Consider the following 54,442-nt stretch of genomic DNA (forward strand, 5'->3'; position numbering starts at 1 on the left):
GCCATCGGCCCCCACCAGATCCGGGCCCTGGTCGAAGAAGCCAAGGCCAACCCCCCGAAGTGACCCCAGAGAGGAAACCAACCGCCATGGGATGGACCATCCCGCATATCGCCGGACGCACCAACCTCCGCCCCTACTCCTTCGTCGCCGACTCCCTGGACATCTTCCAGAAGTCGGCCCGCACCGACAGCGAGCGCGAAGCCCTGCGCGTACTGCGGGCCCCCATGACCCCGGGCCACCCCGACTTCAGCAACGGCTACCACCAGTACGACCCCGGCCAGGCCGCGCAAATCCGTGACGGACTCCGTAGCCTCCGCCTCGGGCTGTTCACCAGCAAGGACGTCAAGACCTTCCGGGACCAGCTCGCCGACGCCGCCGACAAGGCCGCCAAGTCGGGCCGCCCGTGGGAATGGGACTGACCGTGCTGTTCCGCGACCCCGACCGCCGCGCCGCCCGCCGCTTCGCCAAGACGGCGAAGATCGGCACCACCTACTACTACGCCGCCACCGTCCACCTCTACCCGCCCTTCGGGGACATGCGGCTCCTCGACACCATCGTCTTCGACCGCCGGCACATCCTCGACGGCACCCCCTCCCGGGGCGCCTTCTCCGCCGAGAGCTACTGGCTCACCTGCGGCCCGCTCTACGCCAACCGCAACGACCCCGCCATCCGCAACCTCAAGACCATCAAGGAGTGGGAAGCCGAAGCCGCCGCCCGCTCCGACGCCTACGCCCGCTCCGGAGCGCTCGACCGCGACCTCGCCAAACAACTCGCCGCCTACCGCACCAACCGCGACAAAGCCCTCGCCACCGCCGCCCACTGACCAGACGCCCAACCCCCGGCCCGCACCACACGGTGCGGGCCACCCGCACTGCGGAACAATGAGCACATGGAACCCCGCCTCTACGCCGCCGCCCGGACCGGCACGACGCCCGAGGAGATCACCCGGGCCGTCTGCCGAGAGCTGGCCGACTACCTGGACGAGGAGCACGCCCTGTATGCGGCCACGCTCACCTCCAGCCGCAACGGCGCCCGCGATCCCGGCCCGGGTGACCACGCACACCTCGGCGCCATCACCCAGGCTGCGGAACTGATGCGCCGCGTCGGAGACGAGAGGATGCCGTCATGAACCAGACCCCGCCACCCGACAACGCCGCCGCCATGGCAATGACCGCCTACACCCTCGGCCGCGCCCTCTACACCGCAGCCCTCCGCGGCGGCGTCTCGGAGACAGTCCGGGACCGGATGATGAAGCCACGCCCCGGGGACCTGGTCATCGAGGTCACCGCCTTCCACACCCAGCTCGACCCGGACGGCATCGGCCGACTGGTGAGTATCCAGGGAACGCCCGAGATGCCGGAGCGGTACGTCGTCGAACCGCTGCACCGGCCAGGCACCCAGCAGGGGTGGCGGAACGCGACGTTCGCGGCGGTGCCGGACCAGCCGAGTGCGGAACGGTGGGCCGAAGGAGGGGAGCCGTCATGAACCTCGACGAGATCATCCGCCGCACCAACCGAGACGGCCAGCACACCGTGCACGACTACCGGACCCAAACCCTCGGCCACGCCTGCACCGTCAACCGGCGCATCCACGACGGCCACTACAACGTCACCGGCTTCGGCCCCATCCTCGGCCCACGCCCCAGCATCGGCGACTACGTCATCATGCCAGGCAGCACCGGCGGCCTGTTCTGCGGCAGGATCGAAACCCTGGACCTGCGCATGAACCCCGACGACATGTGGTTCGCCACCATCAGCAAGCAGCCCGACCCGCCCTGGATGAAGGACCCCGAATGACCGACACCCTGATCGAGTTCTTCCATGACCGCGCCCGACCCTGACAAGGACCTGGACGCCTGGATCAGCGAGCACCTCGCCCGGCCCGAGGTCGCCGCCCGAATGCACGACGAGCTCCTCGCCACCCTCCATGCCGACCGGAACCAGCCCCCCGAACCGCCCCCGGCCACCACGATGCCCATGCCGGAGTTCCCCCGCTTCGGCGTGGCCCGGTACCGGTGCCCGCGCGGCTGCGGATGGTCGCACGACGAACCCACCGACCCCGGTCCGTCCGCGCTGATCCCCCCGGCCGACCCCCGGGAACTGGGCGCGATGCTCACGCTGAACGCGGAGGCGCGTAGCCTGGCGTACCAGGCCCGGGTGGAGGCGGCCATCGCCCGGCACTACGCCGAAACACACCCCGGAGCCAGCCCATGACCGACGATCCGACCGCCGCTCTGATCGCCTTCATCCGCGGCCGCCTCGACGAACGAGAGCAGCGCGCCCAGCGCCAGCGCCGTGTACGGGACTTCTACCGCGAGCCGTGCCCCCGCTGCGGGCGCCCCGCCGATGGCTTCGGCAGCGCCATCGACGAGGGCGCCGCCGCCCGGATCACCCACCAGGGCGACCCGCTCGGGTGCGCGCTCACCGCCGAGGAGTGGGCCGCGTTCGGTGACGGCGGACCCACCCCGGAGGCCACCGCGCAACTGCGGGAGACCGAGGTCGACCGAAGCCTGCTCCAGGAGTACCAGAACCTGCTGAGCGCCCAGCAAGAGAACGCCCGCGAGACCGCAGAACAAGGCGAACACGACACCCTCCGCGGCGAGGCCGACTACATCGCCGCCGGCCTCCGCGTACTGGAGCGATGGGCGTGGCGCAAGGCCGCCATCTGGGCAGACCACCCTGACTACCAGCCCGCAGCGGACACCACAATCCCCGAGAGTTGACGCCCTCACCTGCGCCAACGTATCGTGACGTTGAATCGGCAGACTCGCGCCTAGGGCCACCCCCACCGGGTGGCCCTTCGTCGTTCCCGGGGAGGTGACCATGCCCCCCATCCTCATCGACATCAAAGCCGCCGCATGGCAAGCCGGCAGACCCGAATCCACCATCCGCTGGTGGGCCCACACCGGCCGCATCACCACCCACCGCCTCGGACCCGGCCGCGGCCAAGTCCGCTACGACGCCGACGAAATCCCCATCGCCGTCCGCGACGAACACAACGCCGACGTCATCCTCGTGCCATGCAAGCCGCCCCCACTCCCGGAACGGCAGCCCGCCGCTGCCTGAACCCCGCGCCCCCATCCCCTCGGGGCGCGGCCGGTGCCCTTGGCCCTCCCCACGCCGGGCACCAGCTCCCCGCCCCCAGGGGTGGCGGCGGGGAGCACAACCCTCTCTCCCGCTGCCCGGCGATGGGGCAGAGAGCCTCCCTGGGGCCGTGTTCGAGCCCATGCGCGCGCAGCGACCGGGCAGCGGGCACCAGCCCATGGCTCCGACGACCGATGGACACCACAGGCACCAACCGATCAAGACCCCGCGTCGGGCGACCGACACGGAACACACCATCCGGCAGGGTGGGCGGGAGACGGTGGGGCGCCCGAAACCGAGGGCGCCCCACCGTCACAGAACAGCAACACCCCCCACACCACGACACCCAGTTCGGCATCGTGGGGCGGCATGACACACCCGCAACAGCCCACCCCGCCCGGACAGTGGAAACCCGCACCGCCACCCCGGAAGAACCGCTGGCCCCTCATCATCGGCCTCGGCATCTTCCTCGCCTTCGCAGCCTTCGGCGGCATCCTCGAACTCACCGGCAACAGCGACGACGACACGTCCGCCGGCCAAGACACCACCGAGACCCCGCCGAAAGACGTCCCCGACTACACCGTCGTAAGCAAAGAGACCGAGGGCAACCAGCGCACCATCATCATCGAGGTCAACCACACCAAGAACCTCGACCTCATCTTCGAAGACGCCATCGCCGACCTCACCGACAACGCCGGCTACATCGTCCAACTCAACTGCACCACCGGAGCAACCGAACACGTCGACAACCGCCTCGCCAACGGCTGGTACGCCATCGGCAACATCGGCAGGGCAACCACCGGCCTGGACGACGGCGAGACAAAGTTCGAGATCAACGACGGCCGGAGTTGCCCCGCGACGTAACCCCCGGGGAGGTGGTGGCCGTGGGCACCTGGCAAGAAGGCCCCACCTCCCGCAGGACCCACCCCAGACCCCAGGGATGGAAGACCCTCCGGCAGGAGATCCTCAACCGCGACCAGCACCGCTGCACCTGGATCGACGACGGCCAGCGCTGCACCGCCCGCGGCACCGACGTCGACCACATCGGCAACCCCAACGACCACACCCCGGACAACCTCCGCACCCTCTGCGGCCCCCACCACCGCCGCCGAACAGCCCTCCAAGCCAGAGCCGCACGCGGAGAAACACCCCCGCGGAAACGCCCCCGCGACCCCCACCCAGGGCTGCTCACCACCGAGACAAGGCTCGACCGCATGCGGCGCGAAGCAGCGAAGCGTTACGAGCCGCCGTTCTGACCTGCATGCATGCCGCACAGGGGTGGGGGGTGACCCACCCCTCCCCCCACGCGGGCCCACGGTGCGGCATAGCCGGTCGCGGTGGGTACGGGTCTCCCACCTGGGGCGATGTCGGAGGGTGATTGACCTTCTGCGGCGCTCACGGATGGTGGTGCAGGTCGGTGGCTCTACTCGTAACGCGTCATGGGGTAGACTGGGGGCATGCAGGTTACGGAGCGTGCGGGTTGCCGGAGGTGCGGAGGTCCGCTGCCGGTGGCCGGGCGCGGTCCGGTGCCGGTGTTCTGCTCGGGGGCGTGCCGTCAGGCGGCGTACCGGGAGTGGAAAGCGGCTGAGGCGCTGCCGCAGGAGTTGACCGCGCGGCGCCGGTGGGTGCGGCGGGACGAGAGCAAGCGTCCGGTGCGTGCGGACAACGGGCGGCCGGCGTCGGTGACGAATCCGTTCGACCGCACGACGTTCCCGAAGGCGTCCCGCTCGCGGCACGGTGTCGGGCTGGGGTTCGTGCTGGACGCGGGTGACGGTCTGGTGTGTGTGGACCTGGACCATGCCCTCGGCACCGACGGGCGGCCGCTGCCGTGGGCGCGGGAGATCCTGGACCGCTGCCCGCCGACGTTCGTTGAGGTGTCGCCGTCAGGGACGGGCCTGCACATCTGGGGGCGTGGCCGTGTGCGGCAGGGGCGGCGTATCCGCCGCGCGGACGGGGCGGGGATCGAGGTGTACGGGGACGGACGCTATATCGCGGTCGGGCGCCGGTTCGGTCGGGCGCCGCTGCGCGTGGCCGACCTGACGGAACTGGTGGCCGAGCTGACGGAGTGAGGCTTCCGGCGGGTGCTGCCCGTCGGGTTGTTGATTGAGGAGGGCCGCCCACGGCGGCCCTTTGTCGTGTAGGCGCCCGCCGTTGATCCCGGCGGGTAGGAAGCCCCGGTGGTCTCCAGGCACCGGGGCTTCCGCATTCCCTGGAGGCTCCATGTCCTGGAAGTGCAGAAATGACAGACGCTTCACCACGCTGCGGCACTACGCCGTGGTCTCCCTCGAGGGTGACGTCCCCAAGGTCTTGGGATGCGTCGAGTGCGACTGGGGAGACCTTGTGGACGGAGGCCTGGAGGAAGACACAACCCCGGGGGAAGCTCTGCCCCGGCATCGGCCAGACCGATGCACTGCTCCTACTCAGTATGGCGCCCGGTGCCAGGCTCAGGCGTGGTCGAACGGCAGATGCCACCGCCATGACCGCGATTTCTGGGAGAGGGCATACAGGGGTTTCCGGTCTCCATGGAGCGCAATCTCGATGCCGGAGGCGTATCGCGAGGTATTCATCCGGGCAATCAGGGATGCCGGGCTCGTCGCTGACGAGCAGCAGGTGACCCGAGAGACTTTTGAGTCGGCGAGGAGCCGCCGTCACGGTTCGGTGGTCTACTTCGTGGAGCGCGAGGGGTTCATCAAGATCGGCACAACTAGGGATCTCCGGGGGCGGTTGGCGGCATTGGAGCAGGGCGGCGTGCTGATGCCCGACGGCGTGCCGCCGGGGCCGGTCACACTGCTCGCCACCACCCTGGGAGACCGGGACGTGGAATCTGGCTATCACACCCGCTTCCGTCGTCAACGCGTGAAAGGCGAGTGGTTTCGCCCCAGCAAGGCGCTGCGCCACCTCATCGAAGACCTCCAGCGGGCTGAGCAGCAAGGGCGCCCAGACGTACTGGACGAGGCATTGGCTGCGATGGCATAGGGGGTGAGTGGCTATGGCCGGGTTCGGTCCCCCGCCGTCGGAGAACAAGCGGCGGCGGAACGCGGACACCTTCGAAGGCTTCGAGACCACCGTCCCCACCGACAGCGGCGAGGAACTGCGCGGCCCCGAGCTGCCGCACGCGGCGCTGTACGGGCCGCAGACCATCGCCTGGTACGACACCTGGCGCCGCTCCCCCCAGTCCGCGGCGTTCCTGCCCACGGACTGGCAGCGGCTGCTCATGCTCGCCCCGCTGGTGGACGCCTACTTCCTCGAACCCAGCACGAAGCTGCTGGCGGAGATCCGGCTGAACGAGGGCCTCCTCGGGGCGACGCACACCGACCGGCTGCGGGCCCGTATCAAGGTGGAGGCGCCGAAGCCGAAACCCGCGGCCCCGCCGGCCGGGGTCGCTGACCTGACGTCGCGCCGTCGTCGGCTGACCGATGCCTCGTGAGCTGGTCCGGCACCCGGACCACTCGCGGCGCCGGTCGCTGGGGGTGGCGCTGGCGTTCATCGAGTGGTTCTGCGTGCACGGCCCCGGTGATGTGCAGGGCGTGCCGCTGCACCCGCGGCACGGCGGGGAGTGCCTTCCGCTGGACGACGAGTTCGCCGGGCTGATCCTGGACTGCTACGCGCTGGACGAGACAGGGCGCCGGCTGTACGACACGGTGGCGATTTCCCGGGCGAAGGGCCGCGCGAAGTCGGAGCTGGCCGGGTTCGTGTCGCTGGCGGAGGCGTTCGGCCCGGTGCGGTTCTGCGGGTGGGCCGAGGGCGGCGAGCAGTACGAGTGGCGGGACTTTGTCTACGAGTACGAGCCCGGGGAGCCGATGGGGCGGCCGGTGACGTATCCGTTCATCCGGTGCCTGGCCACGGAGGAGTCGCAGAGCGGGAACACCTACGACAACATCCTGTTCAACCTGGAGCACGGCCCTCTGGCGGAGGATCTGCCGTCGGGCACGGCCGGCGTGACGCGGATCTTCCTCCCCGGCGGCGGGGAGGTGCGCCCCTCGACGGCGGCTGCGGCCTCGCGGGACGGCGGGAAGGAGACCCTCGCGGTCTTCGACGAGCCGCACCTGTACACCCAGCCGGAGCTGCGGCAGATGTACCGCACGGTGGACCGGAACCTGCGCAAGCGGAAGGCTGCGGAGCCGTGGGCGCTGCTCACCTCGACGATGTACCAGCCGGGCGAGAACAGTGTGCTGGAGAAGTTGCATGAGCGGGCGAAGCTGATCGCTGAGGGCAAGACCCGCGGCCGGCGGCTGATGCTGGACCACCGCGAGGCGCCGGCGGATGTGGACCTGACCGACCGGGAGCAGATGCGGGCCGCGCTGCGGGAGGTGTACGGGCCGTTCGCAGGCGCGCTGGACCTGGACGGGATCATCGAGTCGGAGTTCTGGAACATCGAGAAGGACCCCGAGGAGTCCCGGCGGTACTTCTTCAACCAGCCCACCGCCGCGAGGGATGCGTGGACGACGCACCCGGCGTGGGCGGCGTGCACGGACGTGGAGCTGGTGGTGGCGGACGGCGCGCCGATGGTGATGTTCTTCGACGGCTCGAAGTCTGATGACGCCACGGGCCTGGTCGGGTGCGATGTGGAGACCGGGCACGTCATGACGCTGGCGTGCTGGGAGAAGCCACGCGGCCAGGACGGCGAGGGCTGGGAGGTGGACCGGACGGATGTGGACCGGGTCGTGCGGCAGGTCTTCGCCGAGCGGAACGTGGTCGCCTTCTTCGGCGATGTGAAGGAGTTCGAGTCCTACATCGACACCTGGGGCCAGGACTTCGGCGAACGTCTGCTGATCCACGCCACGGCCGGCCGCTACGCGCACCCGGTGGCGTGGGACATGCGGGGCCGGGTGCGGGAGTTCACGGCGGCGTGCGAGCGGATGGAAGTGGACATCCGGGAGCGGGACGTCACTCACGACGGGGACAGCCGGTTGCAGCGGCATGTGCTGAACGCCCGCAGGCGGCCGAACCGGTACGGGGTGAGCGTCGCGAAGGAGTCCCGGGACTCCCCGCACAAGATCGACCTGGCGGTGTGCGCGATCGGAGCGCGGATGGCGCGGCGGATGCTGCTCGCCTCGCCGGAATGGGCCAAGCATCAGGCGGCGCAGACGAAGAAGCGCCGGGGTGAGCGGGGCACGAGGGCATTCGGCTGGAGGTGACCCGTGCTGCTGGAGACGAAGAAGGAGGTTGAGGAGGCCGCGGGCCGTCTGACCGAGGCGCATCAGGCGGAGAAGCGGCGCCTGGACCCGATCCACGCGGCGGTGCGGGGCGAGGACAACGCGCTGTACGTGCCGCAGAAGGCGACCGAGGAGTACAGGCGGATTGTTGAGCAGTCCCGGTTCAATGTGCTGCCGCTGGTGATCACGCAGCTTGCGCAGGCGCTGTTCGTGGACGGCTACCTCACCGGGGACGGGAAGCGGTCGCCGGTGTGGGAGGCGGTGTGGCAGCCGAACCGGATGGACGCCAGGCAGGGCGGCCTGTACCGGTCGGCGATCGAGTACGGGGCGTCGTATGCGCTGGGCCTGCCCGGGGACCCGGTGCCGGTGATCACGCCGCTGTCGCCGCGGCGGTGCACCGCGCTGTACGAGGACCCGGTCAATGACGAGTGGCCGGAGCTGGCGCTGGTTTTCGGGCCGAAGGTCAAGGTCGGGGAGGGGTGGGCGCGCAAGGCGCGTCTGTTTGACGAGCAGCAGGCGCACCCGATGCTGGTGGGCGAGTCGGGAGCGCGGCCGGCGCCGGGTGAGAAGCCGAAGAAGCACGGGCTGGGTGTGGTGCCGCTGGTGCGGTATCTGGACAGCCTGGAGGACTTGGACGACGGGCCGTGCGGCAAGGTGGAGCCGCTGGTCCCGGTGCAGCGGCAGCTCAACCAGACGACGTACTCCCTGTTGATGGCGCAGCACTACGGGGCGTTCCGGCAGCGGTGGGTCACGGGGATGCTGGTGCAGGAGGACGCCGACGGCAATCCGCGTGAGCCGTTCGATGTGGGCGTGGACCGGATGCTGCACGCGGAGGAGGCGACGGCGAAGTTCGGCGACTTCGCCGAGACCAGCCTGGACGGCTACCTGAAGTCGCGTGAGGCGGCGCTGCTGTTCATCGCCTCGGTGGCGCAGATCCCCCCGCACAACCTGATCATCGGATCCGGCATCTCCAACATCTCGGCGGAGGCGCTGGCCGCCCTGGAGGCAGGCCACCGTCAGGATGTGGCTGAGCACCAGCAGTCGTTCGGCGAGTCGACCGAGCAGCTGATGCGGCTGTGCGGGCGGGCGATGGGCGATGAGGCGGCGTGGAAGGACACCTCCGGGCAGGTGATCTGGCGCGACACGACGCCGAGGTCGCTGGCGCAGGTCGCGGACGCCTGGGGCAAGGTGGCGCAGATGCTAGGTGTGCCGCCGCGGGCGTTGTGGTCGCGTTTGCCGGGGGTGACGCAGCAGGACGTGCGGGCGTGGGAGCGGATGGCGGACGAGCAGGACGCGCTGCTGAACTTGGAGCAGATGTTCCGCGAGGACGCCGAAGGCTCGCCGGCCGGTGAGCCGGAGCCGGAGCCCGCGCCGTCGGCGGCCGGCTGATGCCGTCGCCGGAGGCGCAGGCCCTGACCCGCACCTATCGGCAGCGGGTGCTGGACATTGCGGGGCTGATCGGCCGCAGGCTGCGGACGGTGGCGCTGGCCGCCGACACCGACGACATTGACAGCTGGTGGGACCGGGTGGCGCCGCGGGTGCAGCAGGAGATCCTGACCGGGGCGTCGGCGCTGGCGGTGCTGGCGCGCAGATATCTGGTGGCGCACGCAGAGATCGAGGGCGTCGTGCTGGAGCCGGTGGTGGTGGATCCGCCGGGCCGGCCGCAGATCGCCGCCTCGACGCGGGTGACAGGGCCGGTGGCGTTCAAGACCCACATGTCGGCGACAGGGTCGGCGCCGGGTTCGGTGCGGACGATGGCGTCGCAACTGTCGGGCTCGGGGCAGCGGCTCGCGATGGAGGGCGCCCGGGAGACGGTGATGCGCACCTTCGCCGAGCGCGATGAGATCGCCGGGTGGCGCCGTGTCGCCTCGGGGTCGCCGTGCGCGTTCTGCCTGATGCTGGTGGGCCGCGGGGCGGTGTACTCGAAGAGGACTGCGGATTTCCAGTCGCATGACCGGTGCGCGTGCACGCCGGAGCCGCTGTACCGGCGGGAGGACGAGCCCGCTGAGGTGCGCAGGTTGCAGCGGCAGTGGCGGGAGGCCACGGCCGGGACATCGGGCAACGCGGCGATCGCCGCGTGGCGTGCCTACGTGGCGGACCAGCGGCAGTAGTTGAGACTTCCCCGCCCAGACCGGGGCGGGGTGCGTGGACGGCCAGCGCACAAGTGGCCGGTGCGGTGTGGACGGCCAGCGCCATGAAGTGGCCGGGAGTCAGGAGAAACGGAACGGATGAGTACACCCACCGAGACGCCGCCTGCGCCGGAAGGGCAGCAGGGCGGCGGCAGCCCGCCGGAGCCTGCGCCGCAGCCGGAGCCTCCGAAGCCGGGGCCGCCTCCGGGGCAGACGTACACACAGGCCGACCTGGACCGGATCGTGCGGGAGCGCCTGGCCCGGGAGCAGAAGAAGGCATCCGACCGGTACGGCGACTACGACGACCTGAAGGCCAAGGCGGCCCGGCTGGCCGAGCTGGAAGAGGCCCAGCAGTCCGAGCAGGAGAAGCTCGCCAAGCGCCTGGAGAAGGCAGAGAAGGACCGGAAGGCCGCCGAGGAACGCATCGCGCAGATGGAGATCGAGGCGCTGCGTTCCCGGATCGCGGCGGAGAAGGGCCTGACTCCGATACAGGCTGCGCGGCTGCGCGGCACCACGGAGGAGGAGATCACCGCGGACGCGGACGATCTCCTCGCCGCTTTCAAGCCGCCGGAGCCTCCCGCTTCGGCGCCACAGGGCCGGCCGCTGGAGTCGCTTTCTCCGGGGTCGATCCCGGCGGCCGGTGACACGCCGACCGACATGAACGAGTGGATGCGCGCCAGGTCCCGCAATGGGTAGCCGCGGCCGCAGCCACACCTACCTGTAGTCGGCCGGGCGCTGTCCCGGCCTCCGTCCCATGACCCCGCCACTGAGCGGGGTTTTCGCATGTTTGGAGGTTGGGGCTGTGGCCCTCACCAGTGACTCTGACCTGCTTCCCATCGAATGGGCGCAGGACGTCATCAAGGAGATGAGCAAGTCCTCGGCAGTGCTGGGCCTGTCGCGGCGCCGCACGATGACCACGCGGCAGCAGCGGCTTCCCGCGACCGCAGTGCTGGCCGACGCCTACTGGGTCGGCTCCGGGGACAACGACTTCACCGACCTGAAGCAGCAGACCAACGCCGAGTGGAACGGCGTGAACCTGATCGTGGAGGAGCTCGCCTGCCTGGTCGGCATCCCCCACGCCTACGAGCAGGACAACTCCTTCCCCGTGTGGGAGGAGGTGCGTCCGCAGATCGTGGAGGCGATGGGCAAGCGTCTGGACGCGGCCGCCCTGTTCGGGGTGGGCAAGCCTTCCACTTGGCCGGCGGCGATCCTGCCGTCGATCGTGGCGGCCGGGCAGACGGTGGAGCGCGGCACCGAGGACGACCTGGCGGCGGACATCGCCGAGTCGGCGCGGGTGCTGAAGCAGCAGGGGTTCCGCACCACCGGGTGGGCGGCCGAGCCCGGGTTCCACTGGGAACTGGTGGGGCTGCGGTCGCTGGACGGCGCGCCGATCTACCAGCCGAACCTGTCGGGGCCGATCAATCAGGGCCTGTACGGGCTGCCGCTGGTGGAGGTGGAGAACGGGGCGTGGCTCACCACGACTGACGCCTCGGTGATCCACGGGGACTGGTCCAAGTCGATCGTCGGTATCCGGCAGGACATCACCTTCACTCGGCACGACTCCGGCGTGATCGGCGACTCCTCCGGCAACATCGTGTTCAACGCGATGCAGCAGGACGCGACGATCTGGCGTGCGGTGTTCCGGGTGGCGTGGGCTCGCGCGAACCCGGCGACCCGGACCGGTGACCAGCCGGGCGAGTCCGGTGACAACTCCCCGTCCTCGGAATCCTCGCCGGCGAAGTTCCCGTGGGCGGCCGTGGTGCCGGCCGGCTCGTGACGACGCATCTGGTGGTGGGCGCAGGAGAGGTGGGCACTGCGGTGCACGCGGTGCTGTCCTGCGCCCACGACGCCCTCATCCGAGACATCGAGCCGGTGCCTGTGGGGGCGGAGGTGCTGCACGTGTGCTTCCCCTGGTCGGAGGATTTCGCTGCGCAGGTCAAGGCGTATGCCGACGAGCACGGTGCCGGCCTGGTGGTGGTGCATTCCACCGTGCCGCCCGGGACGTGCGATCCGCACGGGTGGGTGCATTCCCCGGTTCGGGGGCGGCATCCGCACCTGGCGCCGGCCCTGCGCGCGTTCATCAAGCACTTCGGCGGCCACCACGCCGCCGAGGCCGCGCAGGCCTGGGAGGACGCGGGCGTCCGCACCCGCGTGCACACGCTGGCCGCCGACACCGAGGCGGGGAAATTGTGGGAGCTGGTCCAGTTCGGTGTGCAGGTGCGGGTGGAGAAAGCCATCCATGCGTGGTGTGCCGAGAGAGGGCTGGACGCCGATGTGGTGTACCGGCAGATGGCCGAGACCTACAACGACGGCTACGCCGACCTCGGCGAGCACCGGTTTCTGCGGCCGGTGCTGGCCCACATGCCCGGCGATATCGGGGGGCACTGCGTGCGGCCCATGGCCGCGCTGCTCGATCACCCCCTGGCCGAGATGGTGACCCGTGGCCTCGATTCCTGAGGTGCTTCACCGTATCTGGCTGGATGACCCGATGCCGCCGGAGTTCGAGGAGTACGGGCGGCGCTGGGCCGAGCTGCACCCGGGGTGGGAGATCCGGGAGTGGCGCAGCTCGGCCGAGCTTCCGGTGCTGGCCACCCAGGACCTGTTCGACGCCGCGCGCGAGGTGTGTCCGCGGGACTGGAAGCGGTTCCAGGCGGACCTGCTGCGCCTGGAGCTGCTGGACCAGTATGGCGGGGTGTATGTGGACACCGATGTGCAGCCGCTGCGGCCGCTCGGGCCGCTGCTGGCGCAGGTCGGAGACCAGGCGTTCGTGCCGTGGTCGCCGAACCGGGGCGCGGGCGGGCGCAGGCTGCTGACGCAGTGCGTGCTCGGTGCGCCGCCGGGGCACCGGTGGATCCGGGCGTGCATCGCCGGCATCCCCGACGCGGTCAGCCGGTACCGGGGGCGTCCGTTGGCGCAGATGGTCGGCCCGCACCACGTCACCCGCGTGTGGGAGCAGAACCCGCAGGGCGTGACGGTGCTGGACGAGGAGCTGTTCGGGCCGCAGAGCAACCGCGCGCGGGACCGCGGGCAGGCCCCCGACCTGTCGCGGTCCTACGCGTGGCACCGGTGGGCGAACACCCGGGACCGGCGGCGGGGAGGTGTGCGATGACGTCGTATCAGCCTGTGTGGCGCGGCGGGCAGGCCGTCGCCGAAGGGGAGCGGGAGTGCGCGGACCGGTGGGAGCCGATCCGCGAAGTCCTCGCCGCCGTGGAGCAGCCGTTCACGGTGCTGGACCTGGGCGCGGCGCAGGGCTACTTCTCGGCCCGGGCGGCGGAGGAGTTCGGCTGCCGCGTCTCCGCGATCGACTCCGACCGGGCGGTTGCGCAGGCGGCCAGTTCGCTGGTCACGCCGTATGTGCGGCGCGTCGACGCCTCCGGCCTGCGGCACATGGCCCGGCACGATGTGGTGCTGGCGCTGTCGGTGCTGCACCACTTCGGCGACTGGCGTGCGGTGCTGCGGCAGGTGCGTGCCTGCCGGCGCTGGGCGGTGGTGGAGGTGCCGCACCCGGGCGAGCGGTGGCTGCGCTCGGCCGCCGCCCGGCACCAGCTGGCCGCGATTCATGACGCGGTCGCCGCGGTGGCCGAGCGCAGGCTGGGCGAGTTCGAGCGCACCGGCCGGGACGGCTCGCGGCACATGCGGCCGATGTACCTGCTGCGCGGCACCGTCCGCACGGTGGAGGGCGAGGTGTTCGGCGGCTCGGGCACCTGCTCGCGCAAGCTGCGCCCGCACCTCCACGCCGCGGGCCTGGACCGGGAGCTGGGCTACCAGCCGTTCCCGGGCAGCCTGAACCTGCGCTGCAAGGAGCCGCCCGTCCTGGGGGCGCCGGCGGTGAACTGGCCCGGCCGCGTCGGCGGCAAGAGCCGGCCGTACTGGTTCTGGGAGGCGTGGGTCGGGAAGCTCGCGGTCCACGCCATGGACCCGGCCGGCCGCGGACACGGCCCCGACTGCATTGAGGTCGTCGCCCCCGTCCGTCTGCGGGACCGGCTGTCCCTGGCCGACGGCGACACCGTCCGCCTGGACGTCGAGACCACCGAGAAGGGAGCGGACCATGGTTGACCGCTGGTCCCTGTCCCCGGCCGAGCGGGCCGCGCGGCGGGAGCGGGTGCGCCGCCGCGCCGCCGCCCGCGACGCGCGGGTGCCGGAGGGCAAGACCTACACCCTACGCAAGCACCGCAAGTCCTTTCAGATGTGGGCGTGGCCGGGGAAGATCGCGGCCTGCCTGGAAGCCGGGAAGCCGTATGAGCAGCCGCTCCTGGAGCACATCTACGCCGAGGAATTCCGCGGTACCGCGGTCGATGCCGGCGCCAACCTCGGCAACCACAGCCTGTGGTTCGCCGTCATGTGCGGTTTGGACGTGGCGGCGTTCGAGCCGCTGTGGGCGCAGCAGCTGCGGCACAACGTGCAGCTCAACAACCTCGGCGAGCAGATTCGGGTGGAGGCGGTCGCGCTCGGCGATGCGGACGGGGTGGCCGAGCACCAGGGCAAGGGGCGCCTGGAAACCGGCCGCGGCCAGCTGCCGGTGCGGCGCCTGGACGACTACGGCCTGACCGGCGTCTCCCTGATCAAGGCGGATGTGGAGGGCATGGAGCCGGCGGTGCTGCGCGGCGGGGAGGCCACTATCCGCCGCGACCGGCCGGTCATCTTCGCCGAGGCCTGGAACGGCACAGCCCACGAAGCTCTTGGGCAAGTGCTGGAGCCGTGGGGCTATTCGATGACGCGGCGCTTCAAGTCCAGAGGCGTGGCGACCGCGGTGGAGAGGTGGGACGGGTGAGCGTGTCCCTGTCGGTGGCGGTGATGGCCCACCCCAAGCGCCGGCACTTCGTCGCCGAGCTCACCGCGGCGCTGGACGTGGAGGCGCCGGTGGTGTGGGACGAGCGCAACGACCGGTGGGACACCGGCCGCCGCTCCCTCCTCGCCCACGACCCGCAGGCCAGTCACCACCTGGTGGTGCAGGACGATGCGGTCGTCTGCCGCGACCTCGCCGCCGCCGCCGCTCGTGCCGCGGAGGCGGCCGGGGAGCGGCCGGTGGCCCTGTACACGGGGCGGGTGCGGCCCTACCGGGCGCGGGTGGCGCAGGCCATCGAGGGCGCCCGGGCGGCCGGTGCGACGTGGCTGGAGATGGAAGGCCCCTGGTGGGGCGTGGCGCTGGTCATCCCCACAGCCCACATCCCCGACCTGGTCGCATGGGGCGACGGCCGCCCCGACGTGCCGAACTACGACAAGCGCATCGCCCGCTGGTACGGCCACCAGGGCATTGCCTGCTGGTACAGCATTCCGTCCCTGGTGGACCACCGCAGCGTGGCCGAGAACCCCTCCCTGGTGCCCGGGCGCACCGGGGACCGGCACGCCCACTGCTTCATCGGGCACGGCTCCTCGGGCCTGGACGTCGAGTGGTCCACCTGGGCCTTCCGGGCCGCTCAGGAGGAGCGTGACCTGCGGCGGCAGGTGCGGGAAGCACGCCGGGACCAGAAGATCCAGGCGCGGCGGCTGCGGCTTGAGGCCCGCGCGGCGCGCGCGGCCCGGCCGAGGGTGGTGAGCGCGGATGCCGGCGCTGGCAACACAGGCTGACCTGGAGGCCCGGCTGGGCCGGCCGCTGACGGCGGAGGAGCAGGCGCGGGCGGGCGCGCTGCTGGCGGGGGCATCGGCCCGGGTCCGCGCCTATACGCGGCAGGAGTTCGACCTCGTCCATGGCGACGTGGTGGTGCTGCGGCCGGTCGGCACGGTGGTGCGGCTGCCGCAGCGGCCCGTCCTCGCGGTGTCGTCCGTGGTCGCCCTCGGCGGGGCGGAGACGATCCCGGACATCACACTCCCGGGCGGGGCGTGGACGTGGGACGGCGCGGACAAGGTCGACATCTGGCCGCCCGATCAGGGGTGGCTGCTGAGCCTGCCCGAGTCGTGGTCCTCCGGGTGGGGCGGTGTGGACTCCTACCGCGTCACCTACGACCACGGCTACGCCACGATACCGGAGCAGGTGGTCGAGGCGGTGTGCGCGATGGTGCTGCGCAGTCTGCTGTCGCCGTCGCTGGCGCCGGGCATGGTGTCCGAGCGGATCGGCAACTACTCCTACCAGATGCAGCAGGGCGGCGGCGCGGCCGGGGCGACGGTGTCCATGACGGAGGACGACCGGGATCTGCTGCGGGACTTCCGGGTGCGCGCCACGACGATCCAGACCAGGGCGCGGTGACGCGTGAGTACCGCGATCCCCGCGGGCCTGATGCCGCAGACCCTGACGCAGGTCCGCCCGGTGGAAATCACCGACGGGTACGGGTCGCAGGAGTGGGACTACGGGCCGGACGCGACCCGCACCGAGATCACCGGGTGGCTGCAGCAGGACCAGCGGCAGGCTGTGACCGGCGGCATTACCGAGGGCCGGGACCCGCAGCGCGAGAAGTGGCTGCTGATCACCAATCATACGGATGTGCGGGCACTGGACCGCTACGAGTGGAGCGGGCCGGCGGGCGCGGTGGTGTTCGAGACCGACGGGCCGCCGGCGCCGGTGTTCACCCCGCGGGGCTTCCACCACAGCGAGGTCGCCCTGCGGATCCTCACCGGCTGACGACGCAAGAGGAGGCAGGCTATGAGCGGTGTGCGGTTTCGTCTGAACGGGCGCGGGGTGCGGGAGCTGCTGCGCTCCGAGGGTGTGCGGCAGGATCTGGAGCGGCGTGCGGAGGCGGTGGCGCAGCAGGTCCGCGGCCGTGCGCCGGGGGTGCTTTCGGCCCATCCGGGCGGGATCGCCGCGGACTCCTACACCGGCCGCGGGAGGGCGGGCGCCACGGTGATCGGTGTGCCGCTGGATTACGAGGAGGAGCACCGGCCGCTGGGCGGCGCGATCGACGCGGCGAGGGACTGACCATGGACACCCCGGAGCTGCGTGTGCCCGGGCACATCGAGGTCGTCGGTCAGGGGCGGCAGGCGGTGCTTCGGGTCGACGGCGAGGACTTCCCCTACGTCGTGGCGGACGGCACGGTGACGGTGCGGGTGGCGCCCGGCGAGATGCCGTCGGTGACGCTGACACTCCTGGCGGACCGGGTGACCGTGGATGACCGGCTGCCCTGGGCCGTGGAGGAGTGATGGCGTGGCCCGACGCGACCGGTCTGGTCATCGCCTACCTCGGCCCGGTCGTCGCCCCCGTGGCGGTGGCGGCCAGGGTGCCGCAGCAGTCCGCGCCGCGCGAACCGCTGGTGCAGGTCCGGCGCGCCGGCGGCCCGGCGCTGCCCCCAGTGCGGGACCGGGCCCGGCTGGACATCTGGACGTGGCAGACCACCGACGACCTTGCGATGGACCTGGCCCTCCAGGTGCGGGCAGCGGTGTGGGCGTTGTCCGGCACCACGCTCCTGGGCGGCGTGACCTGCTACCGGGTGGGTGAGTTCCTCGGCCCGCGGCACGCTGATGACCCGGAGTCGACCACGCCGCGGGTGTGGGCGACCTACGAGCTTGACCTGCGGGCGGACCAGGTGATCCAGCCCGCCCCCACGATCTGGCCCTGACCGGCTGACGCTTCATTCCCCCCGGCCGCACCCGGGGCGACCAGAGAACTGACTGATCGCCCATGGAGGTGCATCACCATGACGCTCGACGCCACCCAGGTGAGGGTGGGAATCACCGGGGAGGTCTACCGGGCGCCTGCCGGAACCGCCGCCCCGACCGGCCCGACGACGGCCCTGGACGCGGCCTTTGAGGGCCTGGGCTACGTCTCCGAGGACGGGGTGACCGAGGCTCACGACGACTCGGTGGACAACATCGTCGCCTGGCAGGGCGCCACGGTGGTGCGCTCCGCCGTCACCGAGTCCGTGATGACGCTGGCTTTCACCCTCATCCAGACCAACACCGTCACCCTGGAGACTTTCCACCGCGGCTCGACGATGACCGAGCCCACGCCCGGGGTGTTCAAGCTGGAGGTCAAGCCGCCGACCGCCGACCCGGGTGTGTGGGTGCTGGATGTGATCGACGGCGACAAGCACGAGCGGATCTACCTCGGCAACGCGGAGATCACCGAGCGCGGCGAGCTGATGTACGCCAACGGGGAGCCGATCGGCTATCCCATCACCATCACCGCCTACCCCGACACGGACGGCAACCTCGCGGTGAAGTGGTCGGACGACCCTGCGTGGGGCGAGTCTCTCGGCTCCTGACCACACGCATCTGCCGTATCCACAGACCTGCCCGGGGCCGGGTGTGCGGACCCGCCCCGGGCAGCCCCCTCACCTCCGCACACCCATCCGCACACCAGCAAGGGAGCACGTCATGGGCTACGACGCCGATGCGGCAGCCGCGCGAATCGCGGCCCGCGGGGACTTCACGTTCACCTGGAAGGGCACCGAGCACGCGGTGCCGCCGATCACCGCGCTGCCCATCGGGGCCGCGAAAGCTTTCGTCGCGTCCCTTCCCGAGGGAGACGACGACGCGGCGGCGATCGCCTCCTTCGACCGGCTGCCCGACCTCTGGCCCGAGGACGCCTACCAGGCGCTGATGGAGACCCCGGGGGAGGTCAGCATCGAGATCGTCAAAGCGTGGGTCAACCACCGGCCCGAAGAGGCGGCCGGAGGTGACCCGGGAAAATCCGGCTCGCGCTCGCCGTCGCGCTCGACCCGGCCCGCTGGCACGCAGCGGAAGCGGACCTCGCGCTCCGCGGCATAGACGCCGAGCGGCTGCCGGTCACGCAATGGGCCGCGTGCGTGCGGGGCCTGCTGGCCGACCCCACCAGCCTGCTGGCCAAGGCGTGCGGAGCCGACGGCTACACCCTGGACCAGCACCTGCTGATGCTGATCCTCGATGCGCTGCGGACCGCTAACTGGATGCGGTCCCGGGACGGGCAGAAAGGGCGGAACCGGCCCAAGCCCGTGTCCCCGCTGGCCCGCAAGAAGGGGCGCCGGATCGGCCGCACCACCCGCTCCCCGCAGCAGGTCGCCGCCTACCTCGCCTCGATCGGGCCGCCTCGTAAGTCCGTCACCTGACTGGCCCTCGCTGGCTGGCCTCCGAGCAGGCAGGGGGTGAGGCCGGGTGGCTACCGAGGTCGGCACCGCTTTCGTCCGTATCATCCCCACCGCCCGCGGTATCGGCCGTGAGATCCAGTCCGTGCTCAACCGGGAGGTCTCCGGAGCCGGGCGTGAAGCCGGCCGGGAGATCAGCCAGGAGCTTCAGGAGCAGGTCGCCGACACCGGCACTGGGGCGGGGCGGGAGATCGAGCGGGATCTCCAGCAGGCCGTGGACGGCGCCGGCACCGAGGCCGGGCGGGAGATCGAACGCGAACTGGAGCGGGAGCTCGACGACACCGGCCGCCAGATCGGCGAGGAAGTCGGCCGTGAGGTCGCCGAAGGCGCCGAGGCCGGGGTCCGCCAGATCGAGGGCCCGGCCGGTGACGCCGGAGCGCAGGCCGGACAGGCGGCCGGGTCCAGATTCGGTACCGCGCTGAAGGCCGGCGTGGCCGCCGCGGCGGTGGCCGCGGGCGCGCTGCTGGTGAAGGGCTTCTCCGACTGGCTGGAACAGGGCCGCATCACCTCCCGGCTCCAGGCCCAGCTCGGGGAGACGCCGGAGCAGGCCCAGCGCTACGGCCGGATCGCCGGGCAGCTGTACGCCGAGGCGATCACGGCCGACTTCCAGGGCGCGGCGGACGCCATCCAGGCCACGATGCGGGCCGGTCTGCTGCCTCCGGAGGCCACAGACGCGCAGATCAAGCAGATGTCGACGAGCATCTCGGATCTCGCAACCCTGATGGAGGAGGACGTCGGGCAGACTGCCCGCGCCGTCGGCAAGATGATCCGCACGGGGCTGGCGGAGGACGGCGCGCAGGCCCTGGACATCCTCACCCGCGGCGTGCAGCTGGGCGGCAACGAGGCCGGGGATCTGCTGGATACCTTCTCGGAATACTCCACCCAGTTCCGCTCGATGGGGCTGTCCGGGGAGCAGGCCATGGGGCTGATTGCCCAGGGCCTGAAGGGTGGTGCCCGCGACGCGGATGTGGTCGCGGACACCATCAAAGAGTTCTCCATCGAGGCCGTGGCCGGCGCCGAGCGCGTCGTCGGTGGCTTCGAGTCGCTGGGGCTGAACGCGGACGAGATGGTGGCCAAGCTGGCGGCCGGTGGCCCGGAGGCCGCCGAGGCGCTGGACCTGGTTTTTGACGAGCTGCGCGGCATCGAGGACGAGGCCACCCGCAACGCCATCGCCATTGAGCTTTTCGGCACCAAGGCTGAGGACATGGCGGCCGCGCTGCTATCCATGGACCCCTCCAGCGCGGTCAAGGCGCTGGGTGAAGTCGGCGGCGCTGCTCAGGAGATGGGCGACACTCTGCGGGACAACGCCGCGCACCGGGTGGAGGCTTTCAAGCGGACCCTGGAGCAGGACCTCGTCACCTTTGTCGGCGGCACGCTGATCCCGGTCTTGTCCGATCTCAAGAGCCGGGTTGCCGCCGCGTTCAAGGGCGCCGGGATCGACAAGGCGAGCCTCGCGTCTGGTATCCGAGCGTGGTGGGCGGGCGGCAAGGGGGAGCTCGGGGGTGCGGTCACCGAGCTGAAAAGCATGGTCGCCACCGCGACGCAGGCCATCCGTGACATCTGGGCCCAGTGGGGCGGCGAGATCACCGCCGCGTACCGCGAGCACTGGTCCAGCCTGGTGCAGATCCTCAAGGGAGCCTTCCAGATCATCAAGGGCCTGTTCGATGTCTTCGCAGGGCTGCTGACCGGGGACTGGTCCCGGATGTGGGAGGGCGTGAAGTCCATCGGCAAGGGCGCCTGGAACGCCATCGTCGGCCTCATCCGCAACTCCTGGAACATCCTGCACCGCGTCCTCAAGACCGGGTTCACGATCGCCAAGAACCTCGTGACCTCCGCCTGGCGGTTCATCACGGAGCGGACCGGCGCGGCCTGGCGGTGGGTGAAAGACAAGATCGCCGAGATGATGCGCCGGGGCTACGAAGCCGTCCGGGACAGGGCCCGCGGCATCCGCGACCGCATCGTGGCCATCAAGGACTGGGTCGTCGGCGCGTTCAAGGGCGCCGGGACGTGGCTGCTGTCGGCCGGCCTGAACATCGTGCGCGGCCTGTGGAACGGGATCCAGGCCATGGGCGGATGGCTGAAAAGCCAGGTGGTGGGCTGGGCGAAGTCCGTGCTGCCGGGTCCGATCGAGGATCTGCTGGGCATCTCGTCGCCGTCGAAGTACATGCGGGACCAGATCGGTCGGCAGGTGGCTGCCGGTCTGGCGCTGGGCATCCGGGACGGCCTGGGCGGCATCCGGGACGCGGCCGGAATGGCGGCTGATGCGGCGGTGCCGGGGCTGCCCGCGCACGCCGCGATGACCCCGGCCGGCGCCGGAGCCGCAGCCGCACCCCCGCAGCTCGTGATCCGGCCCGACGGCACGCAGATGTCCCGCCTCCTGGTGCAGATGATCCAGCTCGCGGTGGACACCCAGCTCGGCGGCAACGTCCAGCGCCTCAGCGGCCGAAGGGGGTAGGCGTGCCTGACATTCGTGTGGAGATGGCGTTCGGCGCCGACCCGGGCGCCGACCCGGCGTCCTGGACGTGGACCGATGTGACCTCCACCCCGCGCGGGCATCTGCTCGCGCAGCAGGTCACGATCTCTCTCGGGCGCCCCGATCGGGGCAGCGAGACACAGCCTGCGCAGGCCGCGGTGATGCTGGACAACCCGGAGGGCTGGCTGACCCCCGGCAATCCTGTCTCGCCGTGGTGGCCGGATGTGGTGCTGGGTGTGCCGACCCGGGTGTGGGTGCGCGCCGGGGACACGCATTTGCTGGCGCCCGATACGGCAGGGTCTCGCGCGCGCGTGGCGTCGTCTGCCGCGCTCAATGTCGCCGGTGACCTGGACGTGCGTGTCGAGATGGCGCTCGACCGTCTCCCCGCGCAGGACGCCCAGTTCGCCAATGTGGCCAACGAACTGATGGCCCGGTACAACACTGCGGCCAACGCGCGGATGTGGCGGCTGCTGCTGTCCGGCTTCGGCCGGCCCACGCTCACGTGGTCCACCACTGGGGCAGACTTCACCGAGATCATCGGGCCCGAGGCGGTGCCGTATGTCTCAGGGCAGCGGTTCGCGCTGCGCGCCACCCTGGATGTGGACGACGGCGCCGGAGGCCATGCGGTCGCCTTCTACGTCTCCGGGGCGCTCAGCGGCCCGTGGGTGCCCCTCGGGCGCCCGGTCACCGGGTCAGGTACGACCTCCATCAACACCTCCGGGGCGGCCGACCTGGAGCTGGCGGACCTGTCCACCCAGGGTCTCGCGCGCGGAGCGGGCCGCTGGTACGGAGCCGAGCTGCGCAGCGGCATCGATGGCACGGTGCTGGCGGCGGCGGACTTCACCACCCACGATCCAGGCACCACGTCCTTCACCGACCCGCAGGGCAACCTGTGGGAGATCCAGGGTGACGCCGGCTTCACCGACTACCAGCGCCGTCTCACCGGAGAGGTGGCGGAGATCGCGCCGTCGTGGCCGTATGGCGACCTGTCCGACCCCGACGACCCGGAGGGCACCCCCGGCGAGGCACGGGTCGCGGTCACGGTAGCCGGGGTCCTGCGCCGCCTCAGCTCCGGCCAGCCGCCGCTCCAGAGCACGCTGCGCCGCCGCATCCCCTCGGCCGACCCGGCGCCCCTGGCGTACTGGCCCATGGAGGACGGCCGCGACACGGGGGGCGAGGCTGCGTCCGCACTGCCCGACGGTGCTCCGCTGTCGCTGACGGGCGTGTCCTGGGCGGCCGATGACACCCTCGGCGGGTCCGCCGCGCTGCCCACCATGGGCAGCACGACCCGGCTGTACGGCACCGTCCAGGGCGCAGCGGCCGGGGGCTGGCAAGCCGAAATGGTGTACCGGCTGGAGGCGCTGCCGGCCACCGAACAGACCATGCTGCGGCTGTACCTGGAGTCCGCGTCCGGCGGCGTGCAGGCGGTGCGGGTGCGCTGCTCCACTGCCGGCATCAGGGTGCAGGCCCTCGGCGAAGACGATGCGGTCGTGGCCCAGTTTCTGTTCACCGACGCCGACGCGCTGGCGGATTTCGCCGGCACCTGGAACCGGCTGGCGCTCTTCTCCTACCAGGCAGGCACCGACTGCTATGTGCGGGCAGCCTGGCGGGACATCTCCGCCGGCTCCTACTGGTACGCCGGCACCATCTGGGCGGGCACCACGGTCGGGAGCGTCCGCGCGGTGCGCGGCGCATGGGGCAGCGATTTCCAGGGCGCCGCCATCGGGCACCTGGCTGTATGGGCCGTCGGCGGCACCAGCTCGACTGCCCCGGGCGTCACCATCTACAACGGCGCGGACGACGGCTACGCGGGCGAGACCGCGCTGGCCCGGATGCGGCGCCTGGCACAGGAAGAGGGCTTCCCTCTCAGCGTGCCGGGCGACTCGTCGCTGTCGGCCCGGATGGGCCCGCAGCGCGTGGCCACCCTGCTGGACCTGCTCCAGGAGTGCGCCGACGCCGACGGCGGCATCCTGACCGAGCGCCGCACCGTAGCGGGCTTGCAGTACCTGCCGCGCCACTTGCTGTACAACCGGCCTGCGGCGACCCTGGACGCGCGGGCCACGCTCGACGGGGCACCCGCGAGCGAGATCGCGCAGCCGTTCGAGCCGGTACTGGACGACCAGCGGCGCCGCAACAGCGTCACCGTGACCCGCACCGACGGGGCGAGCGCCCTGGCCCAGGACCCGGCCGACATCGCCCAGTCCGGCCTCCGGTCCGGAGGCCGTGAGCTCAACGTGGCCTCCGACAATGTCCTGCCCGACATAGCCGCCTGGGAGGTGCACCTGGGGACCTGGCCCGGGATGCGCTACCCCGACATCACCACCGACCTGGTCGTGGCGCCTCAGCGCGCCGAGGACTGGCTCAGCGCCGCTCCCGGTACCCGCGTGCAGGTCACGGGCCTGCCGCCCCAGCACCCCCCGGGGGGCGCCGATCTGCTGATGGAGTACATCAGCGAGACGATCACCCCCACCCGGTGGTCCGCCACCGCGGCCTGCTCCCCGGCCGGCCCCTGGACGGTCGGCACGCTGGCGGGCGATGATCCGGCGCCTTCCGACCCGCCGCACCACCTGGATGCCGAGGATTCGGTGCTGGCGGTGCCCGCGACGGCCACGGACGGCACGCTGTGGGTGGACCCGCAGACCGATCCGGACTGGGTGGTCACCGGCAGCTCGGAGTCCGACCCGGCGGATGTGCCGGTGGACATCTCGCTCGGCGGCGAGGTGGTGACGGTCACGAACATCGGGGAGCGGCGGGACACGGTGCTGCCCGCCGCGGCCGGGGGCGGGGACGCAGACGCGGCTGCAGCCACCGGCCATGTGGCGCCGGACGTGACCGCGGCGGCGGCCGGGCTGCTGGTCTGCTGCTGGGCCAGCTACTTCGAGCCGGGCACCTACACCATCCCCGTCAGCATGACCGAGGTCTCGCAGGGAGCCGGGTCCTTTTCGGCGGCGGCCTTGGCCACCGAGGCACTGGCCGGGGCCGGCGCGACCGGCACCCGCACCGCCGTGCTCGACATCGCCGACGCGTGGTCCGCGGTCTCCCTGGCGCTGCCGGGCGCCGTCACGGTGGAGGAGGCGCTGACCGGCTACGCCGCGGGCGACGACGTGCAGCTGACCACCGCCGCAGGCACCGCGGCCGGCTGGTGGCTCCTGGCGGTGCAGGCCGTGGACGAGGACGCGGCCGGGGAGATGGCCCCGCCGTCCGGCACCGGCTGGACCCTGGCCGCCGAGTCGGGCGGCGCGACCGGCGCCACCTCCCGTATCCGGGCGTGGATGCGGCGGGTGGAGACCGCGGGCGCCCAGGAGGTCACCGTCACCGGCGGCTCCGGCATCACCGACTCCCGGGTGTGGCTGCTGACCCTGTCCGGCACCGACGGCGCACTGGTCGGCACCGGCCAGCCGTTCGCCGCGTCCCGCTCTGTCAACGGCATCAGCAAGAGCCACGCGGCCGGGACAGATGTGCGGCTCGCCCGCCCGATGATCGTGGCCCTGTAGGAGGCACAGATGACGACACCGCCGGGCCCGGCACGCCCGGGCATGGCCCTGACCGCCGGCCGCGTCAACCAGTGGCTGCTGCCGGGCACCGTGCTGTTCGAGGCGGGCCGGGAGCTCGCGCAGTCCATCACGACCGGCGCGACGCCCTCATCCGCCAACGCCCTGTCCTGGGACGATGTGGAGCTCGACCCGCTGGAGGGGTGGGACGCGGGCGCGCCAACGCGCTACACCTGCCAGATTGCCGGCCGCTACCGCCTGGAAGGCCGCGTGTCCTTCGTGGCATCGACCAGCGGCACCGTGCGGGCGGGCGGATGGTTCGTCAACGGCTCCCTGGTGGCGCAGTCCCGGGACGCGATCACCCCCACGAGCCAGATTCACACCGTGGCGGCGGCTGTGACGCCGGTACTGCTGGCGGTCGGGGACTACGTCGAGCTGGCGGCCGGCCAGAACAGCGGCGGGAATCTGGACACCGGCCCCGGCTCCACGCGCCCTCAGATCGTCATCACCTACACCGGCCAGCCATAAGGGAGGACCCGTGGCCGCAGTCACCCAGCGGTACAGCTCTATCCAGTACGACGGCACCAACGGCGCGCACATCGTCACCGAGTGGCTGGAGTACGCCGACCTGATCTCGGACGACGGTCAGATGCTGCGGTTCCGCAGCAATGACCAGGATCACGCCGTGCCGGTCGGGCACTGGCTGATCCGCACGCCGCGGCCCCGTTTTTTCCACGAGTCCATGGATGCGGCCGACTACGCCCGGTACTGGGTTGAGGTCGGATCCGAACCGGCCTGATTGCCGTCCTTGGCCGACGCCCCGCCCCTGTGCGGGGTGTGGCCAGAAAGGAGGTGTGCCGTGGCTTGGTATCCGGGCGCGATCAAGATGGAGCTCCAGCCCGAGTCGGACGCCCAGCCGGCGATCCGGCCGACGCAGTTCATCGTGCACAGCATCGTGGCGCCGTGGACTCCGGAGCGGACCTACGAGCACTGGAAGAACTCCACGAATCTGGAGTCCCACTTCGGTCTCGGTTACGACGGCCGGATGGGCCAGTACATCGGCACCGAGACGAGGGCCGACGCCAATGCGGCGGCCAACCGGCGGCCGGACGGGACGGGCGCAGTCTCCATTGAGACCGCCTCCAACACCTCCGCGACGGACCCGTGGACGCCGGAGCAGGTCGAGGCGCTGGTGCGCCTCGGGGTGTGGCTGCACCGCACCCACGGCATCCCGCTGCGCGTCTGCCGCAGCCATTCGGACCCGGGCTACGGCTACCACTCGCTTCACCGCGAATGGTCCACGAGCGGGACGGCGTGCCCGGGGCGGCCGCGCATCGCGCAGTTCCGGGACGAGGTGTTCCCGGCCATCGTGGCCCGCGCCTCTGGGGCGTCGGCCACGCCGAGCAAGGAGGACGACATGCCGAGTGCCGAAGAAGTGGCCGCGGAGGTGTGGCGGCATCGTCTGCCTCACCCGCGGGCGGACATCACGATCACCGCGGCGACGCTGCTCCGGCAGGCGTGGATCAAGGTGGAGCGGACCGAGGCGCGGATCGTCGCACAGGCGGCCGTGATCGAGCAGCTCGCCGCCGCCCTGGCCGCGCACCACCAGGAGATCGATCCGGACGGCCTGATCGCGCGGATCGAGGCCGCGATCGAGGGCATCACCGTGCGCCTCGACGTACAGGAAGAGAGCTGAACGTGGGAGACAAGGCGGTCGTGGTGCTGGCGCAGGTGGCGGTCTTCGCTATCAGCGTGGCCGGGTACGTGGCGCTGTCCGTGAAGGGTGAGGCGACGGCGGAGTACGTCGCCCTGGTCGGTCCCGTGCTGGGCGCGGCGTTCCTGATGACGCACCTGAAAGGCCAGGACGGGGTGCTGGCGAAAATCGAGGAGAACACCAACGGCGTGCTCACCAAGCGGATCGAGGACGCGGTGCGGGAGGCCCTCAGCGGCCGGGACGGGGGCGATGGTGCCTGAGGCGGTGTGGGGTCCGCTGCTGGCGGCGGTCGGCGCGGCGGTGGTGGTCGGGGCCGGGTTCGAGACGCGGGCCCTGATCTCCCGGCGCACCGGGGACACCCTGAGCGAGTTCATGCGCCCGTGGGCGCGGCGGCACCCGCGGACGTTCATCGCGGCCTGCGCGGCGCTGGTCGCGGTCGGCGCCTGGCTGCCGTTCCACATCCTCGGCGGCGAGTGACCTACCAACGATCTACCAATTGCCGTCCGCTGGCCGAAGCCAGTGTTTCACCCCCTTTCCGAAACAGGAAAACCCCTCATCTCCTCCCGGGCGCCCCCATACTGCGGTGCATGGCTGATGACATTGCCGCGTTCGTCGCGGCCCATCCGGTACGTCCTGGCTTCACCGCCGCGCAGATGATCGACGTGTGGGAGCACGTCGCGGGCATCCATGCCCGCGCTGCTGCTTCCGCGGCCAGCAATGAGGAGACCGAGCAGCACATGGACGCTGCCGCGACCCGGTGGCAGGTGATTGCCGCGACCCGGTGGGTGCAGAGGCACCACGGCACCGCGGCCGCGGACGCCTTCGTGACGTACCTCGGAGACACGTCCAGCGCCCGGGCATCCGCCGCCAGGGCCTAACCCCGCCCTGCGGCACACACGATGCCCCCGCTCGCTGGCTACGGCCGGCGAGCGGGGGCTTCTGTCGTGCCCGAGGTCAGTTCTTGCGGCGGGGGCAGGCCAGGCAGATGCGGGCGCTGACGGTGGGGCGCCTGACCTCTCCTCCCAGGGGCGTGCCGTAGCCTCGGCGGCATGTCTCGACGGCGGCTGCGTCGAGGTAAGGGTCGTGGTCGCACTCGCCCTCCCCTCGCGGGGTGCGCCGCGCGACGGCGAGGGCCTTGTCGAGCATCTCGTCGTCGCCGTCGGTTGGGTCGAGTTCGATCTCGTAGGTCTCCAGGATGTGGCCGCGGGCTACGACGCACGCGTCAGCCACGAGCCCGGCCATGATGTTTCTGCTGGTCATGATGCCACCTTCTCCGTGAGGTTTCCGCGCTGCACGTAGTACGCGCGCATGAAGGCGATCGCTTCGGCGTCGTTCATGCGCTCTTCGACGCCGAGGCCGCTGCCTTCCTGCGCCCCCCGGGCGTAGATCTCTTCCAGGGTCTGTTCGGCGAGTTCGGCGGCGGCGGGGTGGGTCTCGCGCAGGGTCTTGAGGTCCCGCGCGATGGCCGGGGTGGCCTGGGCCACGACGCCGGCGGGGAGGTGGCTCTGCGTCCACCACGGCTCGATGGTCTTCCACGCCTGCCCGCGTCCGCGCAGTTGGTCGTCGATGAAGGACAGGACGCCGGACCAGCAGCCGGTCACGTCGGCCGGGTGGAGGTTCTCCAGTGGGTTGTCGACCGCGCGGGCGAGGATGCGGGAGACGGCCTGCTGGGTGATGCCGGCGGCTTGGGCGAGGCGGACCTGGGTCCAGAGTTCGGGGTCCTCGCGGCGCAGTTGAAGGATCAGGTCGGCGCGGGCGGCCTCGGCGGCGCGGCCTTCGGCGACCTTCCGGTTGAGTTCGGCGAAGCGGTCGGCCTGTGTGGACGGGGTGGGCATGGGTGGTGGGCTCCTTGGTGGTCAGCAGCAGGTGCAGACGCCGCCGTAGCGGCCGGAGGGGCACTCGCAGCGGATGCTGCGGCGGCCCGGGGTGGCGAGGGGCTTGAGGGTGTCAATCCAGTGGCTGGCGCCGGCGGAGGTGAGGAGGTGGGCGTCGTCGGCGGGGTAGTTGGGGGGGAGGCGGTGGCTGTCGGCGGCGCGGCGGGCGAGGCTGCGCAGGTAGTCGAGCTGGCGGGCGGTGGCGGGGCGGCCGTGGCCGTAGCGCTGGGCGAGGTGCTGGCGGGTGGTGTTCTCGCGGGCCATGCGCTGGATGGTGTCGGCCTTGTGGGAGCAGGTGAAGCAGGGGCGGGTGGTGGCGCCGGGCAGTGCGTGCCAGCGCAGCCAGGTGTCGTGGCCGCAGGTGTGGGTGATGCGCCAGGTGGGGGTGTGGGTGCGGCGGGCGAAGTGGCGGCGCTGTTCGATCAGGACGCGGGTGCGGAGGCTGGTGGCGTCGATGTCCCACCGCCCGGCGGTCTTGGTGGCGGCGACGACGCCCGTCCGGCACCAGTTGCGGATGGTCGCGACGGTGCGGCCGGTGGTCTGTGCAGCGGTGGCGGTGTCCATCGGAGTCCCCCTACAACTTCGGCGTACAACTCGATAGTACAACCGCGTTGTGGGGGGTGCAAGTCGCATGCCGAGCTCCTTTCAGAAAGCGAGTCAGCCTCAGAACGGCGCTGGCCCGGACCCCTGCACGTCCAGCCGGCCAGCGCCTTCGTGGTGCTGCCGGGGGACGACGCGCCCTGCCCGGCCGCTGGGCAGCTCCAGGCGCAGCTCTGTCGCGCCGTAGGCGTCGTACAGGTCGGCGTCCGGGCCGAGCAGGTGGCCGAGCCAGCAGGGGAACGGGCCGCCCGGCTCCACCCTGAGCACGGCCGTGACCTCGGTGGGGATGCTGTCGGCGACCAGGGTTGCCGCCCCCTCGTAGCTGTCCACGGCGCCCAGTGTGCCGGGCCGCACCGACAGCCCCAGCCCGGCCCGGCCCGTCAATCGATCGCGTCCAGGCCGCGCTCGATGATCTCCCGCAGCGCGGCAGCCTTCTCCAGCCCTCGCTCCTGCGCGTAGGCGTCCACCTGCGCCCACCGCTCCGGCGACAGCCGCACCTCCCGCTTCGGCCCGACCGACGGCCGGCCCACCGTGGTGCCCTCCTCCGGCAGCCCAGTGAAGTACCGCTCCACGGCGTCCTGGTGCTGGCTGCGTATCAGCCAGTCCCGGGCCACATCCGGCGGAACGTACTCATAGCGGGCCATGGTGTCGTGGTACTGACTCCAGGAGCACAGCACCCACTTCCCGCCCCGGGTGCGGTACAGCTCCTGGTGGTGGCCCATCTTCTCGGTGGCCAGGGACATCTGGCCGTCCCGGCCGCCGGTCGCCTCTTCGAAACGCTCGGCCTTGTCGGGGTCGAACCAGCCCGCCGCGCGGGGCGTGACGGGCTCGTCGGGGTGAGCATGCGCAGGGCGGCTGTAGTCGTAGATCCCGGTGCGTGCCATGGCAGGTGCTCCTGTCAGGTCAGAGGGAGGCGAAGGGGCGCTCGGTGAAGTGGGCGTCGGCCTCGCAGTCGGGGCAGACGAACGCGACGCGGTCGAGGCTGTCGCGGCGCAGGATGGATGCGCCGTAGGTGCCGCACTCGGCGCAGGCGAGGCCCCGCTGGGGGTGGTGGGTGTTGGGGGCGGGTTCGGCCCAGGTCATGCCGGGGTCGGTGTCGCCGAGTTCGCGGCGGCGGCCGGTGAGGATCTGCCGCGTGGTGCCGCGCGTGGTGCGCACCTGCACGATGGCGTAGTTCTTCTCCACCAGGCGGCCGTCCTTGAGGCGGACGGCGGCGGTGTAGTGGGTGCCGTGGTCGCCGGGCGTGTCGGTGGGGGCTTCCTTGGCGGCGTCCAGGGCGGCACGGAATGCGGTGGTGGGCAGATGGACCATGCGCGTGTCGCCGGTGGTCTGGTAGGTGGGGGCGATGGTGGTGGTGTCCCAGCCGGCGCGCTGGCAGAGGGTGGCGAGGCGGAGGCGCCCGGCGGCCCACTGGGAGGCGCGGTTGAGGTTGGCGGCGACCTGGGAGAGGGAGGTGTGGACGCCGTAGTCGCGGAGGCTGTCGAGGAGGTCGCGGGCGTGCTGCTGGTCGTCTTTGGTGAGTTTGTTCCAGGTGGTCATGGTGGTCTCCCTCCCATCGCGGCATTTCCGCATGTGTTAACCATGGCAGGGATTAGCGCATGCGTCAATTATGGCTGCAATGGGCAACGGCCCTGACGCGCCGCCCCGCTGTCACACCCCCGTGCGACACTGCCGTCCGTGGTGACTGTGCCTGAGCTCGTGGCCGTTGAGGGCCGCCGCCTCGGCCTGGACGAGCGCATGGTGGCCGAGGTGTACGACGCCCTCACCTGTGAGGAGGGCCCCGGCCGGCCGTGGCCGGACGACGACGTCGTCCAGGTGATGGAGTCCCTCATCGTGCCCGACTGGGCCTCCCCGGACACCATCGCCGCCATTGTGCGCGGAGTGGTCGCAGCAGACCGGAAGGAACTCGGGTAGACGGCGGCGCCTACCGGGTCGGCAGGCCGAGCCTCAGCACCCACATGGTGACGGTCTCGCGCGTCACCCCCAGCTCCTCGGCGATCTCAGCGATACCCCGGCCATCTGCCCACAGTGCCCGCAGGCGGGCTTCGGACTGCTCCAGCTTGGGCATCCTCCGTGCCCGGCGCGGCGGGAGCCCCAGCTCCGCGACCCGACGGCGCAGGGTGGGCAATGCGACGCCGAGTTCGGCGGCGATCGATCTCACGGTCCGCTCCTGGTCCGCCCACATCTCCGCGACCTTGTCGAGCTGGTCCGCGCGCCGGGCCGCCTGCCGTGGCGGGAGCCCTTCCTCCTGCGCCCACTTGTGCACGGTGACGCGGCTGATCCCCAGCTCCTCGGCGATGCTGGTGGGGCTGCGGTCCGGGTCGGCCCACAGCTCCCCCAAGCGGCGCCGGGCGTCCGCGCTGTCCCGTCCTGACCGGCGTGGGGGCAGTTCGGCTTTCGCTGCCCAGCGATGCACGGTAACCGGGGTGACGCCGAGTTCAGCCGCGATGTCCCGCACTCTCGCCCCGTCGGCCCACAGCTCCCGCAGCCTCGGCATGGCCTGGTCCAGCGTCGTGGCCGGGCGACTCCGAGGCCCGCCCAGCTCCCCTGCCTGCTGGGCCTCGCCCTCGGTCACGGGCTGCTGTCGAGGAGCGCGACCCGGCCGGGTTGCCCCGATCCTCTCGATCCAGTTCAGGACCGACTGGTCGCTGACCCCCAGCTCCCGGGCCATCTCCGTGACGCTCCTGCCCTCCTCCAGCAGTTCCTCCAGCCGCTCTCTGCTCTCGGCGAACCGTGCCCCTGGAGGCTTGGCCCGGGGCGGGAGCCCCAGCTGGCGAGCCCACTGCCACACCGTGTTATCGGACGCCCCGAGGGTCTTGCCGATCTCGAGTACCGTGATGCTGCGGTCGGCCCACAGCTCCCGCAACTGCGCCACCCGGTCCGCCGTCAGCAGGATCTTCCAGCTCGGCGAGGTCTCCCGGGCTGCCCCCGTCAGCAGGGCGACGACCGCGGCTTCCGCCTGGGCGACCCCCGGCCGCCCTCGCAGATCCTCCAGCTCACTATCTGACAGGCCGCACACATACGCCGCCAGGCCCGCATCACCCGCGGTCCGCGTCAAGGCGGCCAGGTAGTCCCCGACCCGCGCCGCCTGCTGTACTTCCTCGGGGTATCCGTCCAAGGCGGCGCGCAGTTCACCGTCCCGGCTGGCCTGGGCACCTAGGCGAGCGACGGGCAGGCCGACGCCGTCGGCCGCCGCTTCCGGCCGCGATCCTGCCCGCAGCGCGTCCAGCACCGTGCGCCGCTGCTCCAGGGTCATGCCGCGGTAGCGGCCGGTCTCGGCGTTGTGGGCGGTGCGGCAGCGCGGGCACCGGCCGCCCCTTCGCCACCCGGAGGGGGTGCCGCAGAAACGACCGGCCTCGGCGCAGTGCTTGATCACCGAGTCCCGCTTCCCGCGTCGCTGGCGTAGGTGATGGCCAGGCCGGGCACCTCCTGGGCGACCCGGGCGACGACAGCGCGGTGCCAGGACGCGGGGAACGGGATCTCGGGGTGCGCCTTGTGGTATTCGGTGTCGTCGCGGTAGGTGATCACCCCGGGTTCGGGCATGTCCATCAGCGCGGTGATGAGGCCGCTGACGAACTCCCCGGTGCGGCGCTCCAGGTCCTCGATCTCCAGGCGGACGCCGTCGGGGATGACGTAGGTGCCGGCTTCCCAGTGGCGTACCGTGCGGCCGGTCACGCGCAGGTGGGCGGCGAGCCAGTCCACGGACAGGCCCAGGAATTCGCGCACGACGCGCAGTTCGGCGGGGGTCATCCGCTCGTCCTCGGGCATCCCGGGCGGGTCACTGTGGGCGCGTTCGGTGTTCTTGGCGTTCACGTCGGTCTCTCCAGGGGTGGGCCCCGGCCGACTCGCGGCCGGGGCTGTGGGGGTGGGTCTTGGTCAGCGGGCTGCGGGCTCGACGGTGACGGTGCAGCCGGTGGGCACTGCCTCCCACCGTCCGGTCAGGTGCCAGCCGGCCGCCTCCAGGGCGTCCTCGGCCTGCTTAATGGCGTCGGTGCCGTCGGCGTCGTGCCGGGCGTCCAGCTCGGCGCGGAAGAGGGGGTCACCGAAGGAGGAGCGGGCACCCCGGTCGTCGGGGCTGTCGCCGCGGATCTCGTCCTCCAGGACGACCACGTCGCAGTGGTCACCGTCCAGGACGGAGCGGTCGGTGCTGAGCCAGGCGGTGAAGTAGCGGGACATAGCGGTTCCCTTCTGAGGGTTGGTGGTGGGTGGTGAGGCGGTTCACAGGGCGGCGACGGCGGCCTCGACGCCGGCGAAGGCAGCGGCGACCAGGTCCACGGTCTCGCGGTCGCCGTTGAGGTAGCGGACCTCGTAGGCGCGGGCGCCGTAGTGCAGGGCGACCAGGCGGCCCTCGGCGACGTCGAAGTACAGCTTCTGGACGGCGCTGGCGATACCGGCGGCGCGGCCGTTGGCGATGCCGCGGCCGTTCAGGGCGGCGGAGGAGACGTTGCCGGTGCGGTAGTGGGTCAGCTCCAGGCCGATGAAGCCGGCGATGTTGTTGAGGTAGACGCGGTCCTTGCCGGCCTTGGTCCAGCGCCGGCCGCCGATCGCGATGATGTCGTCGGCGGTCAGCGGCTTGGGGGCGGCCGGCTTGTCGAGGCTGATGCGGTACTCCAGGCTGGCCTCGTCGATGTCCCAGCCGTGGCCGGTCTTGACGGCGGCGACGGCCCCCATGCGGCACCAAGTGCGGATGGTCGCGACGGTGCGGTTGGCCTTGGCGGCGGCGAGGGTGGTGTTCATGGCCGGTTCCTCCCGGTCGGGTCTGGGGCTGATCCCCTTGACCTGATGACACCATCATAGCTTCCAAATACGGAAGCCGCAAGCCTGGGTGCAGGCAGAACCCACCGGGCGCCCCCAACCCACCCCGTGCTGCAATCACCCCATGAGGACGGACATCGCGCATGGCGCCCCCAATAAGGTCCAGCCCGGCTCAGTCACCCCGCCGCGGATGAGGAACGCCCTCAGGGGAGAAGAGGACGTTCAAGGGCCGGGTGTAGTCGGCGGTGCTCATCGGCCGCGCCTCAGGGCCCCAGTCCTCCTCCCACTGGACTTTCGTGCCCGACTCACCGACTACACCGCCGACCGTGCACCTCCGCCAGGCGCCGCGGCCCGCGCTCACATCCCTCCTCATGCCCAGCCAAACGCCCGGTCGGCTGGTCCGACCCTCGATAACATGCCGTATTGCCGGTTCCACCACTTCCCTCGTTCCCCGGCGAACCGTCATAGAGATAGTGGATAATGACAGTTATCCCATACACGCGAGTGAGGAGAAGGACGTGAGCAAGGACCCCAACGCTTGCGGCGCGCGACCGCTGTACGGCAGCGCCCGCTGCCACCTGCCAAGCGGACATGACGGGAAGCACCGTGCCCGCGTAGCTGTAGGCGGGGAGATCGTGTACGCCGACAGCTACGTGAACCTGGTCGATCGAGCGGGACGCACCACGGCGGTCCGATGACGCCCCTCGTCCCCCGCCCGTCGGCGGAGCTGTCGACTGACCGTCACGACCCGCGCGACGACTGGCCGTCCGAAGCCCGCGCCCTCGCCGACCACCTCACCGCCATCTACGGCGACCGCGACCCGCTGCCCACCGTCGCCGGAGGATGGTGCGCCCGCCAGCGCTCCCGCCACACCCGCCGCGCCTACGCCCGCGCGTTCCTGCGCTGGGAGACCTACACCCGGGAAGCCGGCATCCACCCCCTGCAAGCAAGGCTTCCCCTCGCCGACGCCTACGCCTCCTACCTGGAGACCGCGCCGACCATGCGCCGCGTCAAGGGCGGACGCCGGAACGAGATGACCCCCACCGGGCCACCCCTGTCCGACTCCGGCCGCGCCCAAGCCCTCTCAGCCGCCGGGTCCTTCTACACCTACGCCGTCCGCGTCCAAGCCGCCCCCGCCAGCCCGTTCACCTCCATCAACCGGCCCCTCATCGACCCCGACCACTCACCCACCGAAGGCATGCTCCCCGAGGAGACCGCCGCCCTCATCGAAACCGCCCACACCTGGCACCCCCGCTCCTACGCCCTCGTCACCCTGCTCTACCTCCTCGGCCCCCGCGTCGACGAGATCCTGTCCCTCAACGCTGGCCAGCTCGGCTACGACCGCGGCCACCGCACCCTCCCCCTCACCCTCAAGGGAGGAAAGCGGAAGCCCGTCCCCGTCCCGCCGCTCGCCCTCGACGCCCTCCTGACCTACCTCAACGGGCGCCGCGACGGCCCGCTGTTCGCGACGAGCACAGGGCAGCGCTGGACGGAGCCCCAGGTGTGGAAGCACCTGCGGATGCTCGCCCGCCGCGCCGGCATCCCGCAGGCCAACAGCATCAAGCCCCACACCCTGCGGCACGGCTTCATCACCGACAGCCTGGAGAACAAGGTCCCGCTGCAGGACGTGCAAGACGCTGTCGGACACGCCGATCCGCGTACCACCCAGCGGTACAACCGTCGCCGACGCCGCCTCGACGACCACCCTGCTTACGCCCTCGCCGCGAGCCTGGCCGTCCGTCTCCGGCCTGGCGACGCCTGACCCCCGGCAGCGCAACGGCCCTGCTCAGCTGCAGCCAGGCGCGTTCCTGCGGAGCCGTGTGCGGTCAGGAGGGCAGGTCAGACTTCCGTTGGGCGCCCTCCGGCCACACCACATCTACCGGAAGTCCGCGTTCCCGAGCGGCCATCACCACGTCCGCGGTGCCGCCGCCCTTCCCACCGGGAGGCGCACCGTTCCACACCGCGACCAGCCGGTCCGCGCGGCCCAGGAGAACTTCGTTGGCCGCCTCGTAGGCCGCCCGGTCGGCGGTCTCGCACGGCATGACCAACACCTCATCAGCCGCAGCGGCCAGCCGGTCGAAGAGCGCGGCGTGCTCCGGCTTGACCTTCCGCGCCCGGTAGTCGCGGGAGGGCAGGACCACCGCCAGCCGGCCGCCGATTTCCAGCACCGCCTCAGCGAACAGCGCGTCGGCGCCCGCGGCGATGCAGGACACCCCTACGAGTTCGGCCGGGTCATGCCCGGCAAGCAGCTCCTTCAGCGCTGCGCGCACCAGCGGTTCGGTCTCCGCGGTGATGTCCATGTGCCCGGTCACCGAGATCGTCGTCAACTCGCCCTCCTAGCTGGCCAGTGCAGTGCGAATACGGTCACGCGCCTCGCGGACAGGCGCCAGATCACGCCCCACCGTATAGCGGTAGAGGGCACCGAGCTTGACCCGAACGCGTCCCGACTGCGTCCTGGCCGCCGCGTCCACCGCGCGGTGTGTGTCCTCCACGCCGGATGCGAGATCGCCGGCGATGAACCGGGCCTCGGCCAGGCCGATGAGGTCCAAGGCGTGGCTGCGGGCGGCCTCCTCGCCTCGCAGCCGCAGCGCCTCCGTGATATGGGCCGCGGCTTGGTCGGCGAACCGGCGGTCCGCGCGGGCCATGCTCAGATACCGGCCGCCTGTCACGCCCGCGAGTTCGGCTTGGTCGAAGTAGCCGATCCAGTGCGGCTCGCCCTCCTGTGCTGCCTCGGGGAGGGCTTCGCGGGCCTGCTCCGTGGCCCGGTGGAACGCGGCTGGGCGGCCCATCGCCGCATACGCCCACGCTTCCCTGGTGTGCAGCATCGCTCTGGTGCGCTCTCCATGGGCGCCTTGGGAACCTTCCTGCGCGAGGCGCACCAGTTCCAGTGCGTCTTGTGGCCTGTCCTGATACAGCAACTGCCGGGCCATGCCCGCCAGGACGTTCGCCCCAAACGCCCTGTCCTCGCCGGCGTGTGAAGCGTGAAGCGCGAGGCGGTAGTAGTCCTGGGCGCGGCGCTGATGACCGCAGTCCCAGGCCATGATCGCGGCGGTCTCGGAGAGCTGGGCCATGACTTGGTACAGGCGTTGTTCGATCGGGTCGGTCTGGTGGTCGGAAAGCGCGGCGGCGACCTCGTTGAGCTGGCCAATCACGGCCTTCTGGCGCAGGCCGCCGCCGAAGCGGTGGTCCCACTGCCGGAAGACGCGGGCGGTCTGCTCCAGCTCGTCGACGTCGCGGGCGCCAAGGCGGCCGGTGCTGCGCTGCAAGCGGCGGACGCCGACGGTGTTGAGCCACCCGTCCAGGGCGTCGAGCAGGGCGGGCCCGGTGGTGAGGGCGGCGGTAAGGGCACGGGAAGCGGTACGGCGGTCCATCACGAGATCGGTCCTTGTCATACGCAGGGCAAGGTCCACAGCGGCAACGGGCTGCCAGGCGTCAGCAGGGATGGTGTCGGGGGGTGAGGGGCCGGCTGGCCGCCGGTCGTCCTGTTCCCACCGCCGCGGGGTAAGGCCGACCATGTGCCCGGGAATGCGCAGGCCGTCGGCGATCCGAGAGATTACCTGGTAAGACGTGACCCGGTGGGTGCCTTTGAGGATGGTGGAGACCTTGCCTGGAGTGAGGGCACAGGCGGCAGCGATGCGGTTCTGAGAGAGACCGCCGTATTTCTTGATGATGCTGAATGCGGCGGAGAAATCGTGCTCGGCGAGGGCTTGGCGCAGGTCGGGGCGGTCCAGTAACTCGGCGGGGACGGGGGCGGCCTGGTCTGGGGTGGGGGGCATCGGGCACCTCAAGTCCGGTCCGGTGGTTCTGTCGGGCACAACGAGCCTATTACCGCTGCGGTAACCCTCGCTGGGAATCCCGGAAGGGCAGGCGCGGCGGGAACCTCGTGTGTATGAGCCGAGGACACACCCGCGGTGATGCCTGGGATTGGCCTGAGGGCACTCCGCTGCATCAGATGGTTCCCATTCCTCCGGTCGGGGGCGAGCCGGGGCCGGCTGGCGACGATGGCGGCGGCCCTGCGGGCGGGGCCGGGGAGGAGGAGCAGTGAGCAGCGCGCAGCCGTGCATCCACTGCCACCAGGTCACCGGGCGGCCCATCATGGTCGCGAGCGTGGAGCAGAACAGCGGCGCCGGCTGGGCCGGGTACGCCTGCCCCGCCCACGCCCACCACTACCGCACCGCCGGGGACCTCGCCGCAGCCCTCGCCGGGCACCGGCAGGTGTGCAGCCACTGCCACCTCACCGGCGCCGACTGCCCGACCGCGGCCGCGCTCCGCGAGGCGCACGAACACGCCGCGGCGGCCGGGGCCGAGCGGTGAGCAGCACCGTCCTCGCCCCGGCCTGCGCCACTGCGGACCAGGTAGGGGCTCCGGAGATGCACCGCTGGTGCCACGGCACCTACGCCATGACCATCCCCGCCTCCGGCCCGGTACCCGTCGCCCGGCAACGCTGCGACTGCGAGTGCCACACGGCTACGGCGGAGGAGGAGGCGCCTCCGGCAGCAGATCACCCGGCGGCACCCGGAGGGCCTGGGCGATCTGGAGAAGGCGGGACAGCGGCAGATCGGTGAGCGCCAGCTCGTAGCGGACCACCGTCCGCCGCTCGACCTCCAGGAGCTCGGCGAGCTGCTCCTGGCTCAGGCGTGCCCGGGTGCGCGCGTCGCGGATACGGCGGCCGGTCTCAAGCCGCCCGGACGTGACGTGATCATGGGGCACCCCGCCACGCTGAGCGGATCAGGCCAGGATGTCTGTGCCATGAGGTGTGACAGTTTCTCGCGCGGCCGGACGGGTATCACCGGTGGCATGTGCCGCGTGTAAGCCGCATTCATCGGCATGCCTATGTCACAATCAAACGCGCGTTCGAATCGCGCCCCAGAGTCGGCCGCCGTCGGCCACCGCCCCCCCAGGCAGGCCGGCGGCGGTCCCGTTTCCCGGACGGCCCACCGGGGTACGGGAGGACGTACCCAGAGGAGGGTGCAGCCTCGTAGAGCCGGGGCCGGTGCGCACTGCACCGGCCCCGGCCTTTTTGCGCTTCGGCCGAGCACCGGCCGAGCAGATGATCTTGGCGGCGCTCACGCCCACGCACGCGGGATACCGGTCGGAGGCCGACCGCAGGTCAGGGTCCTGCATCCGTGCGGGTGTGCGGTAGGCCGTGTGGGACTCGAACCCACAACCAACGGATTAAAAGTCCGCTGCTCTGCCAATTGAGCTAACGGCCCGCAGGGGAGAGCATAGCCCGGCGCCTGTGGACGGCTCGAAGGGATTCGGCCGGTCAGGCGCCGGGCGTCACTCGGTCAGTTGCCGCGGTTCCAGCGGGGCTTGTCGGCCCGCCGGTCGAACGAGCGGCTGCCGCGGTGGTCGTAGCGGGAGTCACCGCGGGAGTCGTGGCGGCGGAAGCCGCCCGTCCGGTTGTCGTCGCGGCGGTTGTAGGGGCGACGGTCGTCGCGGCGCTGGTAACCGCCGCCGTTGCCGGACGGGCGGTCCTCGCGGCGCTGGTAGCCCGAGGGGCGGTCCTCGCGGCGCTGGTAGCCGCCGCCGTTGCTGTTGCCGGAGCGGTCCTCGCGGCGCTGGTAGGGGCGGCGTTCCCGGTCGTCCCGCTCCTGGTTGCGCGACCGGTCACGGTCCCGGTCCCGGTCGCGGTCGCGGTCACGGTCCTCGCGGTCGCGCTTGCGCGCCTCCCGCTCCAGGGCGGCGGCGTCGGCGGCGGCCTCGGCCTCGCGCCGGGCGCCGGCCGCGGCGAGCGCCTCCGCCGGGTCGTCGCCGCGTTCCTCGGCGGCGCGGGCGACCAGGCGGTCGGTCTCGCCGCGCAGTTCGGCCGCGCGCGTCTGGGCGCGCTCCAGCTCCCGGGTGAGCCGGGCCACCTCGCGCTCCGCGTGCCGGGCGGCCTGCGCCGCCGAGTCGGCCTGGAGCTCGGTCAGCGAGCGGGCGCCGGTGATCCGGGCCAGCTCGTCGTCGAACAGCCCGCCGCGGCCCAGGATGTGCCGGGAGGCGTGCACCCCGGCGTCCTCCATCAGGCGGAAGACGGTGCGGCGCTGGTGCGGCAGAGCCAGCGAGACGACCGTGCCGGACTGGCCGGCCCGGGCGGTGCGTCCGGAGCGGTGCAGATAGTCCTTGTGGTCGCCGGCCGGGTCGACATTCAGCACCAGGTCGATGCCGTCCACATGGATGCCGCGGGCGGCCACATCGGTGGCGACCAGGGCGTGGATCTTGCCGTCCTTGAAGTCGGCCAGCGTGCGGGTACGGGCGCCCTGGGTCATGCCGCCGTGCAGCGCGTCCGCCCGCACGCCCGCCTCGCGGAGCTGCTCGGCGACCCGGTCGGCGCCGAGCTGGGTGCGGACGAAGACGATGGTGCGGCCCTTGCGGGCGGCGATGGCCGTGGTGACCGGTGCCTTGTCGCGCGGCTTCACCACCAGCACATGGTGGGACATGGTGGTGACCGCGCCCTTGGCGGCGTCCACCTCATGGCTCACCGGGTCGCTCAGATAGCGCTTGACCAGGGTGTCGATCTCCTTCTCCATGGTGGCGGAGAAGAGCATCCGCTGGCCGTCGGCCGGCAACTGGTCCAGCAGTTCGGTGACCTCGGGCAGGAAGCCCAGATCGGCCATCTGGTCGGCCTCGTCCAGAACGGCGACCTCGACGTCGTCCAGGCTGCACGACTTGCGGCCGATGAGGTCGCGCAGCCGGCCCGGGGTGGCGACCAGGATGTCCACGCCGCGCTCCAGGGCACTGATCTGGTTGGCCATGGAGGTGCCGCCGCAGACCACCTTCAGCCGCAGGCCGAGCACGTCGCCGTACGGCTGGAGGGCGTCGGAGACCTGCATGGCGAGCTCGCGGGTCGGGGTGAGGATGACGCCGCGCGGGCGCTTGCGGGCGGTGGAACCGCCGGCCAGGCGGGCCAGCAGCGGCAGGCCGAAGGTGAGGGTCTTGCCGGAGCCGGTACGGCCGCGGCCGAGCACGTCCAGCCCGCCGAGCGCGTCCGGGATGGCCGCGGCCTGGATCGGGAACGGGACGGTGACGCCGTTCTCGGCCAGCTTGCGCACCACCGCGGTGGGCAGGCCGAGGTCGGCGAAGGTGGTGGTGGGCTCGTCGTCGGCTGAGGGCACCAGGCCGGCGAGGTCCTGGGCCAGGTCATGGGTGGGTGCGGACATGCAGAAACAAACCTTCCGGAGTCTTTGGCACGCGCCCGAAAACTCCGCAGGTCACATGAACCGCCTGTCCGCGGTCGCTACGGAAGAGCCAAGGAACGCGCCACACGGCGCGCAATCAGGGCGCCGGGCTAGGATGCAAACAGCCTCCGAGCTTACGCACGGTCGCCTGCCGCGCGCAAACGGGCGTACGTCACAGTGCGCCGTCCTCCGGGTCCTGGCCGGGGTCCGGCTCCGGCTCGGGCTCGGGATCGGTGGACGGCTCGGGCTCGGGATCGGGATCGGCGGTCGGGCCGGTGGGCGTGGGTGAGGGCTCCTCGGGGCCGGGACCCGCGGAGGGCGAGGGGCGGCCGGAGCCGGGCGGGGACGCGGTGTCGTCCCCGGTGGGCTCCGGCGCGGGTGCGGCCGGATCGCCGGAGGGCGAGCCCGGCCCGGTGCCGCCGCCGTCACCGGCCTTGCCGTCGGTGCCCGCTTCCTGCCGGTCCTGCTCTCCCCCGCCGGCCGGACCGGCCGGACCGGGGGTGCGCACGGTGACCTCGTCCCCGGCGCCGCCGGCTTCGCCATGGGCGCCGCCGTCCGGGTCGCCGGTGCCGAGGCGGTCGGGCCGGGCGGGCCAGGGTTCGCCGCCGTCCGGGGTGGGCTCGGGGCCCGGCTCCTCGGAGGCGTAGCCGGCCTCGGCGGGCCGGTCGGCGGGCCGCTCGGGGTGGACACTCATACAGCCGGTGAGCAGCCCGGTGGGCAGGCCGGTGAGGAGCAGGGCGGCGGGCAGGGAACGACGGAGGGCGCGGCGCACGGGAGGGAACCTCCGGGGGGACGGCTGCGGGCTTCGCCCTGCCCAACTCCCTTACCCGTTCGCAGGACACGGCCCGGGCCGGAGCGAGCCGTCCGTCAGGCGTAGCCGAGGTGGTGCAGCCGCTCGTCGTCGATGCCGAAGTGGTGGGCGATCTCGTGCACGACGGTGATCTCGATCTCGTCCCGCACCAGGTCGCGGTCGCCGCCCTCGCGCTCCGCCATCCGCAGCGTGGGGCCCATGTAGACGGAGATGCGGTCGGGCAGGACGCCCGCGTACCACTCGCCGCGCTCGGTGAGCGGGGTGCCCTCGTACAGGCCGAGCAGTTCCGGGTCCTCGGGCGGCGGCTCGTCCTCGACGAACACGGCGACGTTGTCCATCAGCCGCGTCAGCTCCGGAGGGATCCGGTCCAGGGCCTGCCCGACCAGATCCTCGAACTCCTCTCGGCTCATCTGCAGCACACCGCCATTGTGCGCCACCGGGGACGGCTCCCGGCCCCCGAGGTGAGAACGTTTTGGCGATCGGTCGTGATTTCGCCTATGCTCTTGCTGTCCCCGACGGCGCCGACAGCGCCCAGGCGGGCCACCAGCCCTCATCGTCTAGTGGCCTAGGACGCCGCCCTTTCAAGGCGGTAGCACGGGTTCGAATCCCGTTGGGGGCACGGCAGTATCTCTGGTCCTGTGGAGCAGTTTGGAGTGCTCGCCACCCTGTCAAGGTGGAGGCCGCGGGTTCAAATCCCGTCAGGACCGCTCCGGCTGGGTAGCTCAGTTGGTACGAGCGTCCGCCTGAAAAGCGGAAGGTCGCCGGTTCGACCCCGGCCCCAGCCACCTTCTTCACCAGCACAAACGCCCCGGCGGGTCCTCCGCCGGGGCGTTGTGCGTGCCGTGGCGGGGGGAATCCGCTCGCCCGTGGCGGCGGGGAGGTGAGATCGTGGGGGGCGTATGTCCACGCATCTCACCCCGGAAACGACCCCGGAAACGACCCCGGCGACCCGGCCCGCCCCTGCCCTGAGCGGGCTGGCGGAGCGGCTGGCCGCGCTGATGCCGCAGGACGAGCGGCGGCTCGGGCGGCGGCTGGAGGGTGCCCGGAAGATCCGCAAGCCGGATGCCCGCCGGGCGGTGCTGGCCGAGATCGCCGAGGCGGTCGCGGAGGCGGAGGCACGGGTGGAGCTGCGGCGCGCCGCCGTGCCGGAGATCCGCTACCCCGAGGAGCTGCCGGTCAGCCAGAAGCGGGAGGCGATCCTGGCGGCGATCCGTGATCACCAGGTGGTGATCGTGGCCGGGGAGACGGGCTCGGGCAAGACGACGCAGTTGCCCAAGATCTGCCTGGAGCTGGGCCGGGGGGTGCGGGGGCTGATCGGGCACACCCAGCCGCGCCGGATCGCGGCCCGCACGGTGGCGCAGCGGGTGGCGGACGAGCTGCGCACCCCGCTGGGCGAGACGGTGGGCTGGAAGGTGCGGTTCACCGATCAGGTGGGGCCGGACACGCTGGTCAAGCTGATGACGGACGGCATTCTGCTGGCCGAGATCCAGCATGACCGGGAGCTGCGCCAGTACGACACGATCATCATCGACGAGGCGCACGAGCGGAGCCTGAACATCGACTTCCTGCTGGGCTATCTGGCCCAGCTGCTGCCGCGCCGCCCGGATCTGAAGGTGATCATCACCTCGGCCACCATCGATCCGGAGCGCTTCGCCCGGCACTTCCGGGACCGGGACGGCATCGAGGCGCCCGTCATCGAGGTGTCGGGGCGGACCTATCCGGTGGAGGTGCGCTACCGGCCGCTGGCGGAGGATTCCGGGGAGGGCGGGAAGGACGCCGAGGAGGCCGAGGACGGGGGTTCCGAGGGGAATGTGCGGGACCAGGTCACGGCGATCGCGGACGCGGTGGACGAGCTGTTCGCCGAGGGGCCGGGCGATGTGCTGGTCTTCCTCTCCGGTGAGCGGGAGATCCGGGACACCGCCGACGCGCTGAACAAGAAGTTCGCCGACGCCGTGCTGCCGACCGAGGTGCTGCCGCTCTATGCCCGGCTGAGCCATGGCGAGCAGCAGCGGGTCTTCCAGCCGCACCGCGGCCGGCGGATCGTGCTGGCCACCAATGTGGCGGAGACCTCGCTGACCGTGCCGGGCATCAAGTATGTGATCGACCCCGGCCAGGCGCGGATCTCCCGCTACAGCCACCGGACGAAGGTGCAGCGGCTGCCGATCGAGGCGGTCTCGCAGGCCAGCGCCAACCAGCGCAAGGGCCGCTGCGGCCGGACCAGCGACGGCATCTGCATCCGGCTGTACTCGGAGGAGGATTTTCTCTCCCGGCCGGAGTTCACCGACCCGGAGATCGTGCGCACCAATCTGGCCTCGGTCATTCTCCAGATGACGGCGGCGGGGCTCGGCGAGATCGAGAAGTTCCCGTTCGTCGATCCGCCGGACCAGCGCTCGGTCAAGGCGGGGGTGCAGTTGCTGGAGGAGCTGCACGCGCTGGACACCGGGGAGAAGGATCCGCGCCGCCGGCTCACCGCCACCGGCCGGCAGCTCGCCCAGCTTCCGGTGGACCCGCGGCTGGCCCGGATGGTGCTGGCCGCGGCGGAGACGGGCTGTCTGCGCGAGGTGCTGGTGATCGTCTCGGCGCTGTCGATCCAGGACCCGCGGGAGCGCCCGGCCGATCAGCAGCAGCAGGCGGACGCCAAGCACCGGCGGTTCCGGGAGGGCCCGGCGGAGGAGTCGGACTTTCTCGCCTTCCTGTCGATGTGGGAGTACATCCGGCAGCGGCAGAAGGAGCTGTCCTCCTCGGCCTTCCGGCGGATGTGCCGCGCGGAGTTCCTGAACTACCTCCGGATACGGGAGTGGCAGGACATCTATGCGCAGCTTCGCACGGTGGTGCGGCAGTTGGGCTTCCATCTCGGCGAGGCCGGGGACACCCCGGCGGCCCCGGAGCTGATCCACCGGTCGCTGCTGGCGGGGCTGCTGTCGCAGGTGGGGCTGAAGGAGCCGGACAAGCACGAGTATCTGGGCGCGCGGGGGGCGAAGTTCGCCGTCTTCCCGGGCTCGGTGCTGTTCAAGAAGCCGCCGCGCTGGGTGATGTCGGGCGAGCTGGTGGAGACCTCGCGGCTGTGGGCGCGGGTCAACGCCCGGATCGAGCCGGACTGGATCGAGCCGCTGGCCGGGCATCTGGTGAAGCGGACCTACAGCGAGCCGCACTGGGAGCAGAAGCAGGCCGCGGTGATGGCCTATGAGCGGGTGACGCTCTACGGGGTGCCGATCGTGGCCCAGCGCAAGATCAACTACGGCCGGATCGATCCGGAGACCAGCCGGGACCTCTTTATCCGGCATGCGCTGGTGGAGGGGGACTGGCGCACGCATCATCAGTTCTTCCACGACAACCGCAGGCTGCTGGCGGAGGTGGAGGAGCTGGAGCACCGGGCCCGGCGGCGCGACATCCTGGTGGACGACGAAACCCTTCATGCCTTCTACGACCGCAGGATTCCCGATCACGTTGTCTCGGGAGCGCACTTCGACTCATGGTGGAAGAAGAAGCGCAAAGACGATCCTGATCTGCTCAACTTCGAGAAGTCCATGCTCATCAATGAGCGGGCACAGGACGTCACCCAGCACGACTACCCGGACCTGTGGCGCCAGGGCAGGCTCGCCCTGCGGGTGACCTACCAGTTCGAGCCGGGCGCGGACGCCGACGGCGTGACCGTCCACCTCCCGCTCCAGGTCCTCAACCAGGTGACCGGCGAGGGCTTCGACTGGCAGATCCCCGGCCTGCGCGCGCAGTTGGTAACCGAACTGATCCGCTCGCTGCCCAAGCCGCTCCGCCGGCACTGCGTGCCCGCCCCGGACGTGGCCCGCCGCTTTCTGGCGCAGGTCGGCGAGGAACGGCTGACCGAACCGCTGACCCGGGTGCTGGCCCAGGAGCTGACCCGGACCACCGGGGTCCGAATCGGCGAGGAAGACTTCGACCCCGGCAAGGTCCCGGGCCATCTGCGCATCACCTTCCGCGCGGTGGACGACCGGCGCCGCAAGCTGCCCGGTGAGGCCGAGGACAAGGATCTGGAGGCGCTGCGCCGGCGTTTCCGCCCCCGGGCCCGGGCCGCGCTCAGCGAGGCGTTCGAGAGCAGCGGCCGGGGCAGCCCGGAACGCGGCGGGCTGACCGCCTGGACCATCGGCACCCTGCCCCGGGTCTTCGAGACCCGCCGCGCCGGGCAGCCGGTCAAGGCGTATCCCGCGCTGGTGGACGAGGGCACCTCGGTGGCCGTGCGGCTGCACGACACCGAGGCCGAGCAGGAGCGGGCCATGTGGCGCGGCACCCGCCGGCTGATCCTGCTGCGGCTTCCCGCCGACCCGGCCAGGTTTGTGGCCCGGACGCTGGACAACGCGGCCAAGCTGGCACTGGCCGACAGCCCGCACGGCGGCGTGCCGGCCCTGCTGGAGGACTGCGCCACCGCCGCCGCCGACCGGCTGATGGCCGTGCACGGCGGCCCGGCGTGGGACGAGGAGGGCCACCGCGCGCTCTTCGACGCGGTGCGCGCGGAGATCGCCGACACCACCCTGGCCGTGGTGCGCCAGGTGCGCGAGGTGCTGCTCGCCCGGCGCTCCTGCGAGCAGCGGCTGAGGACGACCACCAGCCCGGTGCTGCTGTCCTCGGTGCGGGACGTCCGGGAGCAGCTCGACGCGCTGCTGCCCCCCGGCTTCGTGACCGAGCACGGCGCCGGCCGGCTGCCGGACCTGCTGCGCTATCTGCGCGCCGCGGACCGCCGGCTCCAGCAGTTGCCGCATCACGCCGAGCGGGACCGGGCCCGGATGGCCAAGGTCAGGGAGATGCAGGACGAATACGCCTGGCTGCTGGAGCAGTTCCCGGCCGGCCGGCCGCCGCCCCGGGAGGTGACGGAGATCCGCTGGATGATCGAGGAGCTGCGGGTCAGCTACTTCGCGCACGCCCTGGGCACGGCCTATCCGGTCTCGGACAAGCGGATCGTCAAGGCGGTGGACGCCGCGGCGCCGTGACCGGCCGCGGGGCCGCCGCAACGGGCCGGGGAGGCCGCCCGGGACGGATTCGCCTCGGCGGCCCGGCCTGGGGTAGAGTCACCAGGCACGCAGCGAGCTGCGGCAAGGTCCTGTGGAGCAGTTTGGAGTGCTCGCCACCCTGTCAAGGTGGAGGCCGCGGGTTCAAATCCCGTCAGGACCGCCCTACTCGGCGCCGGCCGGTGACGACCGGCGCCGGTCACCACAGCAGAGACAGACGGACAACGGGTCCGGCCGCCGAGGCCGGGCCCGTTCGCCGTTTGCGCGGGGGCGGCCCGGGCACGCTACGGCGGACGCATGGCAGGCGCAGCACCCCGGTGCTTTCAAGAGTTGACGGCACAACTCCGGTAGCGCCCCGGCACGTTCCTGCGCGGCCCGCCGCCCGCCCGCGCGTGGTGACGCTGCGGACCAGGTGACGTACGGGGTTCTCCGGGATGGCGACAGTAAGCGCTTTTACCTCAGGCCCAATACCCGGGCAAGGGGTCTATGCTGTGACGGGAGTCACGAAACTTCCCCTCGCGGGAGGCTCGTTCCCCCAGTGAGAATCGAGCGCCAATTTAATATGTGCAATTGCACCAACTGAACAGGGTACGCACCCATCTGTGAACGGTCGACGAGCGGTCGGCGAACGGTCGGGCCGGCCCGGCCGTGCCGCACCGGCAGCGCACCGGCACCCCCGCTCCACCCGGCGTGACGGCCGCGGCGGGCACCGGCGGGGGCGCCGACGCGCACAAAGGACCGCACCGGACCCGGCGGAGTCCAGTGCGGTCCAAGAAGCCAAGCGGCCGGAGTGGGGGCTCCGGGGCCTGGGAGAAGCGGTCTTGCGTTGTGTTGCGGTGTTGCGGTGTTGCGGTCGCGCTGTCTTGCTCAGGCCTCGCCGCGCTGCTGCGGGATGCCCGCGAGCAGTGCGCGCACCTCCGCTTCGCGGTAGCGGCGGTGCCCACCGAGCGTGCGGATTGAGGTGAGCTTGCCCGCCTTTGCCCAGCGTGTGACCGTCTTGGGGTCGACGCGGAACATGGTGGCAACCTCAGCCGGGATCAGCAGCGGCTCGGCATCAGGGGTGCGAGCGGTCATGAGCGGCCTCCTCGAGAGAACCGAACCATCACGGTTCTTTCCTCTTAAATTTTGCACCTTCACCCGCGTTGCCCGAAATGGTAGGCGCGGGTCGAGTCGGTTATAGGACGAACGGCTTGTCCTCGGCACTACAACTACACCATCCGTCCAGCCGGCCCGGCCAAACCGATGGAATTGCCCTCTCAGGTGTTCAACCTCGGTGGTTGCCGGATGGACCGGCCCATAGCGGACAGTCATCCGCCCGTGACGATCCGTCACACCGCGACAAGGTGTCATGAAGGCCGCCAAGGAGAAGCAATGCTGATCTGTCCTCCCTTTGGCGGACAGAAGGAGCTGCCCCCGAGCTCCTTGTCCTATTTTGACATGAGGGGGGTGCTTGAGGGCAAGACTCCCTGTGAGTGCCATCCATCACTCTTAGGGGCTTTGGCCCGACTCAGGGCCTAAGTCCTGAGTGCGGGACTTTCGACCCTTGTGCACCCCGACTTCGGTCCTCAGCTTGCGAACTGGCGTTCGCGCACCGAGAGCCAGCGGTCGGTGAGCCCCTCGTAGATCTGGTTGGCACGGTCCATGTCGCCCTCGGCGAGGGCCGCCAGCGCGGCGGCCGTCTCCTCGGCCGAGCGGTCCGCGGCCAGATCCTCAGGGGGAATGGTATGCACCAGGCCTCCGTAGTCCAGTTCGACCAGTGAACGCGGGTGGAATTCCTCAAGCCACTTGCCGACCTCCACCAGGGCCTCGGCCAGCGGCCCCTGCGGCAGTTCCCGGCGCACCGTGCGCAGCCCGCGGGCCAGCCGCCGCCGGGCCTGCACCATGGGCGTGCGGTAGCGCAGCAGCGGCCGTTCCGGCCCCGCCGGTTTCTCCGCCCCCGGTTTCTCCTCCGCCGGCCCCTCCGCGGGCGGCGGCTCGCCGGGCTTGCGGAACTGCCGCTCGGCGTCCGCGAAGAGCACGAACCAGCGCACCGGCACATGCCACAGCGCCGACCGGATCCACGGCCGGGCGTCCGGGTTGGCCTCCCGCCATGTCTCGTACTCGGCCAGCGCGCCCTCCCGCACCGTCCGCGGCAGCGCCGTGTCCAGCACGCTCTCCGGCATCATCCAGTGCCCGGCCTCGCCCAGCGCCTGCCAGGCGCGCAGCCGGGTGCGCCACGGGCAGACGCACAGCACGCCGTGCACCGAGAGCACAAAGGCGTCCGCGCTCTCCCGCTCGGGCGCGGCCAGGGGAGGGGTGGCGGCCAGCCCGGCCAGCGCCCGCCGGATCTCCTCCTGGGCGTCCGGGAACCGGCCCCGGCGGGCGTATGCCGCCCAGTGCGAGCGCTCCGGTTCGGAAAAGGCCGCCAGGGGCTCGTAGACCCGCAGATACGATGCGTACGGCACCTGTGCCACCCAAACCCTCCCGATCGCTCCGTCGGCCGCTCCGGCCGTTTCTGCCCGGTGTACCGCGTCCACCAACCATCCTCCCCCGCCGGGTGATCAAGCGCACCCGTGCGGGCCGTCCCGGTCGAGCCGCGGCCGAGCGGCGCCCGGCAGCATGCCGGGGAGACAGCCGGCAGGGCGGCCGGTGACGTCGGCAGGGATTGTGATCGGCATAATGCCCCTCGCCCCCGCCGGGCAGCCGTAGAGTCGTGCTACCGGCCCTCCCACCCGCAGAGGGCACCCGCCTCGACATACAGGAGTCACCACCGTGACTGACGTACGTCCCGCTGTCAGCGCCGACAGCCCGTCCGCCGAGGAACCGGGCCCGGTCGATGTGCTCGACCTGCTGTTCCGTTCCGACCAGGGCGGCCACGAACAGGTCGTGCTCTGCCAGGACCGGCTCACCGGACTGAAGGCGATCATCGCCATCCACTCCACCGCGCTCGGCCCGGCCCTGGGCGGCACCCGCTTCCACGCCTACCCCGCGGCCCCGCGCCCCGAGGAGGCCGCGCTGCGCGACGCGCTCAATCTCTCGCGCGGCATGAGCTACAAGAACGCCATGGCCGGCCTGGAGCACGGCGGCGGCAAGGCCGTGATCATCGGCGATCCGGAGACCGACAAGACCGAGGAACTGCTGCTCGCCTACGGCCGCTTCGTGGCCTCGCTGGGCGGACGCTACGTCACCGCCTGCGATGTCGGCACCTATGTGCGGGACATGGACGTGGTGGCCCGGGCCAATCGCTGGACCACCGGCCGCTCCCCGGAGCAGGGCGGGGCCGGGGACTCCTCGGTGCTCACCGCCTTCGGCGTCTTCCAGGGCATGCGTGCCGCCGCGCAGCACCGCTGGGGCAGCGACGACCTGGCCGGCCGCAGGGTCGGCATCGCCGGCGTCGGCAAGGTGGGCCACATTCTGGTCGAGCACCTGACCGAGCATGGCGCCGACGTGGTGATCACCGATGTGCGGCAGGCCGCGGTGGACCGGGTACGAGAGGCGTATCCGCAGGTCACGGTGGTCGCGGACACGGAGGAGCTGATCCGCTTCGAAGGGCTGGACATCTATGCCCCGTGCGCCCTGGGCGGGGCGCTCAACGACCGCACGGTGCCGGTGCTCACCGCCGGTGTGGTGTGCGGCGCGGCCAACAACCAGCTCGACCACCCGGGCATCGAGAAGGACCTCGCCGACCGCGGCATCCTCTACGCCCCGGACTACGTGGTGAACTCCGGCGGCGTGATCCAGGTGGCCGACGAACTCCACGGTTTCGACTTCGCACGTGCAAAGTCGAAGGCGCGGCGGATCTTCGACACCACGGTGGAGATCTTCGAGCGCGCGGCGAGCGAGGGAGTACCGCCGGCGGTGGCCGCGGACCGGATCGCCGAGCACCGGATGGCCGCCGCGCGGCGCTGAGCGCCGGGCGCCCGCGCGCCGGTTGCACGCCCGGCGCGCAACCGGCGCCGGCCCCCTCCCCGCCGTCCGGACGACGGCCCCTCCGGGCGCCGCGCGGGCGCCGGACGGGCGGCGCCGACCTGCCGCTGCGGCCGGCCGGGCGCGGCCCCTGACCCGGCTCTGACCTGGCCCTGACCTGGCCCTGACCGGGAGAGACATGTCACGTCCCTTCGGCGGCTTGCTGCACAAAAGACGTTAAAATCGCCGCTGACCAGCAAGGAAAGGGTCGCCGAGCAGCTTGATCGCCACCTGTGTCCTGCGGACGGCGTACCGTAGGCTTTGGGAAGCAGGTACGGTTGAAGCTCGGTGGTGGGCTCTCCCCGAGCCTGCTCCTACCGATGAACGCATGCCAACACTGTGGGGCCGGAGCGCCCCGACGTCGAGGGGGTCGAGCCAATGGGGCGCGGCCGGGCCAAGGCCAAGCAGACCAAGGTCGCCCGCCAGCTGAAGTACAACAGCGGCCGGACGGATCTTTCGCAACTGGCCCGCGAGCTGGGCGCGGCGAGCCAGTCGGCGAACGGTGATCAGTTCGAGGACGCTGACCGGTTCGACGAGCCGGACGACGAGCTGGAAGACGACCCGTACGCACAGTACGCCTCGAAATACAACGTCGAGGACGAAGACGACGAGGACGGTCCGCCGTCCGGGCCGTCGGCGCGGCGGGGCCGCTGACGTCCGGCCCGTTCCCCGCGCGGCGCCCGGTGCTTGGCGCGGCGCAGCGGCCGGTCGGTGTGGCAGCGACCGCCGTAGTGGACTGAGCAGATGGACGGGTCCTGTGGGGCCCGTGGGAAACCGGTCCGGTTCACCGCCGGACCGGTTTCTGTGCTGCCTGCACCCATCCCGGCTCCATCAGGCCCCGGGGACCGGGTGGTCGCCGTGCAGCACGACCGCGGCGGCGGCGTCGCCGCGGTGCTCCGTGCGCTCCTCGACGGTGCCCAGCACCCAGGCGTCCACCTCCCGGCCGGCCAGGGTGGTCAGGGCCGCCTCCACCGCTTCCCCGGGCACCACCGCGACCATCCCCACGCCCATGTTCAGGGTCTTCTCCAGCTCCGGCCTGGCCACCCGGCCGGCCGCCCCCACCAGGGAGAACACCGGCGCCGGGGTCCAGCTCGCGCGGTCCAGCCGGGCGGTCAGGCCGTCCGGGACCACCCGGGCCAGATTGGCCGCCAGCCCGCCGCCGGTGATGTGTGCGAAGGCGTGCACCTCGGTGGCACGGACGAGCGCCAGGCAGTCCAGGGAGTAGATCCGGGTCGGCTCCAGCAGCTCCTCGCCCAGGGTGCGGCCCAGCTCCGGCACCCGCCGCTCCAGGCTCCAGCCCATGCGCTCCAGCAGCACGTGCCGGACCAGGGAATATCCATTGGAGTGCAGCCCGGAGGAGGCCATGCCGATCACCACGTCCCCGGCGCGCACGCGTTCCGCGCCGAGCAGCCGGTCGGCCTCGACCACCCCGGTGCCGGCGCCGGCCACGTCGTACTCGTCCGGGCCGAGCAGCCCGGGGTGCTCGGCCGTCTCGCCGCCGACCAGCGCGCAGCCGGCCAGCACGCACCCCTCGGCGATGCCCTTGACGATGGCCGCCACCCGTTCCGGATGCACCTTGCCGACGCAGATGTAGTCGGTCATGAACAGCGGCTCCGCCCCGCACACCACCAGGTCGTCCACGACCATGGCGACCAGGTCGCGGCCGATGGTGTCGTGCACGTCCATCCGCTGGGCTACGGCCACCTTGGTGCCCACCCCGTCGGTGGCGGAGGCGAGCAGCGGGCGGGTGTAGCCGCGCAGGGCGGAGGCGTCGAACAGACCGGCGAAGCCGCCGAGGCCGCCCACGCTCTCCGGGCGCTGGGCCCCCGCGACCCACTTCTTCATCAGCTCGACGGCCGTGTCCCCGGCCTCGATGTCCACGCCGGCGGCGGCGTAGGAGGCACCGGCCGCGCCGGCTGCGTCCGGCGCGTCCGCTGCGGCCCGGGGGGCGGCGTTGTCACTCATCGCGGTCTTTCCTGTGGTCGGCTGGTCGGCCCGTCCGCGCGGCGGACGGCAGGGGGTGGCCGCGTCCGGCGGCCGGATCACGGGCGGCGCAGCGCGTCGGCCGCTCCCGGGCCGGAGAGCAGCGTGGCCACGCCGTCCACATCGCTGACGGCGGCGGTACCGGCACCGGTGGCGCCGGGGCGGTCGCTGTCCTCCAGCACCTCCTTGCCCAGGAGCTGGGGATCGGGCAGATCGACCGGATACTCCCCGTCGAAGCAGGCCCGGCAGAGGTCGGGCTTGGCGATGGTGGTGGCCTCGACCATGCCCTCCAGGGAGATGTAGGCCAGCGAGTCGGCGCCCAGCGAGGTGCCGATCTGCTCCACCGACAGGCCGTTGGCGATCAGCTCGGCGCGGGTGGCGAAATCTATCCCGAAGAAGCAGGGCCACTTGATGGGCGGCGAGCTGATCCGCACGTGCACCTCGGCGGCGCCGGCCTCCCGCAGCATGCGGACCAGGGCCCGCTGGGTGTTGCCCCGCACGATGGAGTCGTCGACCACGACCAGCCGCTTGCCGCGGATGACCTCGCGCAGCGGATTGAGCTTGAGCCGGATGCCGAGCTGGCGGATGGTCTGGCTGGGCTGGATGAAGGTACGGCCCACATAGGAGTTCTTGACCAGGCCGGAGCCGTAGGGGATGCCGCTGGCCTCGGCGTAGCCGATGGCGGCCGGGGTGCCGGACTCCGGGGTGGCGATCACCAGGTCCGCCTCGGCCGGCGCCTCCCGGGCCAGCCGGCGGCCCATCTCGACGCGGGAGAGGTAGACGTTCCGCCCGGCGATGGTGGTGTCGGGGCGGGCCAGGTAGACATACTCGAAGACACAGCCGCGGGGCTTTGCGTCCGCGAAACGGGAGCTGCGCAGCCCGCTCTCGTCGATGGCGATCAGCTCGCCCGGCTCCACCTCGCGGATGAAGGAGGCGCCGACGATGTCCAGGGCGGCGGTCTCGGAGGCGACCACCCAGCCGCGCTCCAGCCGGCCCAGCACCAGCGGGCGGAAACCCTGGGGGTCGCGGGCGGCGTAGAGGGTCTGCTCGTCCATGAAGACAAAGCTGAACGCGCCGCGCACGCGGGGCAGCACCCGGGCGGCGGCCTGTTCGACGGTGAGCGCGGTGCCGTCGTCGTCGGTCTGGCCGGCCAGCAGGGCGGTGACCAGGTCGGTGTCGTTGGTGGCGGCGACCCGGTGGCGGGGGCCGCGGGAGCCGGGCAGCTCGGCGACCATGGCGGCCAGCTCGGCGGCGTTGACCAGATTGCCGTTGTGGCCGAGAGCTATGGAGCCGTGACCG

At 71.7% G+C, this 54,442-nt stretch carries 66 protein-coding genes and 5 tRNA genes (2 of these 71 cut by a window edge); 50 read left to right on the forward strand and 21 right to left on the reverse strand.

Going from position 1 to position 54,442, the window contains the following annotated elements; translation table 11 throughout:
• From BM242_RS29520 to BM242_RS18365, 40 genes are all read left to right on the forward strand, one after another.
• Positions 1-63: the 3' end of a hypothetical protein gene (locus BM242_RS29520; RefSeq protein ID WP_175541476.1), read on the forward strand. Its footprint begins 105 nt before the window's first position; the window shows 63 of its 168 coding nt (coding positions 106-168); the start codon falls outside the window, past its left edge; the stop codon is at positions 61-63.
• 23 nt (positions 64-86) lie between these two features.
• Complete coding sequence (locus BM242_RS18180) at positions 87-419, forward strand: DUF7739 domain-containing protein (protein ID WP_093839930.1); 333 nt, start codon at positions 87-89, stop codon at positions 417-419.
• Positions 410-823, forward strand: a complete 414-nt coding sequence (locus BM242_RS18185; RefSeq protein WP_093839931.1) for a hypothetical protein — start codon at positions 410-412, stop codon at positions 821-823. The genes BM242_RS18180 and BM242_RS18185 overlap by 10 nt, the downstream gene beginning before the upstream one ends.
• 66 nt (positions 824-889) lie before the next feature.
• The gene (locus BM242_RS18190) at positions 890-1,129 is read left to right on the forward strand and encodes a hypothetical protein (protein WP_093839932.1); all 240 of its coding nucleotides are present in this window, start codon (positions 890-892) and stop codon (positions 1,127-1,129) included.
• A complete protein-coding gene (locus BM242_RS18195; protein WP_093839933.1) occupies positions 1,126-1,485 on the forward strand; it encodes a hypothetical protein in 360 nt (119 codons plus the stop codon). Before BM242_RS18190 ends, BM242_RS18195 begins: the two co-directional genes overlap by 4 nt.
• Positions 1,482-1,796 (forward strand): hypothetical protein, encoded by a 315-nt coding sequence (locus tag BM242_RS18200; RefSeq protein WP_093839934.1) that lies wholly within the window; start codon positions 1,482-1,484, stop codon positions 1,794-1,796. Before BM242_RS18195 ends, BM242_RS18200 begins: the two co-directional genes overlap by 4 nt.
• A gap of 24 nt (positions 1,797-1,820) precedes the next feature.
• Positions 1,821-2,213 (forward strand): hypothetical protein, encoded by a 393-nt coding sequence (locus BM242_RS18205; protein WP_093839935.1) that lies wholly within the window; start codon positions 1,821-1,823, stop codon positions 2,211-2,213.
• Entirely contained in the window at positions 2,210-2,722 is a 513-nt protein-coding gene (locus BM242_RS18210; protein WP_093839936.1) for a DUF6221 family protein, read from the forward strand. Before BM242_RS18205 ends, BM242_RS18210 begins: the two co-directional genes overlap by 4 nt.
• 100 nt (positions 2,723-2,822) lie before the next feature.
• The gene (locus tag BM242_RS18215) at positions 2,823-3,065 is read left to right on the forward strand and encodes a hypothetical protein (RefSeq protein ID WP_093839937.1); all 243 of its coding nucleotides are present in this window, start codon (positions 2,823-2,825) and stop codon (positions 3,063-3,065) included.
• A gap of 387 nt (positions 3,066-3,452) precedes the next feature.
• Complete coding sequence (locus BM242_RS18220; protein ID WP_093839938.1) at positions 3,453-3,947, forward strand: hypothetical protein; 495 nt, start codon at positions 3,453-3,455, stop codon at positions 3,945-3,947.
• A gap of 20 nt (positions 3,948-3,967) precedes the next feature.
• The gene (locus BM242_RS28950) at positions 3,968-4,339 is read left to right on the forward strand and encodes an HNH endonuclease (protein ID WP_139238360.1); all 372 of its coding nucleotides are present in this window, start codon (positions 3,968-3,970) and stop codon (positions 4,337-4,339) included.
• 252 nt (positions 4,340-4,591) lie between these two features.
• The gene (locus tag BM242_RS18225; RefSeq protein ID WP_139238361.1) at positions 4,592-5,152 is read left to right on the forward strand and encodes a DNA primase; all 561 of its coding nucleotides are present in this window, start codon (positions 4,592-4,594) and stop codon (positions 5,150-5,152) included.
• Positions 5,153-5,621: 469 nt separating this feature from the next.
• Positions 5,622-6,059 carry a GIY-YIG nuclease family protein gene (locus BM242_RS29525; protein ID WP_093839940.1) on the forward strand — a complete coding sequence of 146 codons (438 nt, stop codon included), beginning with the start codon at positions 5,622-5,624 and terminating at the stop codon, positions 6,057-6,059.
• A gap of 13 nt (positions 6,060-6,072) precedes the next feature.
• Complete coding sequence (locus BM242_RS18235; protein WP_093839941.1) at positions 6,073-6,510, forward strand: phage terminase small subunit; 438 nt, start codon at positions 6,073-6,075, stop codon at positions 6,508-6,510.
• Positions 6,500-8,221, forward strand: coding sequence for a Terminase (locus tag BM242_RS18240; protein WP_217652529.1), 1,722 nt, complete (start codon positions 6,500-6,502; stop codon positions 8,219-8,221). Before BM242_RS18235 ends, BM242_RS18240 begins: the two co-directional genes overlap by 11 nt.
• Before the next feature lie 3 nt (positions 8,222-8,224).
• Positions 8,225-9,628 carry a phage portal protein gene (locus tag BM242_RS18245; protein WP_093839942.1) on the forward strand — a complete coding sequence of 468 codons (1,404 nt, stop codon included), beginning with the start codon at positions 8,225-8,227 and terminating at the stop codon, positions 9,626-9,628.
• Positions 9,628-10,350: a VG15 protein gene (locus BM242_RS18250; RefSeq protein ID WP_093839943.1), complete on the forward strand. Its 723-nt coding sequence runs from the start codon at positions 9,628-9,630 to the stop codon at positions 10,348-10,350. Before BM242_RS18245 ends, BM242_RS18250 begins: the two co-directional genes overlap by 1 nt.
• A 117-nt stretch (positions 10,351-10,467) precedes the next feature.
• A complete protein-coding gene (locus BM242_RS18255; RefSeq protein WP_093839944.1) occupies positions 10,468-11,064 on the forward strand; it encodes a capsid assembly scaffolding protein Gp46 family protein in 597 nt (198 codons plus the stop codon).
• Positions 11,065-11,170: 106 nt separating this feature from the next.
• Positions 11,171-12,145: a phage major capsid protein gene (locus BM242_RS18260; protein WP_175541477.1), complete on the forward strand. Its 975-nt coding sequence runs from the start codon at positions 11,171-11,173 to the stop codon at positions 12,143-12,145.
• The gene (locus BM242_RS18265) at positions 12,142-12,825 is read left to right on the forward strand and encodes a hypothetical protein (protein WP_139238362.1); all 684 of its coding nucleotides are present in this window, start codon (positions 12,142-12,144) and stop codon (positions 12,823-12,825) included. Before BM242_RS18260 ends, BM242_RS18265 begins: the two co-directional genes overlap by 4 nt.
• 1 nt (position 12,826) lies before the next feature.
• Positions 12,827-13,477 carry a glycosyltransferase family 32 protein gene (locus BM242_RS18270; protein WP_093839947.1) on the forward strand — a complete coding sequence of 217 codons (651 nt, stop codon included), beginning with the start codon at positions 12,827-12,829 and terminating at the stop codon, positions 13,475-13,477.
• Positions 13,474-14,424 carry a DUF120 domain-containing protein gene (locus BM242_RS18275; RefSeq protein ID WP_093839948.1) on the forward strand — a complete coding sequence of 317 codons (951 nt, stop codon included), beginning with the start codon at positions 13,474-13,476 and terminating at the stop codon, positions 14,422-14,424. Before BM242_RS18270 ends, BM242_RS18275 begins: the two co-directional genes overlap by 4 nt.
• Positions 14,417-15,139 carry an FkbM family methyltransferase gene (locus BM242_RS18280; RefSeq protein ID WP_093839949.1) on the forward strand — a complete coding sequence of 241 codons (723 nt, stop codon included), beginning with the start codon at positions 14,417-14,419 and terminating at the stop codon, positions 15,137-15,139. Before BM242_RS18275 ends, BM242_RS18280 begins: the two co-directional genes overlap by 8 nt.
• Positions 15,136-15,936 (forward strand): hypothetical protein, encoded by an 801-nt coding sequence (locus BM242_RS18285; protein ID WP_139238363.1) that lies wholly within the window; start codon positions 15,136-15,138, stop codon positions 15,934-15,936. Before BM242_RS18280 ends, BM242_RS18285 begins: the two co-directional genes overlap by 4 nt.
• The gene (locus tag BM242_RS18290) at positions 15,911-16,552 is read left to right on the forward strand and encodes a head-tail connector protein (protein ID WP_093839951.1); all 642 of its coding nucleotides are present in this window, start codon (positions 15,911-15,913) and stop codon (positions 16,550-16,552) included. The genes BM242_RS18285 and BM242_RS18290 overlap by 26 nt, the downstream gene beginning before the upstream one ends.
• Positions 16,553-16,555: 3 nt before the next feature.
• Positions 16,556-16,924, forward strand: coding sequence for a hypothetical protein (locus BM242_RS18295; RefSeq protein ID WP_139238364.1), 369 nt, complete (start codon positions 16,556-16,558; stop codon positions 16,922-16,924).
• Positions 16,925-16,945: 21 nt separating this feature from the next.
• Positions 16,946-17,218 (forward strand): hypothetical protein, encoded by a 273-nt coding sequence (locus BM242_RS18300; protein WP_093839953.1) that lies wholly within the window; start codon positions 16,946-16,948, stop codon positions 17,216-17,218.
• A 2-nt stretch (positions 17,219-17,220) separates the two neighbouring features.
• Positions 17,221-17,439, forward strand: coding sequence for a hypothetical protein (locus tag BM242_RS18305; protein ID WP_093839954.1), 219 nt, complete (start codon positions 17,221-17,223; stop codon positions 17,437-17,439).
• The gene (locus tag BM242_RS18310) at positions 17,439-17,855 is read left to right on the forward strand and encodes a hypothetical protein (protein WP_093839955.1); all 417 of its coding nucleotides are present in this window, start codon (positions 17,439-17,441) and stop codon (positions 17,853-17,855) included. The genes BM242_RS18305 and BM242_RS18310 overlap by 1 nt, the downstream gene beginning before the upstream one ends.
• Before the next feature lie 78 nt (positions 17,856-17,933).
• A complete protein-coding gene (locus BM242_RS18315; RefSeq protein ID WP_093839956.1) occupies positions 17,934-18,500 on the forward strand; it encodes a phage tail tube protein in 567 nt (188 codons plus the stop codon).
• A gap of 112 nt (positions 18,501-18,612) precedes the next feature.
• On the forward strand, positions 18,613-19,005 hold the full coding sequence (locus BM242_RS18320; protein WP_093839957.1) for a hypothetical protein: 393 nt from the start codon (positions 18,613-18,615) through the stop codon (positions 19,003-19,005).
• Between the two features lie 38 nt (positions 19,006-19,043).
• Positions 19,044-19,322 (forward strand): DUF5361 domain-containing protein, encoded by a 279-nt coding sequence (locus tag BM242_RS18325; RefSeq protein WP_093839958.1) that lies wholly within the window; start codon positions 19,044-19,046, stop codon positions 19,320-19,322.
• Positions 19,323-19,368: 46 nt separating this feature from the next.
• The gene (locus BM242_RS18330) at positions 19,369-21,813 is read left to right on the forward strand and encodes a phage tail tape measure protein (RefSeq protein ID WP_093839959.1); all 2,445 of its coding nucleotides are present in this window, start codon (positions 19,369-19,371) and stop codon (positions 21,811-21,813) included.
• A gap of 2 nt (positions 21,814-21,815) precedes the next feature.
• A complete protein-coding gene (locus BM242_RS18335; RefSeq protein WP_139238365.1) occupies positions 21,816-25,325 on the forward strand; it encodes a hypothetical protein in 3,510 nt (1,169 codons plus the stop codon).
• Between the two features lie 9 nt (positions 25,326-25,334).
• Positions 25,335-25,850 carry a hypothetical protein gene (locus BM242_RS18340; protein ID WP_139238366.1) on the forward strand — a complete coding sequence of 172 codons (516 nt, stop codon included), beginning with the start codon at positions 25,335-25,337 and terminating at the stop codon, positions 25,848-25,850.
• Between the two features lie 10 nt (positions 25,851-25,860).
• Positions 25,861-26,121: a hypothetical protein gene (locus tag BM242_RS18345; protein WP_093839962.1), complete on the forward strand. Its 261-nt coding sequence runs from the start codon at positions 25,861-25,863 to the stop codon at positions 26,119-26,121.
• 60 nt (positions 26,122-26,181) lie between these two features.
• Entirely contained in the window at positions 26,182-27,018 is an 837-nt protein-coding gene (locus BM242_RS18350) for a peptidoglycan recognition protein family protein (RefSeq protein ID WP_093839963.1), read from the forward strand.
• A gap of 2 nt (positions 27,019-27,020) precedes the next feature.
• Complete coding sequence (locus tag BM242_RS18355) at positions 27,021-27,296, forward strand: hypothetical protein (RefSeq protein WP_093839964.1); 276 nt, start codon at positions 27,021-27,023, stop codon at positions 27,294-27,296.
• Positions 27,286-27,513, forward strand: a complete 228-nt coding sequence (locus BM242_RS18360; protein WP_093839965.1) for a hypothetical protein — start codon at positions 27,286-27,288, stop codon at positions 27,511-27,513. The genes BM242_RS18355 and BM242_RS18360 overlap by 11 nt, the downstream gene beginning before the upstream one ends.
• 110 nt (positions 27,514-27,623) lie before the next feature.
• Positions 27,624-27,914 carry a hypothetical protein gene (locus BM242_RS18365; protein WP_093839966.1) on the forward strand — a complete coding sequence of 97 codons (291 nt, stop codon included), beginning with the start codon at positions 27,624-27,626 and terminating at the stop codon, positions 27,912-27,914.
• 76 nt (positions 27,915-27,990) lie between these two features.
• Here BM242_RS18365 and BM242_RS18370 read toward each other — a convergent pair whose 3' ends face one another.
• The 6 genes from BM242_RS18370 to BM242_RS18395 form a co-directional block, all read right to left on the reverse strand.
• Positions 27,991-28,296 carry a hypothetical protein gene (locus BM242_RS18370; protein ID WP_093839967.1) on the reverse strand — a complete coding sequence of 102 codons (306 nt, stop codon included), beginning with the start codon at positions 28,294-28,296 and terminating at the stop codon, positions 27,991-27,993.
• Complete coding sequence (locus BM242_RS18375; RefSeq protein ID WP_093839968.1) at positions 28,293-28,871, reverse strand: MarR family transcriptional regulator; 579 nt, start codon at positions 28,869-28,871, stop codon at positions 28,293-28,295. Before BM242_RS18375 ends, BM242_RS18370 begins: the two co-directional genes overlap by 4 nt.
• 21 nt (positions 28,872-28,892) lie before the next feature.
• Positions 28,893-29,474 (reverse strand): hypothetical protein, encoded by a 582-nt coding sequence (locus BM242_RS18380; RefSeq protein ID WP_093839969.1) that lies wholly within the window; start codon positions 29,472-29,474, stop codon positions 28,893-28,895.
• Between the two features lie 99 nt (positions 29,475-29,573).
• The gene (locus BM242_RS18385) at positions 29,574-29,840 is read right to left on the reverse strand and encodes a hypothetical protein (protein WP_139238367.1); all 267 of its coding nucleotides are present in this window, start codon (positions 29,838-29,840) and stop codon (positions 29,574-29,576) included.
• 50 nt (positions 29,841-29,890) lie between these two features.
• Positions 29,891-30,394: a hypothetical protein gene (locus tag BM242_RS18390; protein ID WP_093839971.1), complete on the reverse strand. Its 504-nt coding sequence runs from the start codon at positions 30,392-30,394 to the stop codon at positions 29,891-29,893.
• Between the two features lie 19 nt (positions 30,395-30,413).
• Positions 30,414-31,049, reverse strand: coding sequence for a hypothetical protein (locus BM242_RS18395; RefSeq protein WP_093839972.1), 636 nt, complete (start codon positions 31,047-31,049; stop codon positions 30,414-30,416).
• 138 nt (positions 31,050-31,187) lie between these two features.
• On the opposite strand from BM242_RS18395, the gene BM242_RS18400 reads away from it, so the two are divergent.
• On the forward strand, positions 31,188-31,424 hold the full coding sequence (locus BM242_RS18400; RefSeq protein WP_139238368.1) for a hypothetical protein: 237 nt from the start codon (positions 31,188-31,190) through the stop codon (positions 31,422-31,424).
• A gap of 10 nt (positions 31,425-31,434) precedes the next feature.
• Here the strand turns inward: BM242_RS18400 and BM242_RS18405 are convergent, their stop codons facing one another.
• The 4 genes from BM242_RS18405 to BM242_RS18420 form a co-directional block, all read right to left on the reverse strand.
• Positions 31,435-32,886: a Clp protease N-terminal domain-containing protein gene (locus BM242_RS18405; RefSeq protein ID WP_093839974.1), complete on the reverse strand. Its 1,452-nt coding sequence runs from the start codon at positions 32,884-32,886 to the stop codon at positions 31,435-31,437.
• Positions 32,883-33,323, reverse strand: coding sequence for a helix-turn-helix domain-containing protein (locus tag BM242_RS18410; protein ID WP_245834257.1), 441 nt, complete (start codon positions 33,321-33,323; stop codon positions 32,883-32,885). The genes BM242_RS18405 and BM242_RS18410 overlap by 4 nt, the downstream gene beginning before the upstream one ends.
• 63 nt (positions 33,324-33,386) lie before the next feature.
• Positions 33,387-33,686: a hypothetical protein gene (locus tag BM242_RS18415; RefSeq protein ID WP_093839975.1), complete on the reverse strand. Its 300-nt coding sequence runs from the start codon at positions 33,684-33,686 to the stop codon at positions 33,387-33,389.
• A gap of 42 nt (positions 33,687-33,728) precedes the next feature.
• Positions 33,729-34,247 carry a hypothetical protein gene (locus tag BM242_RS18420; RefSeq protein ID WP_093839976.1) on the reverse strand — a complete coding sequence of 173 codons (519 nt, stop codon included), beginning with the start codon at positions 34,245-34,247 and terminating at the stop codon, positions 33,729-33,731.
• 712 nt (positions 34,248-34,959) lie between these two features.
• Here BM242_RS18420 and BM242_RS30885 point away from each other — a divergent pair.
• Complete coding sequence (locus BM242_RS30885; protein ID WP_093839977.1) at positions 34,960-36,027, forward strand: tyrosine-type recombinase/integrase; 1,068 nt, start codon at positions 34,960-34,962, stop codon at positions 36,025-36,027.
• Positions 36,028-36,091: 64 nt separating this feature from the next.
• Here the strand turns inward: BM242_RS30885 and BM242_RS18430 are convergent, their stop codons facing one another.
• Both BM242_RS18430 and BM242_RS18435 read right to left on the reverse strand, forming a co-directional pair.
• Complete coding sequence (locus tag BM242_RS18430; RefSeq protein WP_093839978.1) at positions 36,092-36,592, reverse strand: hypothetical protein; 501 nt, start codon at positions 36,590-36,592, stop codon at positions 36,092-36,094.
• Between the two features lie 9 nt (positions 36,593-36,601).
• Positions 36,602-38,041, reverse strand: a complete 1,440-nt coding sequence (locus BM242_RS18435) for an NsdA family TPR-like regulatory protein (protein WP_093839979.1) — start codon at positions 38,039-38,041, stop codon at positions 36,602-36,604.
• 265 nt (positions 38,042-38,306) lie between these two features.
• On the opposite strand from BM242_RS18435, the gene BM242_RS18440 reads away from it, so the two are divergent.
• Positions 38,307-38,579 carry a hypothetical protein gene (locus BM242_RS18440; protein WP_093839980.1) on the forward strand — a complete coding sequence of 91 codons (273 nt, stop codon included), beginning with the start codon at positions 38,307-38,309 and terminating at the stop codon, positions 38,577-38,579.
• Between the two features lie 153 nt (positions 38,580-38,732).
• On the opposite strand, the gene BM242_RS18445 is transcribed toward BM242_RS18440, so the two are convergent.
• The 5 genes from BM242_RS18445 to BM242_RS18465 all read right to left on the reverse strand — a co-directional run bounded on the left by BM242_RS18445 (position 38,733) and on the right by BM242_RS18465 (position 42,646).
• The gene (locus BM242_RS18445; RefSeq protein ID WP_093839981.1) at positions 38,733-38,975 is read right to left on the reverse strand and encodes a helix-turn-helix transcriptional regulator; all 243 of its coding nucleotides are present in this window, start codon (positions 38,973-38,975) and stop codon (positions 38,733-38,735) included.
• Between the two features lie 430 nt (positions 38,976-39,405).
• Positions 39,406-39,478: transfer RNA gene (locus BM242_RS18450), tRNA-Lys, on the reverse strand.
• A gap of 75 nt (positions 39,479-39,553) precedes the next feature.
• Positions 39,554-41,407 carry a DEAD/DEAH box helicase gene (locus BM242_RS18455; RefSeq protein WP_093839982.1) on the reverse strand — a complete coding sequence of 618 codons (1,854 nt, stop codon included), beginning with the start codon at positions 41,405-41,407 and terminating at the stop codon, positions 39,554-39,556.
• Positions 41,408-41,597: 190 nt separating this feature from the next.
• A complete protein-coding gene (locus BM242_RS18460) occupies positions 41,598-42,197 on the reverse strand; it encodes a hypothetical protein (protein ID WP_093839983.1) in 600 nt (199 codons plus the stop codon).
• A gap of 95 nt (positions 42,198-42,292) precedes the next feature.
• Positions 42,293-42,646 (reverse strand): metallopeptidase family protein, encoded by a 354-nt coding sequence (locus BM242_RS18465; RefSeq protein WP_093840085.1) that lies wholly within the window; start codon positions 42,644-42,646, stop codon positions 42,293-42,295.
• A 136-nt stretch (positions 42,647-42,782) separates the two neighbouring features.
• Between BM242_RS18465 and BM242_RS18470 the strand changes: the two genes are divergently transcribed.
• The 5 genes from BM242_RS18470 (at position 42,783) to BM242_RS18490 (ending at position 47,378) form a co-directional block, all read left to right on the forward strand.
• Positions 42,783-42,855, forward strand: a tRNA-Glu gene (locus tag BM242_RS18470).
• A gap of 13 nt (positions 42,856-42,868) precedes the next feature.
• Positions 42,869-42,943, forward strand: a tRNA-Asp gene (locus tag BM242_RS18475).
• 4 nt (positions 42,944-42,947) lie between these two features.
• Positions 42,948-43,021 (forward strand) — tRNA-Phe (locus BM242_RS18480).
• Between the two features lie 114 nt (positions 43,022-43,135).
• Entirely contained in the window at positions 43,136-47,197 is a 4,062-nt protein-coding gene (gene hrpA, locus BM242_RS18485; protein WP_093839984.1) for an ATP-dependent RNA helicase HrpA, read from the forward strand.
• A 106-nt stretch (positions 47,198-47,303) separates the two neighbouring features.
• Positions 47,304-47,378, forward strand: a tRNA-Asp gene (locus BM242_RS18490).
• 704 nt (positions 47,379-48,082) lie between these two features.
• On the opposite strand, the gene bldC is transcribed toward BM242_RS18490, so the two are convergent.
• Positions 48,083-48,289 (reverse strand): developmental transcriptional regulator BldC, encoded by a 207-nt coding sequence (gene bldC, locus BM242_RS18495; RefSeq protein ID WP_093839985.1) that lies wholly within the window; start codon positions 48,287-48,289, stop codon positions 48,083-48,085.
• A 491-nt stretch (positions 48,290-48,780) separates the two neighbouring features.
• Positions 48,781-49,668, reverse strand: coding sequence for a DUF8083 family protein (locus BM242_RS18500; RefSeq protein ID WP_175541478.1), 888 nt, complete (start codon positions 49,666-49,668; stop codon positions 48,781-48,783).
• A gap of 298 nt (positions 49,669-49,966) precedes the next feature.
• Here BM242_RS18500 and BM242_RS18505 point away from each other — a divergent pair, with 298 nt between their 5' ends.
• Together BM242_RS18505 and BM242_RS18510 are read left to right on the forward strand one after the other, a co-directional pair.
• Positions 49,967-51,103 (forward strand): Leu/Phe/Val dehydrogenase, encoded by a 1,137-nt coding sequence (locus BM242_RS18505; protein WP_093839986.1) that lies wholly within the window; start codon positions 49,967-49,969, stop codon positions 51,101-51,103.
• A gap of 396 nt (positions 51,104-51,499) precedes the next feature.
• Positions 51,500-51,814: a DUF3073 domain-containing protein gene (locus BM242_RS18510; protein ID WP_245834259.1), complete on the forward strand. Its 315-nt coding sequence runs from the start codon at positions 51,500-51,502 to the stop codon at positions 51,812-51,814.
• Between the two features lie 177 nt (positions 51,815-51,991).
• On the opposite strand, the gene purM is transcribed toward BM242_RS18510, so the two are convergent.
• Positions 51,992-53,125, reverse strand: a complete 1,134-nt coding sequence (gene purM / locus BM242_RS18515; protein ID WP_093839988.1) for a phosphoribosylformylglycinamidine cyclo-ligase — start codon at positions 53,123-53,125, stop codon at positions 51,992-51,994.
• A gap of 77 nt (positions 53,126-53,202) precedes the next feature.
• Positions 53,203-54,442, reverse strand: the 3' portion of a protein-coding gene (gene purF / locus BM242_RS18520; protein WP_093839989.1) for an amidophosphoribosyltransferase. Its footprint extends 341 nt past the window's final position; 1,240 of the gene's 1,581 nt are visible here — the last part of the coding sequence; its start codon lies beyond the right edge, outside the window; it ends in the stop codon at positions 53,203-53,205.

The sequence above is a fragment of the Streptomyces aidingensis genome (genome assembly GCF_900112355.1).
Lineage (GTDB): Bacteria > Actinomycetota > Actinomycetes > Streptomycetales > Streptomycetaceae > Streptomyces > Streptomyces aidingensis.

Excerpts from the sequence above, each read along its gene's own strand:
- BM242_RS18180 (WP_093839930.1), top strand. The coding sequence starts at position 87 with ATGGGATGGACCATCCCGCATATCGCCGGACGCACCAACCTCCGCCCC.
- BM242_RS18185 (WP_093839931.1), top strand. The coding sequence starts at position 410 with ATGGGACTGACCGTGCTGTTCCGCGACCCCGACCGCCGCGCCGCCCGC.
- BM242_RS18190 (WP_093839932.1), top strand. The coding sequence starts at position 890 with ATGGAACCCCGCCTCTACGCCGCCGCCCGGACCGGCACGACGCCCGAG.
- BM242_RS18195 (WP_093839933.1), top strand. The coding sequence starts at position 1,126 with ATGAACCAGACCCCGCCACCCGACAACGCCGCCGCCATGGCAATGACC.
- BM242_RS18200 (WP_093839934.1), top strand. The coding sequence starts at position 1,482 with ATGAACCTCGACGAGATCATCCGCCGCACCAACCGAGACGGCCAGCAC.
- BM242_RS18205 (WP_093839935.1), top strand. The coding sequence starts at position 1,821 with ATGACCGCGCCCGACCCTGACAAGGACCTGGACGCCTGGATCAGCGAG.
- BM242_RS18210 (WP_093839936.1), top strand. The coding sequence starts at position 2,210 with ATGACCGACGATCCGACCGCCGCTCTGATCGCCTTCATCCGCGGCCGC.
- BM242_RS18215 (WP_093839937.1), top strand. The coding sequence starts at position 2,823 with ATGCCCCCCATCCTCATCGACATCAAAGCCGCCGCATGGCAAGCCGGC.
- BM242_RS18220 (WP_093839938.1), top strand. The coding sequence starts at position 3,453 with ATGACACACCCGCAACAGCCCACCCCGCCCGGACAGTGGAAACCCGCA.
- BM242_RS29525 (WP_093839940.1), top strand. The coding sequence starts at position 5,622 with ATGCCGGAGGCGTATCGCGAGGTATTCATCCGGGCAATCAGGGATGCC.
- BM242_RS18235 (WP_093839941.1), top strand. The coding sequence starts at position 6,073 with ATGGCCGGGTTCGGTCCCCCGCCGTCGGAGAACAAGCGGCGGCGGAAC.
- BM242_RS18240 (WP_217652529.1), top strand. The coding sequence starts at position 6,500 with ATGCCTCGTGAGCTGGTCCGGCACCCGGACCACTCGCGGCGCCGGTCG.
- BM242_RS18250 (WP_093839943.1), top strand. The coding sequence starts at position 9,628 with ATGCCGTCGCCGGAGGCGCAGGCCCTGACCCGCACCTATCGGCAGCGG.
- BM242_RS18255 (WP_093839944.1), top strand. The coding sequence starts at position 10,468 with ATGAGTACACCCACCGAGACGCCGCCTGCGCCGGAAGGGCAGCAGGGC.
- BM242_RS18275 (WP_093839948.1), top strand. The coding sequence starts at position 13,474 with ATGACGTCGTATCAGCCTGTGTGGCGCGGCGGGCAGGCCGTCGCCGAA.
- BM242_RS18280 (WP_093839949.1), top strand. The coding sequence starts at position 14,417 with ATGGTTGACCGCTGGTCCCTGTCCCCGGCCGAGCGGGCCGCGCGGCGG.
- BM242_RS18290 (WP_093839951.1), top strand. The coding sequence starts at position 15,911 with ATGCCGGCGCTGGCAACACAGGCTGACCTGGAGGCCCGGCTGGGCCGG.
- BM242_RS18300 (WP_093839953.1), top strand. The coding sequence starts at position 16,946 with ATGAGCGGTGTGCGGTTTCGTCTGAACGGGCGCGGGGTGCGGGAGCTG.
- BM242_RS18305 (WP_093839954.1), top strand. The coding sequence starts at position 17,221 with ATGGACACCCCGGAGCTGCGTGTGCCCGGGCACATCGAGGTCGTCGGT.
- BM242_RS18310 (WP_093839955.1), top strand. The coding sequence starts at position 17,439 with ATGGCGTGGCCCGACGCGACCGGTCTGGTCATCGCCTACCTCGGCCCG.
- BM242_RS18315 (WP_093839956.1), top strand. The coding sequence starts at position 17,934 with ATGACGCTCGACGCCACCCAGGTGAGGGTGGGAATCACCGGGGAGGTC.
- BM242_RS18320 (WP_093839957.1), top strand. The coding sequence starts at position 18,613 with ATGGGCTACGACGCCGATGCGGCAGCCGCGCGAATCGCGGCCCGCGGG.
- BM242_RS18340 (WP_139238366.1), top strand. The coding sequence starts at position 25,335 with ATGACGACACCGCCGGGCCCGGCACGCCCGGGCATGGCCCTGACCGCC.
- BM242_RS18360 (WP_093839965.1), top strand. The coding sequence starts at position 27,286 with ATGGTGCCTGAGGCGGTGTGGGGTCCGCTGCTGGCGGCGGTCGGCGCG.
- BM242_RS18365 (WP_093839966.1), top strand. The coding sequence starts at position 27,624 with ATGGCTGATGACATTGCCGCGTTCGTCGCGGCCCATCCGGTACGTCCT.
- BM242_RS18370 (WP_093839967.1), bottom strand. The coding sequence starts at position 28,296 with ATGACCAGCAGAAACATCATGGCCGGGCTCGTGGCTGACGCGTGCGTC.
- BM242_RS18375 (WP_093839968.1), bottom strand. The coding sequence starts at position 28,871 with ATGCCCACCCCGTCCACACAGGCCGACCGCTTCGCCGAACTCAACCGG.
- BM242_RS18380 (WP_093839969.1), bottom strand. The coding sequence starts at position 29,474 with ATGGACACCGCCACCGCTGCACAGACCACCGGCCGCACCGTCGCGACC.
- BM242_RS18390 (WP_093839971.1), bottom strand. The coding sequence starts at position 30,394 with ATGGCACGCACCGGGATCTACGACTACAGCCGCCCTGCGCATGCTCAC.
- BM242_RS18395 (WP_093839972.1), bottom strand. The coding sequence starts at position 31,049 with ATGACCACCTGGAACAAACTCACCAAAGACGACCAGCAGCACGCCCGC.
- BM242_RS18415 (WP_093839975.1), bottom strand. The coding sequence starts at position 33,686 with ATGTCCCGCTACTTCACCGCCTGGCTCAGCACCGACCGCTCCGTCCTG.
- BM242_RS18420 (WP_093839976.1), bottom strand. The coding sequence starts at position 34,247 with ATGAACACCACCCTCGCCGCCGCCAAGGCCAACCGCACCGTCGCGACC.
- BM242_RS30885 (WP_093839977.1), top strand. The coding sequence starts at position 34,960 with ATGACGCCCCTCGTCCCCCGCCCGTCGGCGGAGCTGTCGACTGACCGT.
- BM242_RS18435 (WP_093839979.1), bottom strand. The coding sequence starts at position 38,041 with ATGCCCCCCACCCCAGACCAGGCCGCCCCCGTCCCCGCCGAGTTACTG.
- BM242_RS18455 (WP_093839982.1), bottom strand. The coding sequence starts at position 41,407 with ATGTCCGCACCCACCCATGACCTGGCCCAGGACCTCGCCGGCCTGGTG.
- BM242_RS18465 (WP_093840085.1), bottom strand. The coding sequence starts at position 42,646 with ATGAGCCGAGAGGAGTTCGAGGATCTGGTCGGGCAGGCCCTGGACCGG.
- hrpA (WP_093839984.1), top strand. The coding sequence starts at position 43,136 with ATGTCCACGCATCTCACCCCGGAAACGACCCCGGAAACGACCCCGGCG.
- bldC (WP_093839985.1), bottom strand. The coding sequence starts at position 48,289 with ATGACCGCTCGCACCCCTGATGCCGAGCCGCTGCTGATCCCGGCTGAG.
- purM (WP_093839988.1), bottom strand. The coding sequence starts at position 53,125 with ATGAGTGACAACGCCGCCCCCCGGGCCGCAGCGGACGCGCCGGACGCA.